This window comes from Winogradskyella algicola, from assembly GCF_005869935.1.
In the GTDB taxonomy this organism is placed as follows: domain Bacteria; phylum Bacteroidota; class Bacteroidia; order Flavobacteriales; family Flavobacteriaceae; genus Winogradskyella; species Winogradskyella algicola.
This window is the reverse complement of sequence record NZ_SZQF01000003.1, coordinates 173,015-230,685: the sequence shown is the minus strand read 5'-3', so window position 1 is coordinate 230,685 and position 57,671 is coordinate 173,015. Positions and strand designations below refer to the sequence as shown.

General features: G+C 33.7%; 52 protein-coding genes and 1 other RNA gene (2 of these 53 running past the window's edge). 31 read left to right on the top strand and 22 right to left on the bottom strand.

All coding sequences use genetic code 11. The annotated features are described in order from the left end of the window. A protein-coding gene (gene clpB, locus FC091_RS07145; protein ID WP_138433590.1) for an ATP-dependent chaperone ClpB crosses the window boundary here: on the bottom strand, positions 1-560 show its beginning. It extends 2,047 nt beyond the left edge of the window; the window shows 560 of its 2,607 coding nt (coding positions 1-560); the start codon lies at positions 558-560; the stop codon falls past the left edge of the window. 611 nt (positions 561-1,171) lie between these two features. Here clpB and ytxJ point away from each other — a divergent pair. The 3 genes from ytxJ to FC091_RS07130 all read left to right on the top strand — a co-directional run bounded on the left by ytxJ (position 1,172) and on the right by FC091_RS07130 (position 3,565). Continuing rightward, complete coding sequence (gene ytxJ, locus FC091_RS07140) at positions 1,172-1,549, top strand: bacillithiol system redox-active protein YtxJ (RefSeq protein ID WP_138433589.1); 378 nt, start codon at positions 1,172-1,174, stop codon at positions 1,547-1,549. 122 nt (positions 1,550-1,671) lie between these two features. After that, positions 1,672-2,703, top strand: coding sequence for a DUF4062 domain-containing protein (locus FC091_RS07135; protein WP_138433588.1), 1,032 nt, complete (start codon positions 1,672-1,674; stop codon positions 2,701-2,703). Between the two features lie 16 nt (positions 2,704-2,719). Next, positions 2,720-3,565: a hypothetical protein gene (locus tag FC091_RS07130; protein ID WP_138433587.1), complete on the top strand. Its 846-nt coding sequence runs from the start codon at positions 2,720-2,722 to the stop codon at positions 3,563-3,565. Positions 3,566-3,746: 181 nt separating this feature from the next. Here the strand turns inward: FC091_RS07130 and FC091_RS07125 are convergent, their stop codons facing one another. The 3 genes from FC091_RS07125 to fahA form a co-directional block, all read right to left on the bottom strand. Then, complete coding sequence (locus FC091_RS07125; RefSeq protein ID WP_138433586.1) at positions 3,747-7,190, bottom strand: DUF7619 domain-containing protein; 3,444 nt, start codon at positions 7,188-7,190, stop codon at positions 3,747-3,749. Between the two features lie 178 nt (positions 7,191-7,368). Next, on the bottom strand, positions 7,369-8,550 hold the full coding sequence (locus FC091_RS07120; RefSeq protein ID WP_246035814.1) for a hypothetical protein: 1,182 nt from the start codon (positions 8,548-8,550) through the stop codon (positions 7,369-7,371). A 104-nt stretch (positions 8,551-8,654) separates the two neighbouring features. After that, the gene (fahA, locus tag FC091_RS07115; RefSeq protein WP_138433585.1) at positions 8,655-9,947 is read right to left on the bottom strand and encodes a fumarylacetoacetase; all 1,293 of its coding nucleotides are present in this window, start codon (positions 9,945-9,947) and stop codon (positions 8,655-8,657) included. Positions 9,948-10,059: 112 nt separating this feature from the next. Here fahA and glyA point away from each other — a divergent pair, with 112 nt between their 5' ends. Continuing rightward, the gene (gene glyA / locus FC091_RS07110) at positions 10,060-11,334 is read left to right on the top strand and encodes a serine hydroxymethyltransferase (protein ID WP_138433584.1); all 1,275 of its coding nucleotides are present in this window, start codon (positions 10,060-10,062) and stop codon (positions 11,332-11,334) included. A 618-nt stretch (positions 11,335-11,952) separates the two neighbouring features. Here glyA and FC091_RS07105 read toward each other — a convergent pair. From FC091_RS07105 to FC091_RS07090, 4 genes are all read right to left on the bottom strand, one after another. Beyond that, on the bottom strand, positions 11,953-13,521 hold the full coding sequence (locus FC091_RS07105) for a right-handed parallel beta-helix repeat-containing protein (protein WP_138433583.1): 1,569 nt from the start codon (positions 13,519-13,521) through the stop codon (positions 11,953-11,955). Positions 13,522-13,686: 165 nt separating this feature from the next. After that, a complete protein-coding gene (locus FC091_RS07100) occupies positions 13,687-14,454 on the bottom strand; it encodes a hypothetical protein (RefSeq protein ID WP_138433582.1) in 768 nt (255 codons plus the stop codon). A gap of 82 nt (positions 14,455-14,536) precedes the next feature. After that, the gene (locus FC091_RS07095; protein ID WP_138433581.1) at positions 14,537-14,926 is read right to left on the bottom strand and encodes an acyl-CoA thioesterase; all 390 of its coding nucleotides are present in this window, start codon (positions 14,924-14,926) and stop codon (positions 14,537-14,539) included. 7 nt (positions 14,927-14,933) lie between these two features. Beyond that, complete coding sequence (locus FC091_RS07090; RefSeq protein WP_138433580.1) at positions 14,934-15,962, bottom strand: glutaminyl-peptide cyclotransferase; 1,029 nt, start codon at positions 15,960-15,962, stop codon at positions 14,934-14,936. An 89-nt stretch (positions 15,963-16,051) separates the two neighbouring features. On the opposite strand from FC091_RS07090, the gene ffs reads away from it, so the two are divergent. From ffs to fsa, 4 genes are all read left to right on the top strand, one after another. After that, an RNA gene (gene ffs / locus FC091_RS07085) (signal recognition particle sRNA small type) lies at positions 16,052-16,150 on the top strand. A gap of 83 nt (positions 16,151-16,233) precedes the next feature. Further along, positions 16,234-17,037, top strand: coding sequence for an SDR family oxidoreductase (locus FC091_RS07080; RefSeq protein WP_138433579.1), 804 nt, complete (start codon positions 16,234-16,236; stop codon positions 17,035-17,037). Between the two features lie 46 nt (positions 17,038-17,083). After that, a complete protein-coding gene (locus FC091_RS07075; RefSeq protein ID WP_138433578.1) occupies positions 17,084-17,485 on the top strand; it encodes a hypothetical protein in 402 nt (133 codons plus the stop codon). 116 nt (positions 17,486-17,601) lie between these two features. After that, on the top strand, positions 17,602-18,255 hold the full coding sequence (fsa, locus tag FC091_RS07070; protein ID WP_076616302.1) for a fructose-6-phosphate aldolase: 654 nt from the start codon (positions 17,602-17,604) through the stop codon (positions 18,253-18,255). 32 nt (positions 18,256-18,287) lie between these two features. Here the strand turns inward: fsa and FC091_RS07065 are convergent, their stop codons facing one another. Then, positions 18,288-19,730: a thioredoxin-like domain-containing protein gene (locus FC091_RS07065; protein WP_138433577.1), complete on the bottom strand. Its 1,443-nt coding sequence runs from the start codon at positions 19,728-19,730 to the stop codon at positions 18,288-18,290. 180 nt (positions 19,731-19,910) lie between these two features. On the opposite strand from FC091_RS07065, the gene FC091_RS07060 reads away from it, so the two are divergent. Then, positions 19,911-21,536 (top strand): ABC-F family ATP-binding cassette domain-containing protein, encoded by a 1,626-nt coding sequence (locus FC091_RS07060; RefSeq protein ID WP_138433576.1) that lies wholly within the window; start codon positions 19,911-19,913, stop codon positions 21,534-21,536. A gap of 195 nt (positions 21,537-21,731) precedes the next feature. Here FC091_RS07060 and FC091_RS07055 read toward each other — a convergent pair whose 3' ends face one another. Both FC091_RS07055 and FC091_RS07050 read right to left on the bottom strand, forming a co-directional pair. After that, a complete protein-coding gene (locus tag FC091_RS07055) occupies positions 21,732-21,968 on the bottom strand; it encodes a putative signal transducing protein (protein ID WP_138433575.1) in 237 nt (78 codons plus the stop codon). Between the two features lie 57 nt (positions 21,969-22,025). Next, the gene (locus FC091_RS07050; protein WP_317128731.1) at positions 22,026-22,739 is read right to left on the bottom strand and encodes a hypothetical protein; all 714 of its coding nucleotides are present in this window, start codon (positions 22,737-22,739) and stop codon (positions 22,026-22,028) included. Positions 22,740-23,010: 271 nt separating this feature from the next. Between FC091_RS07050 and katG the strand changes: the two genes are divergently transcribed. Continuing rightward, entirely contained in the window at positions 23,011-25,245 is a 2,235-nt protein-coding gene (gene katG / locus FC091_RS07045; protein ID WP_138433573.1) for a catalase/peroxidase HPI, read from the top strand. Positions 25,246-25,323: 78 nt separating this feature from the next. Continuing rightward, positions 25,324-25,794: an ankyrin repeat domain-containing protein gene (locus tag FC091_RS07040; protein WP_138433572.1), complete on the top strand. Its 471-nt coding sequence runs from the start codon at positions 25,324-25,326 to the stop codon at positions 25,792-25,794. Positions 25,795-25,858: 64 nt separating this feature from the next. Here FC091_RS07040 and FC091_RS07035 read toward each other — a convergent pair whose 3' ends face one another. From FC091_RS07035 to FC091_RS07020, 4 genes are all read right to left on the bottom strand, one after another. Next, positions 25,859-26,116, bottom strand: coding sequence for a DUF6952 family protein (locus tag FC091_RS07035; RefSeq protein WP_076616286.1), 258 nt, complete (start codon positions 26,114-26,116; stop codon positions 25,859-25,861). A 2-nt stretch (positions 26,117-26,118) separates the two neighbouring features. Then, positions 26,119-26,427 carry a thioredoxin family protein gene (locus FC091_RS07030; protein ID WP_076616282.1) on the bottom strand — a complete coding sequence of 103 codons (309 nt, stop codon included), beginning with the start codon at positions 26,425-26,427 and terminating at the stop codon, positions 26,119-26,121. Positions 26,428-26,436: 9 nt separating this feature from the next. Then, positions 26,437-27,081, bottom strand: a complete 645-nt coding sequence (locus FC091_RS07025) for a peroxiredoxin (RefSeq protein ID WP_138433571.1) — start codon at positions 27,079-27,081, stop codon at positions 26,437-26,439. A 211-nt stretch (positions 27,082-27,292) separates the two neighbouring features. After that, positions 27,293-28,954, bottom strand: coding sequence for a Na+/H+ antiporter NhaC family protein (locus FC091_RS07020; protein ID WP_138433570.1), 1,662 nt, complete (start codon positions 28,952-28,954; stop codon positions 27,293-27,295). Between the two features lie 96 nt (positions 28,955-29,050). Between FC091_RS07020 and FC091_RS07015 the strand changes: the two genes are divergently transcribed. Continuing rightward, a complete protein-coding gene (locus FC091_RS07015; RefSeq protein WP_138433569.1) occupies positions 29,051-30,073 on the top strand; it encodes a metal-dependent hydrolase in 1,023 nt (340 codons plus the stop codon). Positions 30,074-30,225: 152 nt separating this feature from the next. Here the strand turns inward: FC091_RS07015 and FC091_RS07010 are convergent, their stop codons facing one another. Continuing rightward, positions 30,226-31,440, bottom strand: coding sequence for an aminotransferase class I/II-fold pyridoxal phosphate-dependent enzyme (locus FC091_RS07010; RefSeq protein ID WP_138433568.1), 1,215 nt, complete (start codon positions 31,438-31,440; stop codon positions 30,226-30,228). A 162-nt stretch (positions 31,441-31,602) separates the two neighbouring features. Between FC091_RS07010 and FC091_RS07005 the strand changes: the two genes are divergently transcribed. The 5 genes from FC091_RS07005 (at position 31,603) to FC091_RS06985 (ending at position 35,630) form a co-directional block, all read left to right on the top strand. Then, on the top strand, positions 31,603-32,058 hold the full coding sequence (locus FC091_RS07005; RefSeq protein ID WP_138433567.1) for an Lrp/AsnC family transcriptional regulator: 456 nt from the start codon (positions 31,603-31,605) through the stop codon (positions 32,056-32,058). Between the two features lies 1 nt (position 32,059). Beyond that, positions 32,060-32,686, top strand: coding sequence for a CPBP family intramembrane glutamic endopeptidase (locus FC091_RS07000; protein ID WP_138433566.1), 627 nt, complete (start codon positions 32,060-32,062; stop codon positions 32,684-32,686). Between the two features lie 68 nt (positions 32,687-32,754). Continuing rightward, positions 32,755-33,309, top strand: a complete 555-nt coding sequence (locus tag FC091_RS06995; RefSeq protein ID WP_076616256.1) for a porin family protein — start codon at positions 32,755-32,757, stop codon at positions 33,307-33,309. A 5-nt stretch (positions 33,310-33,314) separates the two neighbouring features. Further along, positions 33,315-34,715, top strand: a complete 1,401-nt coding sequence (gene lpdA, locus FC091_RS06990) for a dihydrolipoyl dehydrogenase (protein ID WP_138433565.1) — start codon at positions 33,315-33,317, stop codon at positions 34,713-34,715. Positions 34,716-34,793: 78 nt separating this feature from the next. Then, on the top strand, positions 34,794-35,630 hold the full coding sequence (locus tag FC091_RS06985) for a DUF922 domain-containing protein (RefSeq protein WP_076616248.1): 837 nt from the start codon (positions 34,794-34,796) through the stop codon (positions 35,628-35,630). On the opposite strand, the gene FC091_RS06980 is transcribed toward FC091_RS06985, so the two are convergent. The 3 genes from FC091_RS06980 to FC091_RS06970 form a co-directional block, all read right to left on the bottom strand. Next, positions 35,627-36,217, bottom strand: coding sequence for a hypothetical protein (locus FC091_RS06980; protein ID WP_138433564.1), 591 nt, complete (start codon positions 36,215-36,217; stop codon positions 35,627-35,629). The genes FC091_RS06985 and FC091_RS06980 overlap by 4 nt on opposite strands. 66 nt (positions 36,218-36,283) lie before the next feature. Then, entirely contained in the window at positions 36,284-36,994 is a 711-nt protein-coding gene (locus FC091_RS06975; protein ID WP_138433563.1) for a LytR/AlgR family response regulator transcription factor, read from the bottom strand. Next, complete coding sequence (locus tag FC091_RS06970) at positions 36,987-38,051, bottom strand: sensor histidine kinase (RefSeq protein WP_138433562.1); 1,065 nt, start codon at positions 38,049-38,051, stop codon at positions 36,987-36,989. Before FC091_RS06970 ends, FC091_RS06975 begins: the two co-directional genes overlap by 8 nt. A 198-nt stretch (positions 38,052-38,249) precedes the next feature. Here FC091_RS06970 and FC091_RS06965 point away from each other — a divergent pair, with 198 nt between their 5' ends. The 5 genes from FC091_RS06965 to FC091_RS06950 all read left to right on the top strand — a co-directional run bounded on the left by FC091_RS06965 (position 38,250) and on the right by FC091_RS06950 (position 40,834). Then, complete coding sequence (locus FC091_RS06965; RefSeq protein WP_138433561.1) at positions 38,250-38,627, top strand: hypothetical protein; 378 nt, start codon at positions 38,250-38,252, stop codon at positions 38,625-38,627. A 97-nt stretch (positions 38,628-38,724) separates the two neighbouring features. Further along, on the top strand, positions 38,725-39,129 hold the full coding sequence (locus tag FC091_RS06960; RefSeq protein WP_076616242.1) for a DUF2721 domain-containing protein: 405 nt from the start codon (positions 38,725-38,727) through the stop codon (positions 39,127-39,129). 88 nt (positions 39,130-39,217) lie between these two features. Further along, the gene (locus FC091_RS06955; protein ID WP_138433560.1) at positions 39,218-39,811 is read left to right on the top strand and encodes an RNA polymerase sigma factor; all 594 of its coding nucleotides are present in this window, start codon (positions 39,218-39,220) and stop codon (positions 39,809-39,811) included. Next, complete coding sequence (locus FC091_RS15205) at positions 39,795-39,968, top strand: hypothetical protein (protein WP_171032484.1); 174 nt, start codon at positions 39,795-39,797, stop codon at positions 39,966-39,968. Before FC091_RS06955 ends, FC091_RS15205 begins: the two co-directional genes overlap by 17 nt. Positions 39,969-40,000: 32 nt before the next feature. Continuing rightward, positions 40,001-40,834 carry a mechanosensitive ion channel family protein gene (locus tag FC091_RS06950; protein ID WP_138433559.1) on the top strand — a complete coding sequence of 278 codons (834 nt, stop codon included), beginning with the start codon at positions 40,001-40,003 and terminating at the stop codon, positions 40,832-40,834. Positions 40,835-40,933: 99 nt separating this feature from the next. On the opposite strand, the gene FC091_RS06945 is transcribed toward FC091_RS06950, so the two are convergent. Continuing rightward, entirely contained in the window at positions 40,934-42,292 is a 1,359-nt protein-coding gene (locus FC091_RS06945; RefSeq protein WP_138433558.1) for a DEAD/DEAH box helicase, read from the bottom strand. Between the two features lie 40 nt (positions 42,293-42,332). Next, positions 42,333-43,223, bottom strand: a complete 891-nt coding sequence (locus tag FC091_RS06940) for an aldose 1-epimerase family protein (RefSeq protein ID WP_138433557.1) — start codon at positions 43,221-43,223, stop codon at positions 42,333-42,335. A gap of 274 nt (positions 43,224-43,497) precedes the next feature. Here FC091_RS06940 and pabB point away from each other — a divergent pair, with 274 nt between their 5' ends. Further along, the gene (pabB, locus tag FC091_RS06935; protein WP_138433556.1) at positions 43,498-44,799 is read left to right on the top strand and encodes an aminodeoxychorismate synthase component I; all 1,302 of its coding nucleotides are present in this window, start codon (positions 43,498-43,500) and stop codon (positions 44,797-44,799) included. Positions 44,800-44,913: 114 nt separating this feature from the next. Here pabB and FC091_RS06930 read toward each other — a convergent pair whose 3' ends face one another. After that, entirely contained in the window at positions 44,914-45,603 is a 690-nt protein-coding gene (locus FC091_RS06930) for a hypothetical protein (protein WP_138433555.1), read from the bottom strand. A 112-nt stretch (positions 45,604-45,715) separates the two neighbouring features. On the opposite strand from FC091_RS06930, the gene tilS reads away from it, so the two are divergent. From tilS to FC091_RS06890, 8 genes are all read left to right on the top strand, one after another. Then, the gene (gene tilS / locus FC091_RS06925) at positions 45,716-47,047 is read left to right on the top strand and encodes a tRNA lysidine(34) synthetase TilS (RefSeq protein ID WP_138433554.1); all 1,332 of its coding nucleotides are present in this window, start codon (positions 45,716-45,718) and stop codon (positions 47,045-47,047) included. A gap of 38 nt (positions 47,048-47,085) precedes the next feature. Then, positions 47,086-48,765, top strand: a complete 1,680-nt coding sequence (gene ade, locus FC091_RS06920) for an adenine deaminase (protein WP_138433553.1) — start codon at positions 47,086-47,088, stop codon at positions 48,763-48,765. 90 nt (positions 48,766-48,855) lie between these two features. After that, on the top strand, positions 48,856-50,739 hold the full coding sequence (locus FC091_RS06915) for a CocE/NonD family hydrolase (RefSeq protein ID WP_138433552.1): 1,884 nt from the start codon (positions 48,856-48,858) through the stop codon (positions 50,737-50,739). 140 nt (positions 50,740-50,879) lie between these two features. Continuing rightward, positions 50,880-51,842, top strand: coding sequence for a YheT family hydrolase (locus FC091_RS06910; protein ID WP_138433551.1), 963 nt, complete (start codon positions 50,880-50,882; stop codon positions 51,840-51,842). A gap of 79 nt (positions 51,843-51,921) precedes the next feature. Continuing rightward, positions 51,922-54,600, top strand: a complete 2,679-nt coding sequence (locus tag FC091_RS06905; protein ID WP_138433550.1) for a patatin-like phospholipase family protein — start codon at positions 51,922-51,924, stop codon at positions 54,598-54,600. 118 nt (positions 54,601-54,718) lie between these two features. Then, positions 54,719-55,315 carry an N-acetylmuramoyl-L-alanine amidase gene (locus tag FC091_RS06900; protein ID WP_138433549.1) on the top strand — a complete coding sequence of 199 codons (597 nt, stop codon included), beginning with the start codon at positions 54,719-54,721 and terminating at the stop codon, positions 55,313-55,315. 78 nt (positions 55,316-55,393) lie between these two features. After that, positions 55,394-56,932, top strand: a complete 1,539-nt coding sequence (locus FC091_RS06895; RefSeq protein WP_138433548.1) for a YifB family Mg chelatase-like AAA ATPase — start codon at positions 55,394-55,396, stop codon at positions 56,930-56,932. 173 nt (positions 56,933-57,105) lie between these two features. Continuing rightward, a protein-coding gene (locus FC091_RS06890; RefSeq protein ID WP_138433547.1) for an LVIVD repeat-containing protein crosses the window boundary here: on the top strand, positions 57,106-57,671 show its start. Its footprint extends 715 nt past the window's final position; 566 of the gene's 1,281 nt are visible here — the first part of the coding sequence; its start codon is at positions 57,106-57,108; its stop codon lies off the right edge, out of view.

Below are 57,671 nucleotides of genomic sequence, written 5' to 3'. Positions count from 1 at the left end.
CTACGAATCTCTTCATCCCGACCAATAACTGGGTCTAACTTGCCATCTTGTGCTAGTTGGTTAAGGTTTTTAGCGTATTTGTTTAAGGAATTATAAGTTTCTTCTTGACTTTGAGACGTCACTCTATCGCCTTTACGCAATTCTTCTATGGCTGCATTAAGTCCCTTTTCAGTGACACCTTGATCTTTTAAAATCTGTGCAATTTTGCTTTTAGACTTAAAAATAGCCAAGATTAAATGCTCAATAGATACGTAGTCGTCATTCATTTTTTTGGCGATGATAGACGCTTCGTTTAGTGCTTTACTGGCTTCTCTAGAAATCATTAGCTCTGCACCAGAGACTTTAGCAAAGCTTTGTAGTTCTTTGTCTAGTATTTGTTGTAATAAAGACACATTAACATTCAACTTTTTGAGGATGAATGGTAATACATTCTCATCAACCTCAAAGAGCGCCTTAAAGATGTGCTCATTTTCGATTTGTTGATGACCAAAGCCTTGTGCAAGCTGTTGTGCTTGCTGTATGGCTTCTTGCGATTTTATTGTATAATTATTAAAGTTCATATTATTTTTGTTTTATTATTCGGAATGGTCTCTTGAACTATTTCGTTTTGACTTCGACAGGCTCAGTCTGACAACTCAGAATAACATTGTTGCTTTAATTTATGTTGTGTTTGATTATCTTTATTCAATTATCTTACCAATTGAATTTGATAAGATAAAAACGACAAAATGACTGGTTTTATTAGGATTGGAATGACTTTTTGTCTGTGTTTTGTTGTGGTTAGCCCATGGTTATCGTAGTGGTCTTACCCGAAGGAGAGCCGGAGGAGCTACGGGTGAACCTGAAGTTTGAGGTTGTGAGGTTCTCGATACAAAATGCTGGTGCATTTCACTCGAACTGACGAGAATAGTTGTTATAAGATTCTCGATACAAAATGCTAGGGCATTTCACTCGAACTGACGAGAATAGTTATTATAAGGTTCTCGATACAAAATGCTTGGGCATTTCACTCGAACTGACGATGCTGGTGGTTATAAGATTTTCGATACTTTTTGAGACTGCTTCGTGCCTCGCAGTGACGGTTTGGTGTTGTAGTAGTTTTGTAATTTTGTTCTCGATACAAAATGCTGGCGCATTTCACTCGAACTGACGTTAAAATTAAATTTTAAACATGTTTAAAAAATTATTTGGCTCATCAGAGCCTAAAGAAGAAAAAATATTACCGTGGATTGCTCTAAATAGTGTTGAGCAGCTTCATGAGATAGAAGAACGGTCTAAAGGCAAAACACAGCTTATCTTTAAGCACTCTACACGTTGTGGTATTAGCCGAATGGTGATGAACCAGTTTGTTGCTGCTTACGATTTAGACCTCAATGCCGATTTGTATTATCTCGATTTGTTGAGTTACCGGGAGGTTTCTAATGAGGTTGGTTATAAATTTCAAGTGCTACACGAGTCGCCTCAATTGCTGGTCATAAAAAATGGAGTTGTGGTAGCACATGCGAGCCATGGTGGGATTAACGACATGGATTTAGCAAAGTTTATTTAAAAAATACGTAATGTTACGTATTGACTTGTTGGTTGAAAAAAACGAACTTCGCTTATCGGTGGATATAAATCATTGAAATAGATTCATATCCTGATCGTTGTACACAATAAAAAAGAACACTATTGGATAAAAGATATCAAGTATTTGTTAGCTCAACATACAAAGATTTAATTACTGAAAGAATTGAAGTAATTCAAGCGCTTTTGGAATTGGATTGTATTCCTTCTGGAATGGAATATTTTCCAGCTGCTGATGAAACTCAATGGGATTTCATAAAAAAATTAATTGATGAATCAGACTATTATATTGTAATAATAGCTGGAAAATATGGTTCTGTTGATGATAATGGAGTTAGTTATACTCAAAAAGAATATGAGTATGCTGTTTCTAAAAACATACCGACAATTGCTTTTCTACACAATGATGTTGACTCACTACAATCTTCAAAAACCGAGAAAGAGAAAGATGCTCGTGAAAAGCTAGAGGCATTTAAAGATTTAGTAAAAAGAAAACTATGTAAGTTTTGGTCATCACCTCAAGAATTAGGAGCAGTAGTTAGTAGAAGTATTAGTCAAGCAAAAAAGAATTATCCAAGAACTGGTTGGGTTAGAGCTGATTCTATGTCTGGAACCTCTGAAAAAGAAGTTGTTCAGCTTTACAAAAAAATAGAAACACTTGAACAAAAATTAGAGGAGTCTTCAAGATTCGTAGAACTTAATAAAATAAACATTGAGAATTTAGCTGACGGAGAAGATAAAATTAAAGTAATTGCAGATATTAAATCTGGTTCTTGGAATGACCCAAAAACGGAGAGAAAAACCTACAATTTAAGTTGGAATGTTATTAATTATCATTTACTTCCAAAGCTTATAAGTCCAATCCGAATGACTTCATTTAAATCTGCTTTGAATTCAATAACAAAAGAGGTCTATCTAAATGATAATGCAAATATTCAATTACCAGCGAATATTTCAATTACAATTGCTAACGATTTTTATGAAACAGTTAAAATTCAACTAACCTTATTGGACTTAATTAAGTTTTATGATGAAGAATTTGCAACAGATGAAAAATCTAAAATTGTAAAAATGGTTGCGCTGACAAAGAAAGGTAAAGAAAAATTATTACAATTAAGAGCTGTAAGAAAACAATAAATTACTGTGTATAACAATGGCTATAAGTAATTGCTTGTTCTCGCCTACTTCTGAAAATTTGCTTTCGCACAGTTCGCACTACGAGCTCATGTCTCGCGGATTTTCAGTTTGGTGTGTACTTGAAAGTTTAACGCTAAACCTCACCGCTACTCACAGCCGAGACCTTTGTGTATTATATAAACCTACTGCTATGAAGAAAAAATTGAGTTTTATTTTAATCTTTTTCACGCTCGTATTTATGAGCTGTGAAAAAGAACCTCTTCCAGCTGATACAGAAACTTTAATTTTTGGACAAATCTATGATTCCACTAATGATTTACCCATAATCAGCAAGAAACTTAAAATTGCTGAGTATCGAGAAGTCGGAACGTTCTCTGGTATAAGTTATATTTTTAATGGATTTATTGATTCTACATATACGAATATCAATGGAGAATATAACTTACCTTTTAGAACTACAGGAAACGGTAGAAGTTACTTAATCCAAATCGAATTGGACAATGAAGTACATATACATAATTCTGACGAAATTATTCAAGAAGAAACCATTGGCGGAGAATTGGAATTAAATTTTGAGGCTTTACAACTTTATCCTGTCGACTTAAGGGTAATTACAACGGATATTATAAATCAAGAAATTACAGTTTACCAACAATTCCCAGGTGGAATAACTGACAGAATACCATCTGCAACACAAAATTCTGTCAGAAGAATTTGGGTTGATAAAAATATTGCAAATGGAATTAACTTTAGCATCCGAGAGCCAAACCCAAATTTGAATTATGATATTGAAATCCCTTTGAACAACACTACTGAATTATATGAATATCAAGTAGAAATAAATTCAACAGATTTTGAATAAATACTATGCACAACACTGTGTATAATTCATTGCTAGTAATAGCCTAGTTACGAAAATTCCGCCGGAATTTTCTATCCGTAATTATTTACTAACTTTAGTGCTTAAACACGCAACGAAATCATACACTTTACCGATAAGCGTCATATAAAAAAACCTCTCAAAATTTGAGAGGTTTTTTTAATTATTCCTTTATGAGTTTTATTGTTTTTTCGGCATTTTCGTTTTTAATTTTCACGAAATAAACTCCACTTGTAAAAGTGCTTATATCAACTTCTAAAGAAGTTTTGTTAGTTGTTTTGGATAAGACTTGCTTTCCTAAAACAGAGGTAATCTCAATTGCTGTAATGATTGAATTATTAGAGATGTGAAGTTTGTCTTTTGCTGGATTAGGATAAACCGAAAGACTATTAAACGCTTCATCATCTAAGCCTAGGTTTTCTACAAAAGTTGTTGTCCATGTATTCGTAATAATTGCAGGGTTAAAATCAAAGTAAATCTCTGCTGTATTTGGGATAACATCACCAATCTGATAACCAGGAAATGGTTTTACCTTAAAGGTTATATAGCCATGTCCGACCTGGGAATCTCCATCTTCCTCAGATGGTGGTAATTGTATGGCATAGAAATTCCATTCTAAATTCTTTCCGACACGCTCTAAGGTGTATTCGTGGCTAGCATCTACCATTTTTAGTGTTGTTTCGTCTAGTTGGTCATCTAATACATCTTCAACTCTAATGTTAATAGCATTGGCGGTTCCTGTGTTTTCAAAACGTATGGTATAGGTAAGATAGTCGTCAGTGGTAAACGTAGAATGTACTATTTCTTCTCCGTGTTTTTCTGTAATATCGTTAGGGTCGTAAGAGCCAACAATGGTTTGTGTAATGCTAGAGCTGTTATTTAAAGCAGAAATCTCTCCGGGTAGTATTTCTATTGTGGCAGAATTAGTCACCAATTGTCCAAGACTTACCGTAGGTAACGTTGGGACAGACATTTTTACTCTAAGCCTTCTTGTCTGGTAAGGTAATAAATCATTAAAATTATATGTAAATCCGGTTGCTGTAATTACTGGAGTAGCCGGATTATATTGCCACCAATTTTGTTGTAATTCAGACACATTTAATAGGTTTAGGGCATTATCCATAAAAAATTCAATAGTACCATTGGTAATGGTTTGGTTAGAATTATTCTTAAAAATTAAATAGTTGTAATAATTAAAACCAGGTACAGCAGCATTAAATGCAGAAACAACTTCTATTGATAAGTCATCGTAAGGTGTTACTATTATTGGGAAATTATAGGTTGTTATGCCAGAACCTTCAGGAACAGTAACGTTATTATAACTTGCAGTAGTTGTGTTGTAGGCTGCGTAATCAGCATCTACGATATAATTTAAATCATAACTTGTTGTTGGGTTAGATTCATATAGGTAATGTGGTGAGACCAATAGATTGTGTATAATACCATCATCATTGATTTCGTAATTAAACTGCCCTAATGGGAAATTTAATTCATCGTTTTCTTGTGTTCCGTTTCCGTTGGTATCAACGAAGGCATTTAGCTTTATACCATCAGAATTTTCTAAATAAAAATCCTGAAAAACCCATTCGGTGACTTCATATCCATAGTAGGTTCCAAAAAATGTTATACCCTCTTGATCACCACCATAATAGCCATAGTTGATATCTTCTTGTGTTAAAACATGAGTGGCAGTAAATGTAGTAGAATCGGTTTGTCCTGCACCTAAACTTGCTAAAGGTCCTCCAACAATGTCTAATGTACTATAATACTCCATAGCATCTATATCTGTAATTGGTGCATTCCCATTGTTGGTAACTGTATATTCAAATAAAATTGTATCTCCAGCACTTGTGTAGCCATCTCCGTTAAAATCTACTTGCGTAATAGTTGCTGCAACATCTAATGGACTTTCTACAAGAATCGTTATCGTTGCCGTATCACAACTCGCAGGATTTGCAGCTTCGCAAATTTCATAGGATAGCGAATAATAACCTAATTCAACATTATTAGGAATAGTTAAGACGCCAGATGGGTCTATTGTTGCTCCTACAGTGTTATTGCCAATTAAAGAAATTGAGACGTCTGAGGCAACTACTGGTAATCCTTCAAATGTATCATTATCTAGTAATTGATACGTTGTACCAACTTCTGCAATAGAAATAACTTCGTCTGGTTGTGCATTAATGGCATAATTATCTAAAATAAATGCTTCTGCTGCGTGGTTTGCATTATAGGTATTACCAGATGTAACCACAGCGTTGATGAATAAGGTTTCGTCATCTTCGTCTAGTTGGTCTAAAATTGTTGGATAGCTTAATTCTTCGTAAAAATTTAATGTTTGTCCTGCAGGAATTGTAGTTGTTAGTGTAGATGTTGTATAGTCTGAGTTGTCTGCCGTTCCGTTTGTAGTAGTTATGGTAATTTCTGTATCAACAGGACTTGGATGCCTTAGTCTTGGCCTAAATTTAAGTTCAAAACCTTCTTCGGCTGCAATACTATCTGAATTAAGCCATCCGTATGGACCTTGTATTGGTTCTAGGTAAAAATCAGGTAAACCATCATTATCAATGATGTTAACAATACTTGTGTCGTTATTATTTGTTGTGTTTCCTGATGTTACAGTTGCAGTAACATTAAAAAACTCTACAGGTTCGTCGTTTTCATCATCAATAATATTTATAGGGAAACCAACCGAAGTATAGCCAGGTGCTATCGTTCTGGTTTGTGTTGTTGTCGTGTAGTCTGAATTATCTGCAGTACCATTTGTGGTTGTTAGTTGTACAACTACATCTGCGTTAAAAACACGATCTATGCGCGCGTAAACCTGAGCGTTATTATAGTTTTCGTAAACATCGCGGTCATTTATACTAAATGTTGGTATTACATCATTATCTATAATGGTTACAGTTATGTTGACAGTATTGTTAGTTGCGTTACCAGATGTAACTGTTGCAGTTATGTTATAGGTTTCATCAGCTTCTACAACTGTATCATCTTGTGTAACAATAGGGAAAGTTGTTTGTCTTTGTCCTGCAGGAATGGTTATGGTACTTGTCGTAGGAACAAAATCTGAAGCATCTGCAGTGCCTGCTGTTGTAGAAAATTCTATTGTGACATCTGTATTAAAATAATTACTTAGACTAACATAAACTGTTTTGCTATAACTTTCTACTATATTAACGGAATTGCTAATATAAACTGTTGGTGTTTCATCATTATCCCAAATTGTTATTGTGTTTGCAACTTCATTATTAGAGGTATTGCCAGAGGTTATAGTTCCTTCAATTCTAAAATTTTCATTTCCTTCAATGGTATTGTCATTGGCTGTGTTTATTGTTAATGTATTACTACTGAGTTGACCAGCTGGTATAGTTACAGTTGTATTGATTGGAGTATAATCGGTGGCATCTGCCGAGACATCTATTGTGGATACATCTACAATAACATCCGTAGCTGATGCACTATATAAATTAACTGAAAATGTATACGAATTTCCTTCTATTGTTGAATAGCCATTTCCTCCATTCGTAAAATAAACTATTGGATCTTGGGAAAAGGATAGGAATGATTGAAAGGCTAATAAGATTAAGAATATAATTTTTTTCATGATTGATAGCTAGTTGAAGTTTAATTATAGATGTATAATTTGTAAAAAGGTTGCGTCTGTTTTTTAGTTTTTTAACAGGATAGTTATTTTATGTTTAAATGATTACACGTGATTAAACATAACATAAGTATAACAGGTTAAATCAGAAAACTCCTACTAGGTGTAGGAGTTTTTTTAATTAACCATTCAATCTATAAGAACTGATTATATCTTTTAGTTTCAGTTTTAAGTCTTCGCCAGAGTCATAGACCATTTGTTCATCACTTGGAAAACGTACTTGTCTTTGTCTTAAGAGATTTATATCGTCTCTGTTTAGGGCTCTTCGGTCACCTCTAAAGCGGCCAAAGACATTTTCGAAGGTAAATCCGCTGTCTATGGTAAAGGCATCAATAACCTGGTTTTGTTTTAAGTCTTTATAAACCACATCTGCTATGACTTGAGAGGATTTGGTTTGTAATACTTCAAAGAATCTTGCTCTGACATTTACAATCTTATCCACTTTAATATCGTTGCCTATGCTGTCTTTGGCTACATTACCGTTGTCATCCAAAAGGTATTCCCAACCATCAACAATTTGACGTTCTCTTAATAGCTGTCTCTCATTAATTCGTTCTGGTGAGATGTTAATGCGCTTTAATTGCAGTTCCATCGCAAAATCATAGTCTATTGTGTTGTCTGCGACAGCGTGGTATGTTGTCCAGAATTGATTAAGACCATAGGTGTTAAAATCTAAAAGCTCAGCCTCCAAACGCTCAGGTATAATTTGATGTGTTTGGTTTAAAATAGATACGTGCACATAGTCCATGCCTTTTCTGTGTGCCTCTAACATATATGTTGTAACGTCTTCAAAATTTGGATTAATGTTATTTACATAATCAAACAAGTTATACGCTTCACGTGCATTGAACTTGTCTTCAGTATCTAGCAAATCCAGACTTTTATCCATTAAATAGTCTGAGGTTTTGTATCTGTACTCAACCAATGCGTTACTGTAATCGTTAAAGGTAAAGTCGATGGTTTTTCCACCAATTTTAAGCGGCATAATGCGTTTAATGGCATTTTGCCTAGCTTCTAAATCAGCATAGCTTTCATAGATGGTTTTATATAATTCAGGATTGCCATCTTTTTTTAGATGAGCAATTTGTGCCAAATCTTCTGCCAAGACTTTATCATAAGCATCCTTTAGCATGATCACATAATCTTGCTTACGCTTTTTGTCTTTGTTGTTCTCTAATTTTCTTAGTGCTTCAGAAATTGCATGGTCGTAATTGCCATGACTGATGGCTTCTTCAATTTGTTTTTTGGCACTACAAGATACGAGTGCCGAAACAAGTACTGTGATAAGTAATAATCGCTTCATAATCTTGTATTTTATGGGTTATACGTAGTATAAACCAATCATTGTGCCAAAAAAATAAAGCGCTAATTATTAGCGCTTTATGTTGAGTTGTATGTAGTTAATTATTACTTTTTCTTCTTTGGATTAAAAACAGGCAATAATTGTGTTTTTACCTGTCCGAAGCCAATGCGTACATCATCATTTTCGCAATAGCCACGCATTACTACAGTATCGTAATCGTTAATGAACTTACGTTCAGTACCATCTTTTAGCTTCACAGGCTTAGTACCTTTCCATGTCAACTCTAACATTGAGCCATAGGAATCTGGTGTTGGGCCAGAAATTGTACCACTACCCATCATATCTCCAGAGTTTACAGGGCAACCATTAACCGTATGATGCGCTAATTGTTGCGCCATATTCCAGTACATGTATTTAAAGTTGGTTTTACAAACTGTTGTTTCTTTACCTCCCTTTGGGATAATTCCAGCTTCTAAATGAATATCAAAGCTGTGCTTTCCTTTTGTTTGTAAATATTCTAAAGGCTTAGGATTTTGTTTAGGGCTTGCTACTCTAAATGGCTCTAAGGCATCTAGGGTTACAATCCATGGAGACATGGAAGATGCAAAATTCTTTCCTAAGAAAGGTCCTAATGGTACGTATTCCCATTTTTGAATATCTCTAGCCGACCAGTCGTTAAACACAACCAATCCGAAGATGTATTCTTCAGCTTCCTCAACAGGAATTGGTTCTCCAAGATCATTTGCATCAGTAGTGATAAACGCCATTTCCAATTCAAAATCTACCAACTTGCTTGGGCCAAATACAGGTTTGTCTGCGCCTTCTGGTAAGGTTTGTCCTTGTGGTCTGTGAATTGGAATATGTGTTGTTACAATTGAAGAACTACGACCATGATAGCCAACCGGAATATGTAGCCAGTTTGGTAAAAGTGCATTATCTGGATCTCTAAACATAGCACCTACATTGGTGGCATGCTCTTTACTAGAATAAAAATCTGTATAATCACCAACATGTACAGGCATTTGCATTTCAATTTCATCCAATCTGAAACAAATAATCTCCTTGTGCTTTGTGTTGTTCTTTAATTCGTCGTTGTTAGAATCAAAAATTTCAGCAACACGATTACGCACAGCACGCCATGTTTTGCGACCGTCAGCGATAAAATCGTTTAAAGAATCTTGTAGGAAAATATCATCGGTAAGAGGAATACCGTCAAAATAACCCAACTGATGTAACGCACCTAAATCGATAGCTGTGTCTCCAATTCGTGTTCCTATAGTAATAATATCTTCTCTTGTTAGAAATACACCAAATGGGATATTCTGTATAGGAAAATCAGAGTATTTGTTAACGTATAACCACGATGTTCTGTTTGGGTCGTTGGCTGAAATTGGCATAATATCTTTTGTTGATTAAATGTTCATTATTTTCTATTCAAACCTACATAATTTTTAATATTAAAACTAATGTATTCCTTATTTTTGTATTCATTTAACAAAGACAATAGTTATGCAACGTGATGAACAGATTTTTGAGCTGATACAAGCCGAAAAAGAACGCCAAACAGAGGGTATAGAACTTATAGCATCGGAAAATTTTGTAAGCGACCAAGTTATGGAAGCTGCTGGTTCTGTATTAACAAATAAATATGCAGAGGGCTACCCTGGAAAACGTTACTATGGTGGTTGCGAAGTTGTTGATGAAGTAGAGCTAATTGCCATAGATAGAGCAAAGACCTTGTTTGGTGCAGCGTACGCTAATGTGCAACCACACTCTGGTAGCCAAGCCAATACAGCTGTATATCATGCTTGTTTACAACCAGGCGACACTATTTTAGGATTTGATTTGTCTCATGGAGGTCATTTAACACATGGTTCTCCGGTTAATTTTTCAGGTAAATTATATAGACCTACTTTTTATGGTGTAAAGAAAGATACAGGCTATATTGACTATGACATGCTATCTGATGTTGCAGAGAAAGAGCGTCCAAAATTAATTATAGCAGGTGCTTCGGCATATTCTCGTGATATGGATTTTGCCAAGTTTAGGGAAGTGGCCGATAACGTTGGTGCTGTTTTATTAGCAGATATTTCGCATCCTTCGGGTTTAATTGCCAAAGGTATTCTAAACGACCCAATGCCACACTGCCACGTGGTAACCACCACGACTCACAAAACGTTACGTGGCCCTAGAGGTGGTATGATTATGATGGGCGAAAATATTGATAATCCATTTGGTATTACTTTAAAGAATGGTAAGCTTCGTAAAATGTCTGGTTTGTTGGACTCTGGTGTATTCCCTGGAAACCAAGGTGGACCTTTAGAGCATATTATTGCAGCTAAAGCGATTGCTTTTGGTGAAGCACTAACCGATGAGTTTTTACATTACATGCTACAAGTTAAAAAGAATGCTGATGCTATGGCACAAGCTTTTGTAGCTAAAGACTATAACTTAATTTCTGGTGGCACTGATAACCATATGATGCTTATAGATCTTAGAAATAAAAACATTACTGGTAAAGATGCTGAAAATGCTCTGGTAAAAGCAGACATTACGGTTAACAAAAATATGGTGCCTTTTGATACAGAATCTCCTTTTGTGACTTCTGGTATTAGAGTAGGCACACCAGCCATTACTACAAGAGGTTTAAAAGAAACTGATATGGCTTATGTAGTGGATTTAATTGATGAGGTTATCAATAATTACGAAAATGAAACTGTATTAGAAGGTGTTGCTGAAAAGGTAAATGAACTTATGGGTGGCAGACCTTTGTTTGACGCTTAGTTAGAAAAGTTTTGTCATGCTGAACTAGTTTCAGCATCCCACTTACTTCATTAGATTCTGAAATACTGAAATAAATTCAGTACAGGCAAGTTCAGAATGACAAAAAAAAGCCTTTCATTAATTGAGGGGCTTTTTATGTTGAAAAATACCATTATATTTTAGCGTTTACATTTTCTAAATTACTAAAATGAGCTATTATTTTATTGAACTGGTTTTTATCTAAAACTTTAAAAGTTCTTTTGTCGTATAGGTTGTCATTATCTATATATTTTACAGTGAGATAATAAAATGGATCTAAAAAAGACTTTGATCTAAATTTTAATGATTTGATTGAAGAATTTTTAATTCATCAACTTTTTGTTCAGAAAAATTAATTTGGTATTTGAAGGTAATATCTTCCTTATCTATAGAATAATCCTAAACATAATATTCTTTTTTAAAGTATTCAAACAATGACAGTAAAGTAAAAAAAGAAAAAACTGCTACAAAATACCACAACCAATTGTTGTTTGTGCTAATAAATCCAGAGCACCCTAATAAAGAAAGAATTATAGGGGTTAAAAATTTATCTTTAATTATTTGTTTTCTCATCATAGCATAGTAATACTTAAAGGGGTATTAATCCTCAAAAACCACACTCTCATAAGCACCTGCATCAGGATTTGTAGTATCTCTATTGGTGTTTAATAAGTCTATTCCTGCTGGCATTAGCGGTAAGGCAAGACCATTAGCACCAGAATCTTCTCCAATACGCATTAGGTTTTCAAAAGGATCTTCGAAATCTGGATCTATGTTTCGGATTATACCTTCGTAACGTGTTGCATCGCTAAAGATATAATTTCCTGTACCTTCAAGATTTTCATTGTTGAAGCGAATAAGACAATTGGTGAATTTAAAATCAAAGGCATCACCTTCATTTTCTAGGAGAATTTCAGGGTTGTCGTTTCCATAAATGATACAATTTATAAATTCAGCTTCTGTTGTATTTGTAAAAACAGTGTTATTTTCATCCACAACAAAATCATTGAGGAGTAGGGAAGGAAACTGCCTAAAACTACTACTCCAATAATTAGCAATGGTACAGTGTGTAAAATTGTATTTTCCGCCCAAGGTGCCTGCAAAAGAGGATTGCCCTGAGTTGTTAATTACTAGATTTTCAGCAGTAATAGAAGTTGCACGTCCTAATAATCCAAAAGCACTGGAATTATATATTTGGCTATTAGTAATGGTTAATTTGTCATTAGTGTCGTTTTGTCCAAATTCTGACAATACACCAATGGTTGCGTTTTTTATAGTTGCATAATTAATGGTGTTGTTCTCGCTACCATTAAATAACCATATAGTTCCCCATTGTCCTGGTATATCTTCATAGAGTGGCTCTAATCTGTCACCTTCAAGGATAACCTCATTCTCTAATACCTCTTGGTCTGTACTTAAATCTCCATTTATACTCAGTGTTCCTCCTTCGGTAACAATAATGCCAGAATCGGCATGAAAATGCACACGAGCACCAGGTTCCATCGTTAGGGTTTGTCCTGCGCCAACACCAGCATAACCATAAATTACATAAGGCTTTTCGTTAGTAAAGGTAAGTTCGTCGTTTTCTAAATAGCGTCCTTGTAATGTGGTTTCGTCCGGTGTACCATCACCATCAACATCAAAAGTTAGCGTTTCAATAATACCAGTGTCTTCATCTCTGTTGGCATAGATAAACACAGCATCTTTTACCAAAGTTACGAGATCGACATCTTGCTGATTGCTTCCAGAATCGAACAGTATTTTATCGGTGTATAAAAATTGATTTTCTAAAGTTGAGAGCGCTGAAATGTCAATGGTTGTTTCAATAAAAATGAATAAACTATCATTAGCCAAAAGTTCTACATTTTCAAAGAATTTTCCTTGCTGAGCACCTTCTAAACCTGTGGTACCATCTACATTCATTCTATAAAATGAATTAACTCCATTCTCTAACTGAATGGTCGGTATTACAATGTCATCGTCACTTCTGTTGTATACTTTTAGATTGTACGTGCTAGAGCCAATATTTGTAAATACGGTATCTAGGTAAACTGTGTCACGTTCAAATTCTAAGTTGCCTGTGCTTGGTGAAAATTCGAAGTCTTTACGGCAAGAACTCCAGAATAGTAAAACAATAAAACAAATAAGGAAGGATAACAATCGCTTCATAAGAGATAAATATAATTTGGCTTAAAAATATAACTTTTGAAGTTATGATTTAGTATGCAGTGGTATAAATTATAGTACAACAGTCACACAGAGTCTGTCCAAGTAAGACAAGAATCTTCTGTTTGAAAATAAATAGATTCCGTATCAAGTACGGAATGATAACGATTAGTCTTTTGCTGTAGCTTCTTCACCATATTCTTCTAGAAGAATAAGAAATAATTGACTGTTAACTACCAATTCTTCTAAAAGCTCCATTTTGTTTTCGTCCTTCAATAATTCTGAACTTATGCCTTTAGCAGAACAAAAATCGTAGAAGAGATTGGCTTTGTCTTCTGGGATCTTGAGGTTTTCAGTAACTAGACTTTTATTAAAAAATGAACTTTCGGAAAATAGAGAATCCATTTGTTTGTAAGTAACAGGATGATAAACAGGTTCTTTGTATTTATTTTTCTTTTTGAATAGTTTAGCAACTAAATCTATTATTGCTAGAAGATTTCCACCGTAATAAGCTTCTTCTGGCATGTATAGATGAGGGTTTCTTTTAATGTCTTCTTTAATTAAATTCTGTAAGTCAGTATTATAAGTTTCTTCTTCAAAAACGGGTTGTTCTGGTTCTGATTGAATCTCTACTTCATCGAGTTCACTTACAATTTCTTCAACTTCAAAAACATTAATATCATCAAAATGAGATTGCTTAAGTACAACTTCTAAAGGATGGTAAAAAATAGATTGAAATGAAATAGTGTCATTGACCTTAGCTTGAATGCTAAAATCTCCGTCTTTATTGGTAATGGTAAGTATATTCTGAGTTTTGTTGATGACTTTCATATCCTTTACAACCGATTTAGTGTCGTAAACTTTGCCTGACAAGGTTTGAGCAGATAAGTTGAAATAGAAAGAGAAGAAGAGCAAAAAGATTAGTGAAAATCGCATTATAGATTGATTGGTGGGTTAAAGAAACACTTTATCGGCTAAACCGAAGTTAAGATTAAAAAAACTTTAACCTAAAGAAATGTTAATCAAATAGTTTGGCGACTTCTGTTGGGATTCTCGCAGGCTTTTTGGTGGCCATATTCATAAAACACCATTTCGTTTCGGATGTAACTATAAGCTTGTTATTGGTGTTATTTGTAATTTCTACATGACGAATAGAAGTGAGGCCTTCTGATTTTGAAACGTAGGTTTTTACAGTTAATTCATCTCCTAATAATGCTTCACCTTTATACTGAATATTATGACTTAGCATTACCCAAAAGTAGTTGTCTAAAATGGTTTTGGGCGCATTTTTTAACCAGTGTGCTTCCGCAATATCCTGCACCCATTGCACATAACGCACATTGTTAACGTGGTTGAGTTGATCAAGGTCGTCTTTAGAAACAATGATGGTTTTTTCAAAGGTTTGCAAAGTAGGCTTATTGCTTTTTAATTTTCACTTCAAAAAGTTTGTCCCAGTTTTTACCAGTAACAAAAATGGTTTTGCGCTCAGGATGGTATGCAATACCATTTAAAACATCTAGCTCGTTGTGCTGTGTTACCAATTTTCTAAGAGGCTTAAAGTTGATAACACCTTCTACACCTCCTGTTTTAGGATCAATAATTACCACACCATTTTTTTGATAAATGTTGGCGAATATTTTCCCGTCTATCCATTCCAACTCATTTAAAGCTGGGATTTTTCCTTTTTCGGTATACACTTCAATGTGGTTGCCCTCAGACAAATTATCAGGATTTAGAATCCAGATTTTTTCGGTACCATCAGATTTGTAAAGTTGTTTGCCATCGTTACAAATTCCCCAACCTTCTTTACTTGTACCGTAATTGAAGGTTTTCAGTTTTTCAAATGTGTTTACATCGTACACAAAGCCACGTTTAGCTCTCCATGTAAGTTGGTATAGTTTTTCATCTATAATTGTTAAACCTTCTCCAAAAAAGTTGTCATCAAGGTTAATATTTTTTAAAACTTCACCAGTTTCGAAATTTACTTTTCTAAGCTTTGATTCGTTGTACTGCCCAGTACTTTCGTACAATTCACCATCATGAAATTCTAGCCCTTGGGTGTATGACGTAATATCGTGTGGATAAGTGTTTACAATTTCGTAAGTATAAATAGATGGAATACTATTGTTGTAAATAGTAATGGTTTTACTAATGGTTTCGGTTTTATCATCATATGTAATGGTAGCAACAAGAGATTTTTCGCCTAAGGTTAAATTCTCTAACACTGCGTCTTTATTAATTGTTTTGCCGTCTAATTGGTAACTCACATTTGTGATGTTTAGCTTTTTCGGATTATTAATAGTAAGATTTAGTGTATCACCTAACAAAAGAGATTTTGTGTTTAGATCAATAGAAAACCCTGTTTGACTTGCGGTATTGGTTTCTCCACAATTAATTAAAACCAAGCTTAAGCAAAAGATAATGAGGTACTTGTGAAATTGCATGAATATTTTAGAATTTTCAGGAAAGGTATTAAATAAAATTCAGTTTAAAAATGATTGCTAAAGTATTAAAAGGTTGTATCTTTGCAACCGGGCAAGTCCTACACAACCAGCTCCTGCTTAATCCTCCAGGACGGGAACGTAGCAAAGGTACGCGGTCGTAGCGGTGTGATGTAGGTAGCTTGCCTTTTTTTATGCGCTAAAATGAAGTATTGAATGTTTAAGAACTATTTAAAACTTTGTACTTTTAACTTCCAACTTCTAACTCAATAAAATGTCTAAAGTTGTTTTAATAACCGGAGGATCTTCAGGAATAGGTAAATCAGTAGGTGAATTTTTGCAGCAAAAAGGGTTTAAGGTTTACGGAACCAGTAGAAATCCAAAGAATTATCCAAACAGTAAATTTCCTATTGTGGCTTTAGATGTTACAAAACCCGAAACGATTTCGTCTTGTATTGCAGAAGTTTTAAAACAAGAAAGCAGAATAGATGTCCTTATAAATAATGCTGGTGCTGGTATAACAGGTCCTGTTGAGGAAATTCCGGATGAAGAAATAAAACGAAATTTTGAAACTAACTTCTTTGGACCTATCAATGTTATAAAGGCTACTCTGCCTGCTATGAGAGCTCAAAACTCAGGCTTAATTATTAACATCACCTCGATAGCAGGTTATATGGGCTTACCGTTTAGAGGAATTTACAGTGCAAGTAAAGGTGCTTTAGAGATTATTACCGAAGCCTTTAGAATGGAGCTTAAGGATTTTAACATTGAAATGACTAACGTTGCTCCTGGTGATTTTGCTACTAACATTGCTGCTGGCAGATACCACGCGCCAGTTTTAGAAGATTCACCATATAAAGAAAAGTATGGTCTTTCTTTAAAGATGATGGACGAGCATGTAGATGAAGGCAACGATCCTAAAGAAATGGCAAAGGCAATCTTTAGAGTTATAGAAACCACATCTCCAAAGGTTCATTACAAAGTTGGTGCATTTATGCAGAAGTTTTCTATTGTGCTCAAACGAATTCTTCCAGATAAGATGTACGAGAAGCTGCTTATGAACCATTATAAGCTGTAAATCATTTTGGTACATTATTTGAAGTTGTTTTTTTAAATCAGCTATTATGAAAAAACCTCTACTCATTACCCTTCTGTTTATGGCATTAGCACTTAGCTGTGATGAGCCATTGTGTATTTTTCCTAAAGAACCAGAACTTCCTAATATGCAATTTCCTATTGGTGATACAGAAAGTTACTATTATGTAGATTTAGATGCCGAAATTAATAATGAGCCAAGGGATAATGACTACGATTATTACTTTGATGTTGTAGGTCTTCCTGCAGGAATGGATTATTTTGTAAACTACAGAACTATCAGTTTAGAAGGTACGCCAGAGGAGTCAGGTGTTTATGACGTTACGATCTTTCTTGAGGTCGAAGGACCTTTTAGAAATAATTTTAATGAAGAACCTGATGTATTGTGTAATTACGGCACATCAAAAACCTACACCCTTATAATAGAGTAGGGCATAGCCGTATTCTTAGTAATTTGTTAATATATTTTATTGATTTCTTTAAAGCCTTCATCTGTAATAGTTGTAAATTCGTGCCAACAAAAACACAACAAATCAAATTTATTTAAATGAAATTTTTTATTGACACAGCCAATTTAGACCAGATTAAAGAAGCTCAAGATATGGGTATTTTAGATGGTGTAACTACTAATCCATCGTTAATGGCTAAGGAAGGTATTACTGGTGTAGATAACATCATGAAGCATTATGTAGATATTTGTAATATTGTAGATGGAGACGTTTCAGCAGAAGTTATTTCTACAGATTTTGAAGGTATGGTTAGAGAAGGAGAGGCCTTGGCTGAGTTACACGACCAGATTGTTATTAAACTTCCAATGATTAAAGATGGTGTAAAAGCATGTAAATATTTTTCTGACAGAGGAATTAAAACAAACGTAACTTTAGTATTCTCACCAGGGCAAGCATTATTGGCTGCAAAAGCTGGTGCTACCTATGTGTCTCCATTTATTGGTCGTTTAGATGATATTTCTACTGATGGTTTAAATCTTATTGCAGAAATCCGCCATATTTTTGATAACTATGCTTTTGATACAGAGATATTAGCAGCTTCTGTGCGTCATACAATGCATGTTATAGATTGTGCAAAATTAGGTGCAGATGTTATGACAGGACCTTTAAGTTCAATCACTGGATTATTAAAGCATCCATTGACTGATATTGGTTTAGAAAAATTCTTAGCGGATTATAAAAAAGGGAATTAAACAGTATTCTTTAATTAAAAACATGAAGCACCTTACTGTTTAGCAATAAGGTGCTTTTTTTGTAACATATTACCGAGCATTTCCGAAAAATCGGATTTAAAGATATTTACATTAGGATGCAGTATCATTCCGTTTTCGTTTACGATTATGGCTTTATTAAGGTAATTTACTGCCAGTATTTTTCTTGCTTTTGTTGGATTTTTAAATTTGTATTCATTCTCAGTTGGAAAATCATAATTGTTAATAATGCTTTTCCACGATTTATCATCATTAGAATTTAAGTTAATTGAAACGAATTTAACCTGAGGGAACACACTTTTTAAGCTTTTAACCTTGTAATGGCTATTTCTATATTGCATTTTAGAGTTAGAAGACCAAAAGTATATAATAGTTGGCCTATCTATAATTGTGCTTAAATAGTGCTCTGTATTGTTGTAGTTTACTATCTCAAGATCTGGTATTGGATTACCTTGTCTCAAAAGTTTTAGAGAACAAACTAATTCTTTAATGCTCTCTTTGTCTTCTTCATTAGTTCCTTTAGCTAAATAGTGATTTAGCATTTCGTTAGCCTCAGCCTCGGTATGATTGTAACTTACATAATCTCTGGTCTTATATTTTAGAAGACTATTTTTAATAGTTTCATCAGAGATTATACTGTCAATTAAATCTAACTTGGATTTATTATAATCTATTGCATGTCTATCAAAAGCACTATGCAAGTTATGGTTTTCATAATAATTTTTAGCTGCTAGATTATCTATATGTGAAAATAAAAAACGATTGTAAGCATACAAGTGGCTTAAATGTGCTGCATTAAAATCTACAAATTTTCTGTGTGTGTAGAAATCTTCTGGTAAGTCTTTAATGTGTATAAGTTTATTGTTTCCGAAGTAAGCAAAAGGATAAATTTCTTTATCAGCGTAAGCGTTATAATTTATGTTACTTTCTACAATAGATCTGAATAATTCAGATTCTTCTTTATCTTTTAAAAACTCATGAAACTTAGTGAGTTCTTTATTGCGTCTTTTTTCAACAAAAGCATTAAATTCTTCTGGCTCCATTTTGGCATATCTCACTAGTCTTTTAGCTTCACGTTCATTTGCTAAGTATGTGTCGATAAGATAGTTGTTTTTTCTGGCACCTTCACCTGTAAATACTAAAGACTCATCAAAATCATAAGTGTTTAGCCTAAACATTACGCTGTCATTTGGCTCTAAAAGTACTAATTGGTATTCGCCACCATGTGTGAATGAGTATAATCCAGGATTTATATCTTCAATTTTATAAATAAATCTGTTATTGCTATCTAATGTTAGTGAGTCTACAACCTTCCCTTTAGTATTGAATAATATAACACTGTTGTTTTTAGGGTTTACAATTTCACCACCAACATAAGCATAGTCACCATCATTGGTGTCCACTTTACATCCAAAATTTATCAGTAACAGTAAAAGGACTATATATCTTGCTAACATGGGGATCCTACTATAGTTTGAAAACAAAAATATATGATGAAAACATGGAGTCTTGTTAATACCTAGTTAAATCTTGTTATACTGTTCATTTATTTCGCTCAATCGCTTAATTTTTCTACTTTTGCACTCTCAAAATTCACCTTTAAGAATTAAGAGGTAAAACGACTAAAATTATAAGCTATGTTATCAGTTTCTAATCTTTCGGTTCAATTTGGAAAACGTGTCCTTTTTGATGAAGTAAACACCACCTTTAACAATGGAAATTGTTATGGTATTATTGGTGCTAATGGTGCAGGAAAATCTACCTTTTTAAAGATTTTAGCAGGAAAAATGGATCCAACTTCTGGTCATGTACATTTAGAGCCAGGTAAGCGTATGTCTGTGTTAGAGCAAAATCATAACAAGCATGATGAAGATACAGTATTAGAAACCGTTCTTAAGGGTAACAAACCTTTATATAAGTTAAAATCTCAAATAGATGCTTTATATGCAGACTATACAGACGAAAACGCTGAGAAAATTGGTGAGCTCCAAGTAGAGTTTGAAGAAATGAACGGCTGGAATGCTGATAGTGATGCAGCAGCAATGTTGTCTAACCTTGGTATTAAGGAAGATTTGCATTATTCATTAATGGGAGACTTAGATGGTAAGCAAAAAGTACGTGTGTTATTAGCACAAGCATTGTTCGGCAATCCTGATGTGCTCATTATGGATGAGCCAACCAACGACTTGGATTACGAAACCATTTCTTGGTTAGAGAATTTCTTAGCTAACTATGATAACTGCGTCATTGTAGTGTCTCACGACCGTCACTTTTTAGATGCCGTTTGTACACATATCTCAGATATAGACTTCGGAAAGATAAACCACTATTCTGGTAATTATACGTTTTGGTACGAGTCGTCTCAGTTAGCTGCAAAGCAACGAGCACAACAAAACAAAAAGGCTGAAGAAAAAAAGAAAGAGTTAGAAGAGTTTATTCGTCGTTTCTCTGCAAATGTTGCGAAATCTAAGCAAGCTACAAGTAGAAAGAAGATGATTGATAAGCTAAATATCGCAGATATTAAACCAAGTAGCAGACGCTATCCTGCAATTATTTTTGAGCGTGAGCGCGAAGCTGGTGACCAGATTTTAAATGTTGAAGGTTTAGCAGCAAGTATAGATGGCGAAGTGTTATTTAAAGATATAGACATTAACCTTGCAAAAGGAGATAAGGTTGTTATTTATTCTAAAGACTCAAGAGCTTCTACTGCGTTTTATGAAATCATTAATGGCAAGCAAAACCCAGATGCTGGTAAATATGCTTGGGGAGTAACAACTACGCAATCATACTTACCACTAGATAACAGTGAGTATTTTGATAACAAATTGACTTTAGTTGATTGGTTACGTCAGTGGGCAACTACAGAAGAAGAGCGCGAAGAAGTTTACATTAGAGGTTTCTTAGGGAAAATGATTTTTAGTGGTGAAGAAGCTTTAAAAACTGCAGATGTATTATCTGGTGGTGAAAAAGTGCGTTGTATGCTTAGCCGAATGATGATGATGAGAGCTAACGTTGTTATGGTCGATGAGCCGACAAACCACTTAGATCTTGAGAGTATCACGGCATTTAACAATGCGCTTAAAAACTTTAAAGGCACAGTATTATTAACTACGCACGATCACGAATTTGCCCAAACGGTTGGTAACAGAATTATAGAGCTTACACCAAATGGAGTTATAGATCGTTATATGACATTTGATGAATATATGAGCGACAAGAAAATTAAGGAGCAGCGCGAGAAGATGTATGCTGTTGAGGCTTAAAAAGAGGCAATAATTATTATGAAAATTATAAAAGCCCAGAACAATATGCTTAGGTAATAATAGATTAAAGTTTCCTTTTTCGATTTCTTATTACCTGGTAAATTGTAAAATATTTGTGGACCTGCAAGTAGAGCTATAAAAATTCCAAAAAGAATCGTAAATAGTTTTTCTTTATAAGATAATCCTCCCATAAACTCAAGCCTCCATCTCAGCCTTCACTACTTCTACGATAGCAAGTGCTTTGTCTAATTCGTCATTATTAACATAAACTTCTTGAAATCCTTGGTTCATAGAGCCATAGCCAGCTAAACGTTGCGATTCGCCCTCATCCTTTATGATAGGGATAATGCCATTATTCTCTAACTCGCTTTTAATTCTGGTGATTAAAATAAAATTGCCGTCGTATATTTTGGTGTATTCAGATGTATTCATAACTCAATGTTTTAATATTACCTTAAATTACGAAAAAATTGAAAACCTTACAATAGATTAGTTGTTATAATATTTACTATCCCAAATGGCTGAACTGAAGTTTTTTCCAGATAAATAACCGTAGTATAAAGTTATTGCCACCATACATTTAAACATAAATAAAAATATTACGCCAGCATGTTCAGCAGTTTTCTCACCGTGAAAAGTACCATCTGGTATTAAACCCGTTAAAAACATGCTCAGAATAAAAACACAAAACACAAAGTTTTCAAAATTCTTAAAAGGCCACATTAATATTTTTCTGTATGGACTTAAATCGTTTCCCCATTTGTGGATGAGGTAATAGTAGCCATTTCCAATAGGAGCAAATAACAACGGATCGTCATAATTCTCTAACTTAAATAGTTTAGATGGCGCCATAATCTTAAAACCACTTAGGGTAATATTATGATTTTTCTCTAGCTGTTTAATTTTAGAAATAGCTTCATATGGTAGTTTACCTTTAAAAAATCGACTATCTAAAAATCGTAATCTGTAAGTGACACAGATTTTTTTTATTTGGTCTATGTGATAGATTTTATCCGATTCTAATAAATCAAAATCAAAATTATTATATGAAGTAGTGTTAGGGCTAGATAATGTTTCAAGAATTGTATCGTCCTTTTTATTATCTTCCTTCAATACATCTCTTATAGCATTTAAGATATCCTCTTCTTTAAGACTTTTATTTTTAAGTCGGTTAAGCTTCTCTTCAAGATTTACATTTTTCATTAACATAAGCGCTTTTATTTCTAAAATTAATAATCATTCTTTTTCATTCCAAGTCTTTAACACTTGTGTTTAATTTTTTACTTTCAAAATTCATTAAAATGGCCTACATATTAAACAAAAGATAAGTTTTTTCTATTGTTTAAAATAATTCTAAATAAAAATATCATAGAGAATGGCTATTGAAAAATAAACAGATAATATATTTTTAACTAAACGGCACTATATAATTTCATAAATTTAGGAAGTAGAATTTAATCTTAAAACCAAAAAAATGGACAATAACAACACAGACACATTTGAGCTTAATGAAAGCGATGCAAGCAAGTGCCCTTTTTTAAGCGGTAAACAAAATACTGTCGGAGGAGGCGGTGTAAGAAACAGAGATTGGTGGCCAAACGAATTAAAATTAAATATTTTAAGACAACATGCTGCTAAATCTAATCCACTTGGTGAAGATTTTGATTATGCTAAGGCGTTCAACAGCATTAATTATAATGAATTAAAACAAGATTTAACAAAACTAATGACCGATTCACAAGACTGGTGGCCTGCAGATTATGGGCATTATGGCGGTTTTATGATTAGAATGGCTTGGCATAGTGCAGGTACATACAGAGTTGGTGATGGACGAGGAGGTGCAGGTACAGGTAATCAACGATTTGCACCAATTAATAGCTGGCCAGACAACGGAAATTTGGATAAAGCGAGATTGTTGCTGTGGCCTATCAAAAAGAAATATGGTAACAAAATCTCTTGGGCAGATTTAATGATTTTAGCTGGTAATGTAGCTTTAGAATCAATGGGATTCCCAACATTTGGTTTTGCAGGTGGTAGAGAAGATATCTGGGAGCCAGAACAGGATATATATTGGGGAAGCGAAACAGAATGGGGAGCTAACGATGACCGTTATGGTAATAGTGATAATTATGCCGAGCGCGATTTAGAAGATCCTCTTGCAGCAGTGATGATGGGTTGGATTTACGTTAACCCTGAAGGTCCAGACGGTAAACCAGATCCTATAGGTTCGGCTCACGATGTAAGAGAAACTTTTGGGCGTATGGCTATGAATGACGAAGAAACTGTGGCATTAGTTGCGGGAGGTCATACTTTTGGAAAAGCACATGGAGCGGCGGATCCTGGGCAATATGTTGGAGCAGAGCCTCATGGTGCGCCAATTGCAGAAATGAGTCAAGGTTGGAAAAACACTTACAAGAGTGGTGTCTTAGAGGATGCGATAACAAGCGGAATTGAAGGTGCTTGGACACCAAACCCAACACAATGGGATGCAGATTATTTTGATGTGCTTTTAAATTACGATTGGGAGTTAACAAAAAGCCCTGCAGGTGCGCATCAATGGACGCCAACCGCAGAATCTAAAGCACGCATGGCACCAAAAGCTGGTGACCCGAATGGAAAGCAGGCCTTAATGATGACCACTGCTGATATTGCTTTAAAGATGGATCCAGAGTACTTAAAAATATCTCAAAAGTTTCATAAAGATCACAAAGCATTTGAGGATGCTTTTGCACGTGCATGGTACAAACTTACACATAGAGATATGGGACCTATTGATCGTTACCTCGGTCCAGAAGTGCCTAAAGAACAATTGTTATGGCAAGACCCTATACCTAAAGTAGATTATACATTAAGTGATTCAGATATTGAATCATTAAAGAAAATGATTTTAGCATCTGGGTTGAGTATACCAGAACTGGTAAGAACGGCTTGGGCTTCAGCTTCAACGTATAGAGATACAGATAAGCGTGGCGGTGCAAATGGTGCACGTGTAAGACTAGAGCCTCAAAGAAGTTGGAAAGCAAATAATCCTATAGAATTAGATAAAGTTCTAAATGTTCTTGAAGGTATCCGGAACGAATTTAGTGGTACGGTTTCTATGGCAGATTTAATTGTATTAGCTGGTAATGCTGCAATTGAAGAAGCTGCTAGTAAAGCAGGTCATAATGTGTCAGTACCATTTGCACAAGGTAGAGGTGATGCCACACAAGAGCAAACCGATATTGAGCAATTCAATTATTTAAAACCTCTTGGTGATGGATTTAGAAACTATATGAATGCTAACCTAAATGTTAAGGCTGAAGACTTATTAGTAGATAAAGCTAACTTAATGGCATTATCTATTCCAGAAATGACTGTTCTTGTTGGTGGTATGCGTGTGCTTGGCGCAAACTATGATTCTTCTAAACATGGAGTGTTTACTGATAATGTAGGTCATCTAACTAATGACTTCTTTAAGAACTTAGTTGACATGACTTACACATGGAGTGCAACTTCAGAAGATGAAACACACTTTGAAGGTAGAGACCGTAGAACAGGCGAAGTGAAATTTACAGGAACTCGTGCAGACCTAATATTTGGTTCTAATACAGAATTAAGAGCGGTTTGTGAAGTTTATGCAGCTGACGATGCAGAAGAAAAGTTTGTAAATGATTTTGTGGCAGCTTGGACTAAAGTTATGAACGCTGATAGATTTGATTTAAAGAAATAATCGATTAATAGCAAAATCCAACTAAAAGAAGGAATGTGTTATAATCTAGCACATTCCTTTTTTAATGAAAACATAAAAATGAACGAGCAAGAACTATTTTTTAGAACCATACAAACTGGCAATATTGAGAATTTAGGACTTCAGTTAAATAGAAATCCAGATTTAGCAAATATTAAAGATGCAAGAGGATTTACTCCGTTAATATTTGCAACGTATTTTGGTCAAGAAGAGATTGCAAAAATACTGATTGAAAAGGGATCGAATATTGACGCACAAGATGCCTCTGGTAATACAGCCCTGATTGGCGTAAGTTTTAAGGGAAATAAAGATTTGGTAGATTTACTATTAGCTCATAATGCTAATGTAAATATTCAGAATAAGAACGGAACAACTGCATTATCCTTTGCTACGCAGTACAACCAAAAAATTATTGTAGAAACATTACTAAAGCATGATGCTGATAAAGCTATTAAAGATAGTGATGGTAAAAATGCTTTAGATTATGCTGAGGAAAAAAGCTTAAATGATATAATAGAAATATTAAAATAGAGGTATAAAAAAACCACTTCAAAATTGAAGTGGTTTTTATATTTTTCTTTTTCAATTAACAGTTCTATTTATCGATAGATCCAAGAACACGAGACATAAAAGTATTTAAAGCTTCCTTTTTTGGTGTGCCATCTTTTACCATTTTATGTACTTCAATTGCACCATACATATTAGAAATTAATTCACCTATAACATCTAACTCTTCATCCTTTAAAGACGGAACTTCGGTTAGGTTTTCTAAGGTTTCTATTGTTTCTACTACGTAGTCTTCATCGTTATCTTCGATAAACTGGGTTAATTGTTTTATTACTGGTAATTTCATAATTAAATAACTTCATTAACAAGTTCTTTTAAAACATCGAACTTGTTAGTTTGTACTTGATTTTTGAACTCACCATTTTTAAAAGTAGCAAATGTAGGTAAGTTATCTACTGTTGCTAATTTTCTACTTTCAGGAAATTTTTCAGCATCAGCGACAATAAATTTTACGTTTTCGTTCTCTGTTGCTAATTTCTTGAACTTTGGCTTCATTATTCGGCAGTTTCCACACCATGTTGCTGAGTATTGTACAACAACAGTATCATTTTCGGAAACTAAACTTTGTAAATTGTCTTGATCTAATTCTTGAATCATATCTAATAATTAGTTTAAGTGTGCTTTTAAATACTCTTTTGTGCCTTGAGCATTAGCTTGCATCGCTTCTTTGCCTTCTTCCCAATTTGCAGGACAAACTTCTCCTTTTTCTTGTACGTGAGTTAAAGCATCGATGATTCTTAAGTACTCATTTACATTTCTACCAAGAGGCATGTTATTTATGCTTTCGTGTTGTACGATACCTTCTTCATCAATAATGTAAGTTGCTCTGTAAGTAACGTTGTCTCCATCTACAGTTACCACACCAGTTTCTTCATTATAAATTTCGTTAGAGATGTCTAAAATACCAAGCGTAGAGGCTAAGTTTCTGTTAGAATCGGCCAAAAGCGGATATGTTACTCCTTCGATTCCACCATTATCTCTAGCAGTGCTTAACCATGCAAAATGAACTTCTGCAGTGTCACAAGATGCTCCAATAACAATTGTGTTGCGTTTTTCAAATTCACCTAATGCAGCTTGAAATGCATGTAATTCTGTTGGACAAACAAAAGTGAAATCTTTTGGATACCAGAATAATACTACTTTTTTATTGTTGTTTTTTGCTTCTTCAAGAACGTTGAGTTTAAAAGTATCACCCATTTCGTTCATTGCGTTTACGTTTAAATCTGGGAATTGTTTTCCTACAAATGCCATTGTATTTTTATTTAGTTTATTATTGATTTAACACAAAAATACCCAATAGGCAAGTAAGTTTTTATAGTAATTGTTTATTATAAATCAATAAGGTTATAGTGTAAGTATATGGCTTCAAAAAAGTGCCTCTAAATTTGTAATAATGATAAAATAGAAGGGTGTAAAATGCAAACTTATTAAAATAGTTCGATTTTACTTGAATAATAAATTTTTACTTTTTCAATAAATATTTAATCTTAATTCTAAATGCAGCAAATAGTAAAGTAGTAAAAGGGCTCAGCCAATTAAAAATAGCATATACAAAATACTCGCCAACTCCTACGCCTAAAACACCACTTTGATATGCGCCACATGTATTCCAAGGGATTAAAACAGAAGTTACTGTACCAGAATCCTCAAGTGTTCTGCTGAGGTTTTCTAGTGCAAGTCCTTTGTCTTCATAGGCCTTTTTGAACATTTTTCCGGGAATAACAAGTGCGAGGTATTGATCTGAGGCTATTACATTTAAACCTAGACAACTGACCACTGTACTTGCAAATAATCCAAAAATTGTATTGGCAACAGATAATAATTTTTTTGTTATTCTAGACAATGCGCCTATACCATCCATTATGCCGCCAAAAACCATGGCGCAAATAATAAGATATATGGTCCAAAGCATACCTTTCATACCGCCAGCACTAAAAAGTTTTTGGAGTCTTTTGATCGTTATGAGTTTATCTAAACTTTCAGCTTTATGTTTTATGGTAGGAGTATCTTTATAATCGGTAGAAAAAAATATTTCTAACTTTTCTTTGGTAAATACACCTTTTAAGTCATCGTCTGTGAATAGGTTGCTTAATGTTTTGTCATTTTTGATTTTATCAATATCAGACGCAGATAATGCAGCTTTATAGTCTTTATTTGAAATGGTAATATTGGTATCAGTAAAAACAGAATTAACTAAAGTTTCTGAAGCGGACGTACTGATTTCTGATATAAGGTTTTGTTGAAAAATAGATGCAAAAATAATGGCTAAAACTACGCCTGATCCTAGAGCTACTAGTGGTTTAGTTTTTAGTAATATTAAACCAACTACAGCGATAGGAACCAAGAATAACCAAGGTGTAATATTAAAATATTGTTTTATTGTGCCAAGTAGAAATTCTGTATCTGAGCTTCCAGAAGTTTCAATGGAAAAACTAATTACAGAAAAAACGGCTAAAGTAATAAGTATGGTTGGTACTGTGGTGTAAGTCATATATTTAATGTGCGTAAACAAATCAGTTCCTGCCATTGCAGGAGCTAAGTTTGTAGTGTCGCTTAATGGCGACATTTTATCGCCAAAGTAAGCGCCAGAGATTACTGCTCCTGCAATTATTCCTGGATTAATACCTAGTGCTGTGCCTATACCAATTAGTGCAATACCAACCGTTGCAGAAGTTGTCCAAGAACTTCCTGTTGCAATAGAGATAACTGCAGCAATTACTACAGATGCTGGTAAGAAGATCTCTGGGCTTAATACTTTTAAACCGTAGTACACCATGGCAGGAATGACTCCGCTTATTAGCCAAGTTCCTGCTAGTGCTCCCACCAAGAGTAAAATCATTATAGGCACAAAAACACTTTTTAGGTTTTCCCAAACTTCTTGCACCATTGTCGCCGTATTAACCTTATTTAGCAAACCAACAATAAAAGCTACAAATCCACCTATTAAGAGAATGAATTGATTGGAATAGCCACCAAACATCTCTCCATCAGCAAAAAAGATGTTATATGCTAATAAGCACATTAAAACTACAACAGGGATAATGGCTTCAGATAAACTAAGCTCCTTATTATTAATAATATTTTGATCTTTAGCCTTAATATTTGCAGGGTCTTTATCTTGCATGTATTTATTCTTTATTTGCGTAATGTTACGATTTTCATCAATGCTATGCAAATAGCAATTCTTGCGTACATTTGTGCGTCTGTATTTTAAAAAATTATGGATTCATTAACTCAAATCGTTTTAGGCGCCGCTTGTGGTGAAGCTGTTCTAGGCAAAAAAATAGGCAATAAAGCTTTACTTTTTGGTGCAATAGGTGGTACAATTCCAGATCTTGATGTTTTTGTTGGCGCCATTTTCTTCAAAAATGAGATTGATATTATGCTCTTTCATAGAGGGTTTATGCACTCCATTTTCTTTTCAATTATTGGAGCTTTTACATTAGGGTGGCTTGTCTTTAATCTCTTTAACACAGGCAAACGAATTAACAATACAAATCTTTATGATTGGGTAAAATTATTCTTTTGGTCATTATTTACGCATCCAATCTTAGATAGCTTTACACCTTATGGAACGCAATTATTTGCGCCATTTTCTAATTACAGAGTTGCTTTTAATAATATAGCAGTGGCAGATCCTTTATATACTGTTCCTTTTTTGCTTAGCGTAATTATTTTAATGTTTTACAATCGTAAAAATGAAAAGCGACGATTTTGGTTAAAAGCTGGAATAGGAATAAGTTCTGTTTACATGCTATTTACGATTTTTAATAAGCTTTATATTGATAATGTTTTTAAGTCCTCATTGGAAGAAAATGATATAAGCTATGAAAGATTTAGTACACAACCTGCAATTTTAAACAACATTCTTTGGTATGGCATTGCTGAAACAGAGCGTAATTATCACGTTGGTTTTTATTCGTTATTAGATACATCTAAAAGTTTTTCAGATTGGAAAACCATTCCAAAAACTAGAGCGCTCACATCTTTAGAATATAATGATATTAAAGGTTTAGCTTGGTTTAGCAATAACTATTATAATGTTGAATTTCTAGAGAATGAAGAATATATGTATAGAGATTTAAGATACCCTTTAGTGCAAACCAAAGAAGGTTATAAAGCAATTTTTAATTTAAAATTATTTAAAGAGAATAACCGCTTAAATATGTTGCCTTTTAAGCCAGAAATAGAAGATTTTAGTTTTACAATGTCGGCACTTTGGATGCGTCTAAAAGGGAAATAAAAAAGAGGTTGTCTAAAAAGTTAATGTTTGTCAACCTGAACTCGTTTCAGATTCTAAAACAAATTGAAAATCAAATTATTGAGATTCTGAAATAAATTCAGAATGACAGATTCTCCTACTTTTTAGACGACCTCTTTTTTTTAATATTTATTTTAAGCTAATTCAGCTTTAAGAATATTCAGTTCAATCATACATGCCTTCATCATTTCGTAGGTACGATCTATGTCTGCATCTAAACCTATAGAAAAACGAATAAGTCCATCGCTCAAGCCCATTTCTTCCTGTTCATCTTCTGGTATTTCAGAGGATGTAGAACTACCTGGTGCACTAAATAAAGTTTTGTAGAAGCCTAAGCTTACAGCCAAATAACCTAAGTTACGCTCTTGCATTAATTCCATTAATGCATTGGCTTTGTCTAATGAGCCAACATCAATAGTTAACATGCCGCCAAAACCGTACTTATCGTTCATCATAGATTTAAACAATTCGTGCGAAGGGTGCGATGCTAAACCAGGATAAACAGTTTTTAGACCATCTTTTTCAAATTTGCTAGCTAGGTAGCTTGCATTATGGCTGTGCTGTTGCATTCTTATGTGTAATGTTCTAAGGTTTTTTAACACAGATGCAGAGCGCAAACTATCCATTGTGGAGCCTAATAACATTGCTGCACCATCATTTACATTTCTTAGCTGGTCTATAAACTCTTGTGTACCACATACAACACCACCAACAGTGTCTGAGGAACCGTTAATAAACTTTGTTAAACTATGGATGACCACATCTGCACCTAATTTTGTAGGTGAGATAGATAAAGGTGAAAATGTATTGTCTACAACTAGTTTCAGATTGTGTTTTTTTGCCAATTCAGCCAATCCTTTAATATCAGCAACTTCAAGCAATGGATTACTTACAGATTCGCAATAAAGTACTTTAGTTTTTGGTGTAATTGCAGCTTCAACAACATTTAATTTAGTAATGTCTACAAATGAAGTATTAATACCTAGTCTTGGAGCAAAGTTTTTTAAGAAAGCATAAGTTCCACCGTAAATGGTTCTACTGCTTACAATATGTTCTCCAGCTTCGCACAATTGCATTAATACAGGTGTAATTGCCCCCATACCAGAAGCGGTAACTGTTGCAGTTTCTGTGCCTTCCATAGCAGCAAGGGCTTCACCTAAATACAAATTCGAGGGTGAAGAATGACGTGAATATAAGTAACAACCATCTGCATTACCTTCAAAGGTGTCAAACATGGTTTTTGCAGATAAAAAAGTGTAGGTAGAAGAATCTGAAATTGACGGATTTACTCCACCAAATTCTCCAAAATATTGTAAATCTTGTATGTTGTTTGCAGGTTTAAATTCCATATCTATATTTTTATATTGCTTTAAACAAATGTGATTATTTTTAGAACAAAAATCAATAGTTACTCTATTTAATAGAAAATTATTTGTTATTGAGTAGTATTATTAGGCAAATAATCTATATTTATAATCTATGTATTAGTTTTTTAGATAAATATTAATTAGATGTTAGATAAAATAGATAAACAATTACTTAAAATTCTTCAGAACGATAGTAAGCAGACTAATAAAGCGCTCTCCAATATCTTAGGGCTTTCGGTTACAGCAGTGTATGAGCGCATTAGAAAGTTAGAGAAAAGGGGAGTCATTAAAAACTATGTGGCGTTAATAGATAAAATGAAAGTTAACAAAGCTTTTGTTGCTTTCTGCCATGTTAAGCTTGTTCAGCATTCTCAAGACTATGTTATGAAATTTGAACGAGAAGTTTGTAAATTAGACGAGGTTTTAGAGTGTTATCATCTAAGTGGAGATTATGATTATTTGTTAAAAGTATTAGTTGACGACATGGAAACTTTTAGGAATTTTATGGTAAAAAAGCTAACAAATATAGATCATATTGGAAGTACACATAGTATGTTTATGATTAACGAAGTAAAGCACACCACAGCAATAACATTGTAGCATGCAAAGCGTAAGGTATAGACTTGTTGAGTTTTTTATTGTCTTTATTTTAATACCAATCAGTTTGGTACTAACGTTTCAGCTATGGCTCAAATTAGTTTTAGGTTTACTTGGCTTTAGCTACGTCGTTTTCGTTCTCTTAAAGGTTGAAAACAATAAGTTTAAAATAAGGCAACATATTAATTGGACACAGTTTTGGCAACGCACTTTCATAAAGCTTTTTATCATAGTTGCCGCTACCTCTGCATATATATATTTGGTTGACTCTAAAAATCTATTTGTTGTGATAAAATCCAAACCGCTTTTATGGGTTGCCATTTTGTTTGTATACTCCATTTTTTCAGTATACCCTCAAGAATTACTGTACAGAACGTTTTTCTTTCAGCGTTACGAATCTTTATTTAGAAATAACTCCTTGTTTATTTTAGTAAACGCTGCCTTGTTTTCTTTGGCACACCTCTTCTTTAAAAATACTTTAGTAATGCTGCTAACCTTTTTAGGTGGCATTTTATTTGCGCTAACGTTTAAGAAAACAAAATCTACACTTTTAGTTTCTATAGAGCACGCTATTTATGGTTCTTGGTTATTTACAGTAGGAATGGGAGAAATGTTAGGATTTCCCTCCTAAGGCTTTAATAGGTATTTAGTAGTATTTCAATAAACTATATTGTATTTTTGTGACTCACTAAAGAATAGATGAGACTACTTTTTGTTGTATTGTTTTTTGTTTGTGGCAATCTTAGTGCACAGCAGCATCCAGTTGGTATAAAAATAGGTGGTAACCTTGCGAGTCTAGCAGGTGATGGTACATCAGATTTATCATCTTTAGTTAATTTTCATGCAGGATTTTTTATGGAGATTGATATAGCTAAAGATGTTAACATACAGCCAGAATTGATGTTTACAGTTTATGGTTTTGAGTTGAGCGAGGGAGACAATAAAAGAGTAAGACTAAATTATGTTGCTTTGCCGGTAATGGTAAAGTATTTTTTATCACAAACATTTAGTCTAGATGCTGGCCCACAAGTGGGATTACTTGTTACCGCAAAAAATGGAACAGGTTCTTTAGCAGATGTAAAAACAGATTTTTTTGATAGAGATTTTGGTATTAACCTAGGAACCAGTTATGCAATTTCTAATAAAGTTAGTGCATCCTTACGTTACTATATTGGTTTAACAGACGTAACCAGAGTAGAAACCAAAAATCAAAACAGAGCATTTCAATTATCATTACAATTTAAAATAAAATAAAATATATGAATTCTTACGATGTAGCAGTAATAGGATCTGGACCTGGAGGATATGTAGCAGCAATACGTTGTGCGCAACTAGGCATGAAAACTGCAATTATAGAAAAATATTCAACGCTTGGTGGCACATGTCTTAACGTGGGCTGTATTCCAAGTAAGGCATTATTAAGTTCTTCACATCATTATGAAGAAGCTACAAAACACTTTGAAGAACACGGTATAGAAATACCAGGCGAAATTAAAGTGAATCTCGAAAAGATGATTGCACGCAAACAAGCCGTTGTAGACCAAACTACAGGTGGTATAGACTTTTTAATGAAGAAAAATAAAATTGATGTTTACGAAGGGTTAGGCTCTTTTAAAGATGCTACGCACATTAAAATTGAAGGAAAAGATGCTGGTGAAATAGAAGCAAAACATATTATTATAGCAACAGGTTCTAAGCCATCAAATCTTCCTTTTATCAATATTGATAAAGAACGAATTATAACCTCTACTGAAGCTTTAAAATTAAAAGAAGTACCAAAACACTTAATGATTATTGGCGGAGGAGTTATTGGCTTAGAACTTGGGCAAGTATACCGTCGTTTGGGAGCAGAGGTTACTGTTATAGAATACATGGACAGAATCTTGCCAACCATGGATGCAGGCTTATCAAAAGAGCTTAATAAAGTCTTTAAGAAAGCGAAATGTAATATGATGGTATCTCACAAAGTTCAATCGGTAGAGCGCAAAGGAGATGAGGTTATCGTCAAAGCCGAAAACAAAAAAGGTGAGGTTGTTGAATTTAAAGGTGACTATTGTTTAGTATCAGTTGGCCGTCGTCCATACACAGATGGATTAAATGTAGAAGCTGCTGGAGTAAAATTGAATGATAGAGGACAAGTAGAGGTTAACGAGCACTTACAAACCAATATTTCTAATATCTACGCTATTGGAGATGTAATTAAAGGCGCAATGTTAGCTCATAAAGCCGAAGAAGAAGGTGTATTTGTTGCTGAAACTTTAGCAGGTCAAAAACCACATATTGATTATAACCTTATTCCGGGAGTGGTTTATACCTGGCCAGAAGTTGCAGCAGTTGGCAAAACAGAAGAGGAGCTTAAAGAAGTGGGCACTGAATATAAAGTAGGTCAGTTTCCGTTTAGAGCTTTAGGTAGAGCTAGAGCAAGTGGAGATATTGATGGTTTTGTAAAAATCTTAGCAGATAAAACTACAGACGAAGTTTTAGGTGTGCATATGATTGGTGCACGTTGTGCAGATTTAATTGCTGAAGCCGTAACAGCGATGGAGTTTAGAGCTTCTGCAGAAGATATATCGAGATACTCACATGCGCATCCAACATTTGCTGAGGCTGTTAAAGAAGCCGCTTTAGCTGCTACTGATGATAGAGCGTTGCATGTTTAAAAATACAACTATTAAAAATCAGTAATCTAAACCAATAAAAGCGAACTTTTTTAGTTCGCTTTTTTTATTTTAGCTTTTATGATTAAAAGATTAATATACATCTTGGTTCTTATAGTTGTTGCAGCTTGTGCACCAAAGTTAAAAAGTACAATAACCAAAACATTTCCTCCATTGCCAAAAGATGCTTTAGTTGTTGTTTTAGATATTGCAGATGTGCAATCTATAGAAGGGGATGTCGTCGGAGTATTGGAGGCAAATCATGGTGGTTTAAACGGAAATTGTACCTATTACCAGAATATTCTTAATCTGAAGGAACTAGCAAGAAAGGCAGGTGCCAATCTTATAAAAATAACAGAGCATAAATTACCTGGTACCACCAATACCTGCCATAGACTCCAAGCTAAAATTTTTAGTGTTAAAAACGCAAAAAAATATGAAGCGAAAATAAATTGGAGTGCTGACAGAAAACTAACTTGGGATGATTTTAAAGGTGTGCCAGATACGCTAAATTATCCAAATACGCTCGCTATGACTAACTCTGGTTTTGGATACGAATCTGGTGTAAACATGTTAAAAGAAGGAAAAGTATTTATACAAAGTGTTTTTAATACTAACAAAAGTTGGGTGGTTGTAGAGGGTAGAAACGACTATGTGCTTCGTCATGAACAAATTCATTTCGATATTACTGAAATTTATTCTAGAAAATTACGAAAAGAACTTGCCGATGCTAATATAACCAGTAAAAATGCAGAAAAAGCCAAACCCATTTTTAACCGTATTTTTAGCGAAATGGAATTGAGGCAACAAAGATATGACCAAGAGACGCAGCGAGGTGATAAGAGAGAAACCCAAGAGCATTGGGAGGCTGTTGTTAAATTAGAGCTCGCTAAATACGAATTTTATAAAAGTAACTAAAGTTCTTGCAATAAGTCAATAACACGTAAGCGCTTGGCATAATCCTCTTCATTTACATCGCGAACAAAACAATAGGCGCTAATGTCTTCGTTATCTACTTTTACTTTAAGCTCTTTAACCGTACACGGCCCAAATTCTTTAGATTTTGAGATGTAATAGAATTTGTGTTTATGTATAACCTTATTAACTTTCTTTTGATATTTTGTCTTTAAGTACTCCTGGATATCTTCAATAGAATTTAACTCTTCAGAATAATTTGTAGTATTTATATACATGGCAAACTCTTCCTTGTCCTGATGATTTAAAACCAATATATCATCATCCTTAAAATAAGCCTTTACGTTAATAATACCATCTTCGGTTTCTATGGTAAAGATGTTTTGTATGCATATGGTCCAAGATGTTTTTACGGTAGCGTCTTTTCTTCTTATCTCTAAGATATTATCATCCCTAAAAGTATAAATCGCTTTCTTTTTAGAAATACCATTTACCAAAACCCATTGCTGATTTATAAAATGAGAATCGTGATGACGATCGTAATCAAACGGTTTTAAATTAGGAATAGTATTATGAAGATATGCACTCATTAAGGGGTTAATAACATAGTCTAGAAACTATGATAACGATAGATTTGGACTTTTATTTACCTAAAGTTAATAATTTTCGAGATGATTTAAAACATCTTTCTTGTAACTTCGACTAATAGGTAATGCTTTTCGATTAACTGTTAACTCCTCATTTGTAAAAGATTCAATTTTATTTAAGTTAATAATGTAAGACCGATGAATTCTTAAAAAATCCTTTTGAGGTAGTTTGGCTTCAATTGCACTTATGGTTTCTCTAGTAACGATGCATTGATCTTTAAGGTGAATTTTAATGTAATCACTTAAACTTTCGATATATAGAATATCGCTAAAAGTAATTTTTAGCATACGTCTGTCTGATCTCACAAAGATAAAATCATTGCGGTCTGTAGGTTTTAATTGAATGTTTGACTGAACTGTATTGACTTCAAAATAACGATTTACAGCTTTTAGCAATCGCTCAAAAGGTATAGGCTTTAATAAATAATCTACAGCTTGAAGATCAAAGCCTTCTACAGCATAGTCTCTGTAAGCGGTTGTGAAAATTATTTTTATGTCTTTATTAATGGATTTAGCGAAGGCTATACCTGATATTTCTGGCATGTTAATGTCTAGAAAAATCAAGTCAACGTCATTTTTATTTATAAAATTGAAAGCTTCAATAGCATTTTTGCATTGTGCAATAACTTCGATATTTTGTATTTGCGCTAAGTGAGTAGCTATTATGTCTCTAGCCATACTTTCGTCATCAACTATAATACAAGAAATAGGTTTAGTCATTAGTAGGCTTAGAGTTTATATTCAGTTTTAAATCTACATAAAACCTAGAATTATCTTGATTGATGTTTAAATTATATCTGTTAGGATACAACAGTTCTAATCGTTTTTTTATGTTTTGTAACCCAATACCTTCATTGTAATTGTTTGTATTAGATTTACTGTTGCTGATTTTAAAATCAATAGTTTCGGCAGTTGCAACTAAGTTTATATTTATCGTTAAAACACCATCTTTTAAAGTACCATGTTTAAAACTATTCTCTACAAAAGGAATAAATAGCATTGGCGCAATGTGAATAGTTTTTGATTGAATATCTTTTGAAAACGAGACGTTTAAGGTGTCACTGAAGCGTGTTTTTTCTAGCGTAATATAATCTTCAATATGATGTATTTCTTTTTCTAAACTTACAAAAGGCTTATCGACTTGGTAGAGTAGGTAGTCTAGCAGATTAGACAATTTTAAAATCATTTCTGGGGTATCATCAGATTTTTTTAACGCAGAGCCATACATGGTATTTAGTGTGTTGAATAAAAAATGAGGATGAATCTGCATTTTTAAATATTTGAGTTCCTGTTCTTTTAGTTTCAGTTGGGTTTCTAAAATTTTTGTTTCTAGGTTTTTTGTAGTTTGACTTTGCTTTAAGTTGAATTTTAAAAGTTTGAAGGCACTCACTACAATAACTATTAAATAAATACTTGTAATAATAAACAAAGCACTTTTACCTATGGCATTCATCTTTTCAAATTTAAAATTTGTGAGATATGCTAAAGCAAAAAAGATTGAAAGGCATATGCCAAATACCGAAATAATTACAGTGTACAAGCTGTAAATGCAGAAATGTAAATAACGCTTGGTAATTAAATAGTCTGGAATAAGCTTATAAATAGACACATAAGTTGTTGCAATTGTTACAGGCATTAAAAACATTGAGAAATAGATGACTTTGCTATCTATAGAATTATCAACATCAAATACTGAGGCAAAAAGCAGAAGCACTAAAATCCAAAATATAATGTGCAGGAGTACTTGTTTTATTCTAAAGATAAGGACGTTGTTCAATGCTCAAATAATAATGATATTACAATAATAACCTAAATTTAAGTACAAACTATCTTTTGTAGACGAATGACGGATTTAGGACTGGTTTTAACATTAAGGTTATAACCATAGCTAAAATGGTGATTCGTCGCATTTTAAATTTTTAAGACAATACTTCCTGTAGGTTTGTTTTAAGTTTAACCATTAAATTAAAAAAATATGTTTTCATTAATCCTTTTAGGAAATCGCCTGCAAGAAGGTGGGCCAGCAATGTATATTATATTCTTAGCCTTTCTGGCTTCATTAATATTTATTGTTATAGCCTTCGTAAAACGAAGAAAAGACAGTTTAGTAGCCCAAAAGATGATTAGTCTTGCTGCTGAGTGCAGTCTCATTGCCTTGGTAGTTGGATGTTTAGCTTCAGTTGTAGGAATTATTCAGTTGTTTGATATGGTAGAAGTTCTTGGAGATGTAAGTCCAGCATTATTTTCAGGTGGTCTAAAGGTGTCTTTATTAACTATTACATTTGGATTGTTTTCATTTACAGTAGCACGTATTGGTATTTTAATATATAAATGGAGTTTTACAGAAAAATAAAGACCATTTTTTAAAATATTTGTTTTTGGCGAACCTTAAAAAGTTCGCTTTTTTTATGTCTAGAAATTAAATTCATTAATTTTGTAAAAATTTTCCTATGGAAGAGCTCACATTAACAACACCAGCGCTTTTGTTTTCGGCAATATCTTTAATAATGTTGGCTTACACCAACAGATTTTTGGCATATGCGGCAATAATAAGAAACCTTACTGATAAATATCTAGAACGAAAAGAAGCAGTTTTAATGAGGCAAATTAACAACTTAAAATTAAGGTTAAACCTTACCCGATGGATGCAGATTCTAGGTATTTCGAGTCTGTTGCTATGTGTATTAACCATGTTTTTAATTTATGTAGACCTACACAATGCAGCTGTTTGGGTTTTTGGTATTGCATTATTACTTCTCATTTTATCCTTGGCATTTTTAATACGAGAAATTCAGATTTCAACATTAGCCCTAGAACATCATCTCATGGATATAGAAAATCAGATTAATGACTGAAATTTCTTAACTTTAATTGTGACCTGTTAAAAAATCATGTGTCTTACATAAATAACTAACCAAGTTAAAAAAGAATTTACAACCAAAATTGACTGAAGACGCAATTCATAGCCTAACCGATGAAGCGCTTGTAGAAGCAATCGTAAAAACCAACGACACAATGTTGTTTGAGGTACTTTATGATAGATACGCTACTATGGTGTACAATAAATGCTATGGTTTTGCCAATGGAGTCGATGAAGCTAAAGATTTAACGCAAGATGTTTTTTTAAGAGTGTTTATTAAATTAGCTAGCTTTAAGGGTAAATCTAAATTTTCAACTTGGCTTTACGCGTTTACATATAACCATTGTGTAAATTACGTAACCAGAAACACAGCTAAAAAGATTGAAAAACAATCCGTAAGTTCAGAAAATTTTGATATTCAAAACATAGGTGAGGATATTGATTCTACTCGTGAGTTTGAAAGTATGCGCGTAGACCAATTAAAGAAAGTAATGGAGCTGATTTCACCTGAAGAAAAAATGATATTGTTACTAAAGTATGAAGATAATTTAACTATAAGAGAGTTGTCAGAAGCTTTAGAGATTGGCGAGAGTGCTGTTAAGATGCGCCTCAAAAGAGCAAAAGAAAAACTAGTACGTAAGTACGAAAATTATACGAAAGATGGAGAATCCATTTAAGCAAATTAACCAGCCTTTAAAAGAGGTTCCAGCAGAGCTGAAAAGCAAAGTCATGCACGACATTGCTATGGCGAAGCTATTTATGGAACTGGCTGAGTTATTCTCGTATAATATTGGCCACATTATAGATAGTGTAACGGCTAGCAGAAAAGAATAAATATTTAATACCCTAACAAAAAACGAATAAGAGTGGATAAGGTAAGCGAATTTTCGGATGTTGCATTAAAGTCACTAACCAATATTTGGTTTGAGATCACTAAAATATTTCCAAATATAATAGGCGCTTTTATTGTCTTGGTCATCGGTTGGATAGCAACCAAGCTAGTAGTGAAGATAATTAAAAAATTACTTAAAGTAGTTAAAGCAAACAAACTAGACGATAAACTTAATGATATTGAAATCATTGAGGGCAAAAAGCTAAATTTCGATACAGTAAAAGTAGTTTCTAACATTGTTAAGTACTTAATGTATATCATAATATTTGTCACTGCTTCAGATATTATGGGCTTGGATATTATAACTGAGCAGATTAGTAACCTACTTTCTTATATTCCACAGTTGCTATCTGCAATAGTCATCTTTGTAGTTGGCTTGTTATTTGCAAATTTTGTAAAGAATGGATTAAAGTCTCTTTTTGAGTCTATGGATCTATCTGGCGGTAAAATGATTAGCCAAGTGGTATTTTTCTTAATGCTCACTTTTATTGGTGTAACAGCTTTGAATCAGGCAGGTATAGACACTGAAATCATTACAAACAACATCAATATGATTATTGCGGCATTCTTATTGGCATTTGCAATTGCTTTTGGTTTAGGCGCAAGATTGGTAGTTGGTAAGCTAATGCAAACATTCTATGCCAGAAAAATGTTTGAAGCAGGTCAAAAAATTACATTTAACGGAGAAGCATATGAAATCGATGAGGTTAAGAGCATCTCTGTAATCTTAAAGAATTCTAAAGGAAAATTAATAGTGCCGATTAATGATTTAATGGAAAATCAAGTACAAATGCAGGATCAACTATAAGGTTAGGGTTATAGATTTTATTTACATAAATAAAATGTGATCCTGCAGTACTTGACGTATATGGATGACCTCTTCAATTTTTGGAGAGGTTTTCTTTTTTTATTTCCGTTTCTTTTTGTTGCGTTTATTATAGTTTTTATCACCTCTTGTTTTAGGTTTCTTATATTTTTTTGCAATTTCTCTTCTATAAGAACCTCCTAAGTTTACCTTTTTGTTTTTCTCTTTTTTCTCATGAAAAGCAGGTCCAGGTATATCCTCTCCAGTACGTTTTGTTGGGTTGTTACGTTCTCTTATTTGAGGACGCTCTTCTTCAATAAGCTCGGTTGAAATAGCCACAGTTTCAGGGATTTCAATGGTTTCTATTTTTAACTGCATCAATGCTTCTATCCGTGCTCTGGCTTCTTGTTCTTTTTCGGTAGAAAATAACAAAGCATGCCCTAGCTTCTCAGCACGACCAGTTCTACCAATACGATGCATGTAGTTTTCGGGATAATCTGGCGTATCAAAATTAATAACGTGGGTTACGTCATCGATATCTAACCCTCTTGCCATAACATCAGTAGCTACCAACAATCTGTGCTCACCTTCACTAAATTGCTCAATACTACGAAGTCTGTAATTCTGAGTTTTATTAGAGTGAATGACACAACTTTGACCAGGAAACAATTCCTCTAGCTTATCAAAAAGACGGTCTGCCATTTTTTTATAAGCCACAAAGATTAATACTCTTGAGAATTCATCTTTATCACGCAATAGGTGCTCTAACAAATTAACTTTAGTATAAAAATTTGGAACATTGTAGCGCTCTTGCTTAATGTTTTCCAAAGGAGTACCGGAAACAGCAATTTGAATTTTAGTCGGATTTATAAAAAAATCAGTAATTAATTCATCTACATCTGCAGTCATGGTAGCAGAAAACATGATGTTTTGTCTTCGCTCTGGCAGGATGTCAAAAATATTCATTAGTTGATGTCTAAAACCTAAATCTAGCATCACGTCAACCTCGTCGATTACCAACTTCTGAATAGATTTGAGTTGTAATACTCTACTAACTGCAAGATCGTATAAACGTCCTGGTGTGGCCACAAGTATATCCAAGCCTTGAGCTACAGCTTGTTTTTGCGTATTGATATTAGTACCTCCATAAACACCTAAAACACGGTTATTTATGTATTTAGACATTTTTTCTATTTCGCTTACAACCTGTACAACGAGTTCGCGTGTTGGTACCAAAACCAATACTCTTGGATTGTCTTGTCTTGAGTATTTAAGATGACGCAGAATAGGTAACATATAAGCAAAGGTTTTGCCAGTACCTGTCTGAGCGATACCTACCATATCTTTTCCAGAAGCAACAACATTAAAAGCTTCGGCTTGTATTGGAGTAGGACTCTCAAAGCCTAAGTCTTCAATAGCATTGTATAAAGGGGTATTTAGATTTAAATCTTGAAAAGTCACAGCTATAGATTTTGTGCAAAGCTACTATTAATAATCTATATCAGTTTAACAAATCGCGATTAAGCGTTATGCTATACGTTGCCTCAAAAGATTTTTTTGGATGTAAAGTCACAATACCTTCCTTATCTTCGATGTGTTGATTAGTGTTTTCTGCATCTGCAATACCAATCCAAGGCTCAATACAAACGTATGGTGCATTTGGTTTTGCCCAAATACCTAGAAAAGGAAACCCTTCAAACTTTACATTAAAAATTTCACCTTTTTCTTTGTGTTTTAATGCTACTTGTCTCGATTTTAAATCTTTGAAGATTAAGGCGTCTTCGTTGAATAAATCTCCATGAAGATTAATACGTTTTGGAGTATCAAAAACTGCTTTAGTTTTTTCTGTAACCAATCCGTTTTCCATGTTTAAAAGATAGGATTGGCTAGATTCTTCGCATTCAAATTCCAAAAAATAATCGGTATATAATTCATCTTTAAATAAAGGGCAAGTAAAAGCAGGATGCCCTCCTAATGAAAAATACATCGTCTTATCGTCTCTGTTTTTTACCTTATGATGTATTAAAAGTTCATTACCCTTAAGCTCATACGTAATTAAAAATTCAAATTCAAAAGGGTAAATTGATCTTAGTTGATCGTTTGATTTTAGTTTGAAAATAATTTCAGAATCTGAACTAGAGATTATCTTAAAATCTTCACTATGCCTTATAAAACCATGCTTAGGCATGTTGTACTTGTTTCCATCAAAGTAATAGCTGTCATTTTTCATTGCTCCAATAATTGGAAACAAATTGGGTGCATGACTTCCCCAAACATCTGGATTAGCTTCCCAAATAAACTCAATATTGTTTTTTACAGAATCAATGCTGCACAATTCAGCACCTTTTGATTTTATTTCAACTTTCAGTAGGTCGTTTTCTAAAAATGGCATGGTTTTTTAATTTTTTATTGAAAGATACAATTCTTCTACGCTAGAAAAGGTATTCTCATTATTTTTACAAAATCTGTAGTGCATTTTTAGGTGAAAAATACAATACATTGTCAGTTCGAGTGATTTTGAGGTACGAAAAATTGTATCGAGAACTATTTGTAGGTAAAATTCTGCTTCTCGATAGTTCTGCTGAGCTAGGTCGAAGTACGAATTTTCTCATTTTAAATCGAAAATTCACTCGAAGTGACGAATTTTACAAAATTATTTTACTCCGTTGAGAACATTATATAATCAAACAATAAAAAATCCTAAAGTTTTTAAACAGCGTTTGTTGTATTGGGCGCAACAATTTGATGATGTTGTTTGGTTAGATTCTAATGATTACAAGGCACAATATAGTAGCTATGATGCTGTATTAGCAGTTGATGCCTTTACAAGTTTACAAACCGATTTTACTGAAGCTTTTGAGCGCTTAAAAGAATATCAGCAAACCGTTAAAGACTGGATTTTTGGCTATTTAACTTATGATTTAAAAAATGCAACAGAAGATTTAAAGTCTAATAATTACGATGGCTTAGGATTTCCGGATTTGTATTTTTTTCAACCCAAAAAACTAATTTTAATTAAAGATGAAATAGTAGAGTTTCAATATCTAAAAATGCTAGATGAAGAGATAGAAGATGATTTTAATAGTATAACGAATTGTCATTGCGAGGAACAAAGTGACGGAGCAATCTCCCATAACCCAATTAAAATAAAACTCAGAATTCACAAAGACGAATACTTTGAAAAAGTAAATACAATGTTAGCACATATTCACAGAGGCGATATTTATGAAGCTAATTTTTGTCAAGAGTTTTATGCCGAAGATTCTACCATAAATCCAATAGAGACGTATAAAAAACTAAACAAAATCTCCAAACCACCTTTTGCAACGTACTTAAAGTCTTTTGATAAATATTTGTTATCTGCATCACCCGAACGTTACATAAAAAAGACTGGTAATAAAGTAATTTCGCAGCCTATAAAAGGTACTGCACAACGCTCATTAAATAAAGAAGAAGACAAGCTGTTAGCAGATGCATTAGCAAATGACACAAAAGAGCGTAGTGAAAATATTATGATTGTAGATTTAGTCCGAAACGATTTGTCTCAAACCGCTGAAAAAGGTAGTGTAAAAGTGGAAGAATTGTGCAAGGTCTATTCGTTTTTGCAAGTGCATCAAATGATATCAACTGTAACATCTAAAGTTTCAGAAGATGTTCATCCTGTGGATATTATAAAAACGACGTTTCCTATGGGAAGTATGACAGGAGCTCCCAAAATTTCAGCAATGAAAATTATTGAAAACCTAGAGGAAACAAAACGAGGATTATATTCTGGTGCAGTAGGTTATTTTACACCTAAAGGAGACTTTGATTTTAATGTTATCATAAGAAGTATACTTTATAATGAGACTCAAAAATATATCTCCTATTCAGTCGGTAGTGCTATTACCGCAAAGAGCAACCCTCTTAGAGAATACGAAGAATGTTTGGTTAAGGCCAAAGCAATGCGAGAGGTGTTGGAGAACTAGATAGTTAGACTTTTAGATGGTTAGACTGTTAGACTCTTAAATCGTTAGATTCTTTTTAATCTTAATCTTTCTAACAAATCTTAGCGCCTAACAATCTAATAGGTTTAAAAAATTCTATTCCAAATGACTTCTAAAACTCTTTTTTACTTTATCAAAAATAAGTTCTACACGAGATGTAGCGATGTTTTTAATTTTAGCAATATCATCAAAATCAAGATTACCAAAAATGTATAAATCTACAATGTTAGAGATATTAATAGGCAACCAACTGTAAAAACGACCAAATACTTTAGGTGATTGGGTTTTTGATAGATTTTCAAGCTCAAAAGCTCTTAAGATAGAAGTTTCCTTATCTTCATACAAGTACAACTCATTGTCCATATCTTGTCTGTAGGAAATGTCGTTGAGTTCAGTATTTAAGATTAAATCTAAATCAGCATCAATGGTATAGTCTTCACCAAGTTTGGCAATTTCTCGCTTTCTAATCTCATCTGTGCTAATAGTGTTTTTATGAAATACTTCTTTTTTAAAAAGTTCGTTCATGTAATTATCCACAAGTTTAAAAAGCTCAAGTTTTATAGCCATACGTTCAGCTTCTATATTAAAACCATTGCTGTATAATTGTATAATACATTCATCAATGATACCATTAGACGAATACATATTTTTAGGTAAAATACCTGTAGATTCTGCAATGTAAATTCTGTGCTTTACATAAGGATGCAAATGTGGCACTGCAGAAAGTACTTTTTTATCAAAAGCAGTTTGTGCAGATTTTGATGACAGTTCTTTAAAAGTGCTCATAACCATAATTTTATATTAGTTCTTTAAAGTTACCAATAAAGAAAGTATTACCATATGATTTTTATCATTTTAACGTAATTGTTAGAGTAGTACATTATTGTATCTTTACACTATGCTAGAGTCTTTCAAAAGCCATATTGAGGAGCATTTCCCTTTCCTTAAAAACGCTCGTAATGTCATTGCTATATCTGGAGGTATTGATAGTGTGGTGCTTGCACATTTGTGCCACAAACTCAATTTTAATTTTGCCTTAGCACATTGCAATTTTAATTTAAGAGGAAAGGAAAGCGACGCAGACGAAGCTTTTGTTTTGGAACTAGGTGAGCAGTTAGATGTTGAAGTTTTTATTCAGAATTTTGATACGGAAGTCTATGCTGAAGAAAACAAATGTTCTATTCAGATGGCAGCGCGTGAGTTGCGATATGATTGGTTTTCTGAATTAGCGCAACAGCTAAACTTCGATTACATCTTAACAGCGCATCACGCAGATGATAATCTCGAAACGTTTCTAATCAATTTCACCAGAGGAACTGGACTTAATGGATTAACCGGAATTCCTGAACTAAATGATAATATTGCAAGGCCTTTATTACCATTCTCTAGAGCAATTATTGAAGCCTATGCAAAAGCAGAACACATTACATGGCGAGAAGATCTAAGCAATGCATCTCGAAAATATTTAAGAAACAAACTCCGTCACGATGTAGTACCAGTGCTTAAGAAAATTAATCCGCAATTATTAGATAGTTTTCAGAGTACATTAGCGTATTTAAATGATACAGCAGACATTGTAGAAGAAAGCCTAAATGCTGTGGCTAAAAGAGCAATAACAGATATTGACGAAAATCATATAACGTTTAAAGTTTCAGAATTTAAAAAAGTAAATAATCCAAAAGCATATTTGTTTGAAATGTTCAAGGATTATGGGTTTTCAGCATGGAATGATGTTGTTAATTTGCTTGATGCTGAAACGGGAAAGTACGTAACTTCAAGCACGCACAAACTTACCAAACATCGCGAATTTCTAATTCTCACAAATTGTCATTCTGAACTTGATTCAGAATCTCTTAGTGAGTTGTTTTTGACAAAGTCAGATATCAAAATAGGTAAAGTTCAAACACCAATCGGTATTTTGTTTTTTGATGAAGCGGATGCTTTAAAAGATAATACACAAACCAAAATTTATGTGGATTTAGAAAAACTAAAATACCCCTTAGAACTTAGGCAATGGCAAACCGGAGATGTTTTTCATCCTATTGGTATGAAAGGCAAAAAGAAAGTGAGCAAATATCTTAAAGATGAAAAGTTAATACCAATAGAAAAAGAAAATACTTTGGTTTTAACTTCAGAAAATAAAATCGTTTGGGTTGTTGGGGGAAGAGCAGATGACCGTTTTAAGGTTACAAACCAAACCAATCGTATTTTAAAAATAGAATTAAAATAATATTGTCATTCCTGCGTAGGCAGGAATCCATTTATAATATGACATTAAAAGGAAACATCGTAGATATCCAAAAACGCAGTATCTACAAAGGAGAAATCACCATAGAAAATGGTAAGATTAAATACATTAAAAAAAAAGACTGTATAGAAAACCACTACATCTTACCAGGTTTTGTAGATGCACATATTCACATAGAAAGCTCAATGTTAGTGCCATCAGAATTTGCCAAAGTCGCTGTAAAACACGGTACGGTAGCCACAGTTTCCGATCCACACGAAATAGCCAATGTGCTTGGTGTAAAAGGTGTGGAATTTATGATAGAAAACGGAAAGCAAACGCCTTTTAAATTCAATTTCGGTGCACCAAGTTGTGTGCCAGCAACACCTTTTGAATCGGCTGGAGCTGTTATAGAATCTGATGACATAAAAAGATTAATGGCAAATCCAGATATTAAGTATTTAGCAGAGCTAATGAATTATCCTGGTGTCATTTACGACGATGCAGAAGTGCTTAAGAAAATTGAGTGGGCAAAACATTACAATAAACCAATCGATGGCCATGCACCAGGTTTACGAGGTGAGGATTTAACCAAATACATTTCTGCAGGTATTTCAACCGATCATGAGTGTTTTACTTACGAGGAAGGCTTAGAAAAACTTCAAAAAGGCATGAAAGTTATCATTAGAGAAGGAAGTGCTGCCAAAAATTTTGAAGCCTTGATAGGCTTGTTAAATGAACATTACCAAGATATGATGTTCTGTAGTGATGATAAGCATCCAGATGATTTGTTGATAGGACATATTAATCAACTTTGTGCAAGAGCAGTAGATAAAGACAATGACATTTTTAAAGTCCTTCAGGCTGCTTGTGTTAATCCTGTTAAGCATTATAATTTAGATGTTGGTTTGTTGCAAGTTGGTGATACAGCAGATTGTATTGTGGTTGAAGACTTAACCAATTTTAAAACCCTTCAAACCTACATCAATGGCGAATTAGTTTACGATCATGGAGAATCTAAAATTAAACATATCAATTTCGAAAACCTAAACAATTTTAATACGAGCAAAAAAACAGTTGAAGATTTTAAGGTTGAAGCTAATAAAGAGTCATCAGGCGATGTCACACTGAGCGCAGTCGAAGTGTCTAAGTCATTTAAACATCCAAAAATCAGAGTTATTGAATGTCTAGATGGTGAGTTGGTCACCAATCAAATCATTGAAGATGCTACTATTAAAGATGGCAATCTAGTCTCTAACACAGAAAGCGACATCTTAAAAATGACTGTTGTTAATCGTTACCAAAACGAAAAACCAGCAATGGCATTTATAAAGAATTTCGGACTTAAAGAAGGAGCAATTGCAAGTTCTGTTGGTCACGATTCCCACAATATCATTGCCGTTGGAGTATCTGATGGTGCCATTTGCAAAGCGGTTAATCTTATTATTGAAAATGAAGGTGGTATTTGTGCTGTAAGTAATACAGAGCAAAAAGTAGTCGCATTGCCTGTTGCTGGTATTATGAGCGATAAAGACGCTGAGACTATTGGAAAACAGTATTCAAAATTAGATAAAATGGCAAAACAATTAGGCGCCACACTTCATGCGCCATATATGAGTTTGTCGTTTATGGCTTTGTTGGTGATTCCAGCTTTAAAACTCAGTGATAAAGGTTTGTTTGATGGAGGGAAGTTTGGGTTTACGGATTTGAATGTTAATTAAATCATAAACATTTTCGTCTAAGATTTATAACTATCTAAAAGTCTAACAATCTCACTATCTTTAAACCTTTCAAAAAAAACCAGCCTAAATATGATTAAGAATTTCACCATTGTTTTATTACTCTTTTTAGTTTTAGTTAATTGCAAAGACGAAAAACACCAAGCACTCGAAAATCCTGAAACTGAAAAAGCAGAAGATACTTTCGTAAAGGATAATTATACTAAAAAAGAGGTAATGATTTCCATGCGAGATGGTATTAAGTTGCACACAACAATTTATTCGCCAAAAGATACATCTAAGACCTACCCAATCTTAATGATGCGTACTCCTTACAGTTGCCGACCTTATGGAGAAGGTGAGTTTAGGAGTAAAATAGGACCAAATAAATACCTTATGGAAGAAGGTAATATCATGGTGTATCAAGATGTTCGTGGTCGTTGGAATAGTGAAGGAGTTTATGATAATATGCGTGCTTACATACCAAATAAAACAGGTAATGAAACCGATGAGGCTAGTGACACCTACGATACTATTGAATGGTTAGTCAATAATGTTGAAAATAATAATGGCAAGGTTGGAACTTACGGTATTTCGTATCCTGGATTTTATACCACGTATTCGCTTTTAGATGCGCATCCAGCTTTAAAAGCAGCATCACCACAAGCCTGTATTGGCGATTTCTTTTTTGATGATTTTATTCATAATGGTGCCTACTTATTGAGTTATTGGCGTGCAACGTCGGTATTTGGTTACATGAAAGATAAACCAACAACAGAGTCTTGGTACAAATTTCCAGATTTAGGAACCGAAGATCAACATCAGTTTTTCTTAGATCATATGCCATTAAGCAAGTTGAATAAATTTTACGACAGCACTAATGTGTTTATGGAACAATTAAAAACACATGTTACTTATGATGATTTTTGGAAAAGTAGAGGTATTATTCAGCATTTAAAAGATATAAAGCCAGCAACAATGATTGTGGGCGGACAATTTGATGCTGAGGATTTGTATGGTCCTTATAATACCTATGAAAGCATTGAAAACAATAGCGATAATTATAACACACTACTTTTCGGACCTTGGAGTCATGGAGATTGGGCAAGAACTAAAGAGCGTCAAGTTGTGGGTAATATTCATTTTGGAGATGGTATTTCAGATTATTTTCAAAAAGAAATTGAAACAAAATTCTTTAATCATTTCTTAAAAGGCGAAGGCGATGGCAACACAGGATTACCAGAGGCACATATGTTTAATACAGGTACAAAAGCATGGCAGTCTTTTGAAAGCTGGCCACCACAAAACACAGCTAAGGAAAGTTACTTTTTACAACCATACGAGCGCTTAACACAGCGAGCTACAAGAAACATCGCAACTTCAGATTTTATAAGCGATCCAAAGAAACCAGTGCCTTATACAGAAGATATCAAGGTTGGATTCACACCACGAAAATTCATGACTGACGATCAACGTTTTGCATCAAGACGTCCAGATGTATTAACTTTTGAAACCGAAGTTTTAGAAAATGATATGACGCTTGCAGGTGATATTTTAGCAAAGTTGAATGTATCCACCACAGGAACTGCAGCCGATTGGATTGTAAAAGTAATCGACGTGTTTCCAGCAGATACAGAGAACACTGACGATGTGCAAGATCATTTAAAATTGAGCAATTACCACATGATGGTACGTAGTGAAGTGTTACGAGGTCGTTTTAGAAACAGCATGGAAACACCTGAACCTTTTGTGCCAAACAAAAAGACAGCAGTAAATATTAAGTTGCAAGATGTGTTTCATACGTTTAAGAAAGGACATAAAATTCAGGTGCAAGTGCAAAGTACATTCTTCCCTTACATAGATGCTAATCCTCAGACGTATGTAGATAATATTTTTAAAGCCAAAGAATCAGACTTTAAAGTGCAGATGCATAAGGTGTTTAATGATTCGTCTATTGAGTTTACTGTACTTAAGTAAAATAATAAATGTCAGTTCGAGTGAAATTGCTTCTGGCAATTTTGTATCGAGAACTTAATTTTTTTGACTTCTCGATACAATTCCTCATACTTCGGAATCACTCGAAGTGACGATTAGAAATAATCGCTGATTACTAAAAAATGCCAATAATAGAATCCATATACAAACCACCATTTTGGGCAAAGAAAAGCTTTGTGTCTACAGTATTTTCAGGATTAGCCAGAACCGTGAATGGAGTAGCGCAAACCAGAGAACGTATTGAGCTAAAGGATGGTGATTTCATAGATGTAGATTGGAGTTATGCTGAAAACCCTTCAAATAAAGTAATTATTCTATTACATGGTTTAGAAGGCAATGCGCAACGACCATATATTACAGGATCAGCAAAATTATTCAATGAAAATGAAATAGATGCATGTGCAGTAAACTTTAGAGGCTGTAGTGGTGAACCTAATCGTTTATACAGAAGTTACCATTCTGGCGCTACTGAAGATTTAGAAGTAGTCATTAACCATATTTTAGAGAAAGACAAATACAGCGAAATCTATATCAAAGGTATTAGTCTTGGTGCTAACATGGCTCTAAAGTATTCTGGTGAGCGTGAACAATTACCAAAAGAATTAAAAGCCATTGTTGCTGTGTCGTCACCATGTTATCTAAAAGGCTCTTGCGATGCATTGATGAGTTTGAAAAATAAACACTATGCTATCAGATTTTTGGCACATCTTAAAGATAAATTGAAGCCTAAGTTGGAACAGTTTCCACAAGATATTTCCATAAGAGATTTTAACGCAATTAAAACCTTGGTAGATTTCGATGAGGTTTACACGTCAAAGGCTCACGGTTTCAAAAGTGCGGTAGATTATTATGAACAATCTAGTAGTTTACAATACTTGCCAAGCATTACCATTCCAACTTTAATTATCAATGCACTTAACGATTCATTTTTATCTGCTGAATGTTATCCCGTTAAGGAAGCAAAACAAAATCCTAATCTTTATCTTGAAATGCCAAAGTACGGTGGCCATGTTGGATTTATTGATAAAAAGAATGTGTATTATAATGAAAGACATGCTTTGGATTTTGTAACAGAACATGCTTAACTTTTTTTTGTAACTTACACATATCAAAACCCTAAGACTTAAAAATAGTTCTTGTTGACTGCAAACTAATTTTTAAGCCATGTCCGAAAATCAATCTACAGAGGTAAATCAGCCTCAGAAAGAAGAGCATACCAGTTATCCACCAATTGAGTTTATCAATAATGTAGTCATTGGTTTTGGTAGGTTTCTAAAGTCTTCATATCTCAGCATAACTTTTATTGTTATTATCCTATTGTTGGTGCAATCCTTAGACCAGGCTAATACATTATTGGTAGATATGATTGAAAAGGACAAGCTATCCTTGGTCTTATGCTTTGCGGTTATATCCTTTTTTGCGGCAGTTTTGTCTCATTATCCGATCTATATTTATTATTCAAAAGACATTAATAATAGTAAGGATGTCCACTCATGGTATGCCTATAAATTATGGCTCAATTATTACATCTTTACTTATAAACGCTTGGATGATGATTATGAACAGGACTATAAGGCTAAGTTTTTTAGGCAAGTATTAGGGCTGGTTATATTCTCAATTTGGCATTACTACATTTATCAAACATTCTATCCAAAACTTGTTGTAACACCAGAGATTATTGGTACTACAAAATATTTGACTTTCGCTTTGGCTATCGTGCCAGTAGTGAGTCTCATTGTTCTGTTATATATGCTTAATAGGTATCAAACAGGAAAAAGAAACGCAAAAGACATTAATAAAACCTTGTACGATAGTATTGATGATAAACGAAAGAAGTTTACACGAAGAGGTGCTTTTTCACTTTTAGTCCTAATGGTTGTTGTAATTTTGACTGCAATTTTAACCTCAGCATTACTAAAATTTAATTTATTAGGTTATTGGCTATTGCAAATAATGACATTTTTAATCACAATGCTATATGTTTTATTTAGAGTGTTTAGGGTGTATGTTATCTCCTATAAATTTAAGTTTTATCACATTAGCAACAGTGTAGGTTATTTGAGGTTTTATTTGGTCGTTTTCTTAGTACTCATTGCACATTTAGTCTATTCTAATCTTGCGGTTTATTTTAATTTTTGGTTAGCTAATGCCATGTTCATTCTATTATCCTGCTTTTTTATTATCTATTACATTCTAGCCTGTTCACTGAAGTATTATTTTGTTTTAGATGTACTAAAAGATCAGAAGGAATACTTACTAAAAGTAAGAACAAAGAAGCCTAAAATTACTTCGGTTGGCTATTTAAATAATTCAATGCTTATAAAGAAAGAGAATCGAGAGAAACTTCTAGATTTAGATGATCAAAAGGCGTTTGCAGAGCGAAGACGTCGTATTTCATCTGTTTTAACCATTTTGTTTTTAATCATTGTTGCTATATCATTAAATGCAGAAAAAAGTACTCATGAGCTTGAAGTATTTAACACCAATGGAGAAGCTTGTGAAACTATCGATAAGACGAAGAATTCTGTTGAAATGGATGCTTTTAAATCCAAAATTTTAGAGAATGTACCAGAAAATGAATCCATGTTGTTTGTAGCTGCGCATGGTGGTGGTCTAAAAGCAAATATTTGGACGATGAAAGTGCTCAATGAAATTCAAAAAAAGTCAGAAGGTCAATTCTTCAATCAATCCGTTTCTCTGTCAGGAGCTTCAGGTGGTATGATGGGATTGTCGTTATACTCCGTTTTAAGCGGTAGATATCCAAATGATTTTACTGCTATTGCAGTAGAAATAGATTCTGTAGCCTGTGAAAATTTTGCTTCAAGAGATGTTGCATTTACATTCGGTTACGATTTTGTAAGAAAGTTTGCTCCGTTTCATTTGTTAGGTAAATATAGAGATCGCTCATACTATGCCATGGCACACTATAGAAATGTTCTAGAAGATAAAACCTCAATGACTCTAAGTAACACATCATTTAATACCTATTGGAAAGAGAATATATACGATACTAACAATAAATACTTTCCTTCGTTAATTGTTAACACGGCAAAAACTAATGGTAAGCGAGGTGTGTTTTATTCTATAGCATATGAAGGCAATATATTTTCAAATTCAGATAAATTATCTCAACTCAATGATGGTCATATTGCATTTTATGAAGCAGTATCGTCGACCAATAGATTTCCTGCGTTAAGTCCTGCAGCCAAGATAAAAGGCTATGGTCATTACATAGATGCAGGAGCTATAGATAATAGTGGACTTTTAAGTTCTCTGGATTTGTACACCTACTTTCAGAAAGACAACAGATTTAATAATAGAAAAAAGGTTTTTGTCGAAATTCTCAACGGAAAGAGTAGCTATATATGGTATCTCATCAAAGAGTTTGAAAAAACTATGAAAGCCAACGGAAAAACCTATGCAGAGCACATTTTTATTGATGAAATAGAACAAGACAATATAGTTGCAGATATTAAAACAGGTTTAAATCTTGATAAGATACCAAACTATTTAAGCGATATGTTAGAAGGTTGGCAAGACGACGGAATTATTACATACGTTCCTGTTTATCTGCCATTTCGAGTTATGATTAATGATGTAGAAGACTTTATTGGTGGTGATATTGAATGTGAAACATTAAGAGGTGAATTAGAAAAGTTTTTAGACATTCAAAATAAAAGATTGGATGAAGATTTAAACGATACAGGTTCCGTTTGGAGTACTTACGAGCCTACTTTGGCAAGACATCTTAGTAAGAGTACTATCAAATATTATGATAATACTATAAAAGGTAAGATTATGTCTGAACAAATAAACAAAGTTTTAAAGTTGTTGAAACAATAATTTAAATCTGTTTTTAGTAAAAACCAGTGTTTCGTCACTTCGAGTGTTCCGACGAAAGTGTCGGAATGTATCGAGAAGTATAATATTATAAAAATATAGAACAGTTAATTTAATACATATGATAGTACTTTTAGATAATGGTCATGGTGGTCTCATAAATGGAGAGTATACTACACCAGGTAAGCACAAGGATTGGGGCGCAGATGGAATTATTTACGAAGGTGAATTTAACAGAGCCATTGTTGGTGGTATCATTGAGCAATTAACAGTGTTAAAAATAAATTATGTAAATATTGCTCCAGAATATCGCGATGTACGATTAGAAACACGCGTTAATCGTGCTAATAAATATCCAGCAAGAAAAAGTTTTTATCTAAGTATTCATAGTAATGCTGGTGGAGGACATGGTAGTGAAATCTTCACTTCACCTGGAAATACCAAAAGCGATAAGATAGCAACTATTTTTGGTGAAGCGTTTAAGGAAGAATTTCCTGATCGAAAATTACGAACAGATTTCTCTGATGGTGATTTAGACAAGGAAAGACGCTTTTATGTGTTGACCAAAACCAAAATGCCAGCCATCTTAACCGAAAGCTTCTTTATGGATAACTTAGACGAGTTTAAAACAATCCTAAATACAAGAGAAGGCCGCCAAAAAATTGTGGATTATCATGTAAAAGCAATTGTTAGAACTAGAGATGAAATCTTTGGATAATACTGTGTTATTGTTTTTCATTTAAAAACTTTTAAGATGTTTTTATAATTTTCCTACATTTAAGCAAATCAATTCTTTATGCTCAAAAAAGTTTTTGGAAGTGCAGTTTTTGGTGTCGAAGCTACAACGATAACGGTTGAAGTAAATGTAGATAAAGGTGTAGGTTACCATTTAGTCGGACTTCCAGATAATGCTATAAAGGAGAGCAATTACCGTATTGCAGCAGCTTTGCAAAATAACGGTTATAGAATTCCAGGAAAGAAGATTACTATTAACATGGCACCAGCCGATTTACGCAAAGAGGGTTCCGCTTACGATTTAACGTTGGCTGTTGGAATTCTTACAGCATCTAATCAAATTAAAGCAGAAAACTTAGACGAATATCTCATCATGGGAGAATTGTCTTTAGATGGTAGTTTACAGCCTATTAAAGGCGCCTTACCCATTGCTGTAAAAGCGAGAGAAGAAGGCTTCAAGGGTTTTATTCTGCCAAGTCAAAATGCCAAAGAAGCAGCCATTGTTAATGATCTTAAGGTTTATGGTGTGGATAATATAGAACAAGTCATCAATCATTTTGATAAAGGTGAAACTCTAGAGCAAACTATCATCAATACACGAGAAGAGTTTTATAAAAACCTTGATTTTCCTGAATTCGATTTTGCAGATGTTAAAGGACAAGAAAGTATAAAACGCTGTATGGAGATTGCGGCAGCTGGTGGTCATAATATTATTCTTATTGGTCCTCCAGGTTCTGGTAAAACGATGTTGGCAAAGCGTTTGCCAAGTATTTTGCCACCAATAACATTGCATGAAGCATTGGAAACTACCAAGATTCATTCTGTTGTTGGTCGTGTCAAAGATCATACAGGATTGATGGCGCAGCGACCGTTTAGAAGTCCACATCATACCATATCGAACGTCGCTTTAGTAGGAGGTGGTAGTTATCCGCAACCAGGTGAAATCTCACTATCTCATAATGGAGTTTTATTTTTAGATGAGTTGCCAGAATTTAAGCGTGAAGTTTTAGAGGTGATGCGTCAACCCTTGGAGGATAGAGAAGTGACAATTTCTAGAGCAAAGTTTACAGTCACTTATCCAAGTTCGTTTATGTTAGTGGCAAGTATGAATCCAAGTCCAGGAGGCTATTTTAACGATCCTGATGCGCCAGTAACCTCTAGTCCTGCGGAAATGCAACGCTATATGAGCAAAATTTCGGGACCGTTGTTAGATCGTATCGACATTCATATTGAAGTAACTCCTGTGCCTTTTGAAAAGCTATCCGATGACCGAAAAGGCGAATCTTCCGTAGATATTAGAAAACGTGTTACAGCAGCCAGAGAATTACAAACCAAACGCTTTGAAGCTTTAGAAAACGTGCATTATAATGCTCAGATGAATACCAAGCAAATACGTGAGTATTGCAAGTTAGATGACGCTTCTTTAGAGCTTTTAAAGTCTGCTATGGAGCGCTTAAATCTTTCTGCCAGAGCATACGATAGAATTTTAAAAGTTTCTAGAACTATTGCAGATTTAGAAGGTTCAACTGATGTTACTGGTGCGCATATTAGCGAAGCTATTCAGTATCGAAGTTTGGATCGCGAAGGTTGGTTGGGATAACCAATTCCTGCGAATGCAGGAATCTCTTAATTAAAATCATTTACCTAAGTATAGCCGTTAGAATTAAGTGTGTTTATAAAAAATGAGTTCTAATTGTTTTATGGATAGTAAATTTATTTCCAAAATCACTGCAACCTTTTGTGTTTTTTTCATCTTATAAGAAAACCAATATTATGAAGCATAAAATTTTACCATTAGTACTTTTTGTTGCCCTGTGTTTGCAATTAACCAGTTGTAACAATGATGATGAAGGATTATTAGATCCTGTTACTGTAACAATTCCTGTTATTAAATCTAAATCAGAATTTAGAAATTCAATAGCAGTTACAGATGCGCAACCCACAAATTCTGATGGAAAAATATATGTTTATGCAGATTTGCTGTTCTACATAGCACAAAACTCAGGTATACATATCTTTAATAATCAAAATCCTGCTTCACCTATAAATTTGGCATTTATTCAATTAGAAGGTGTTAATGATATTTCTGTAAAGAACGATATTCTTTATGCAGATAATTATATGGATCTGGTGGTTTTTGATATTAGTAATATGTCTAATATTCAATTGGTTAACACAGAAGAAGATATGTTACCTTTTTATGCAGACTATCCTAGTGATGTATCTTACTTTCAAGGCGTAGAGTACCCAGCTTCAGAAGATGAGTTTATAGCAGGATATACTACAATAGAAATGGAAAGATCAGTTGTAGAAAACGATCCAAATATTTACAGCTGGAA

Coding starts and splice junctions, on each gene's coding strand:
- ytxJ (WP_138433589.1), top strand. CDS start 1,172: ATGTTTAAAAAATTATTTGGCTCATCAGAGCCTAAAGAAGAAAAAATA.
- FC091_RS07130 (WP_138433587.1), top strand. CDS start 2,720: ATGGCTATAAGTAATTGCTTGTTCTCGCCTACTTCTGAAAATTTGCTT.
- FC091_RS07125 (WP_138433586.1), bottom strand. CDS start 7,190: ATGAAAAAAATTATATTCTTAATCTTATTAGCCTTTCAATCATTCCTA.
- FC091_RS07120 (WP_246035814.1), bottom strand. CDS start 8,550: ATGAAGCGATTATTACTTATCACAGTACTTGTTTCGGCACTCGTATCT.
- fahA (WP_138433585.1), bottom strand. CDS start 9,947: ATGCCAATTTCAGCCAACGACCCAAACAGAACATCGTGGTTATACGTT.
- glyA (WP_138433584.1), top strand. CDS start 10,060: ATGCAACGTGATGAACAGATTTTTGAGCTGATACAAGCCGAAAAAGAA.
- FC091_RS07105 (WP_138433583.1), bottom strand. CDS start 13,521: ATGAAGCGATTGTTATCCTTCCTTATTTGTTTTATTGTTTTACTATTC.
- FC091_RS07100 (WP_138433582.1), bottom strand. CDS start 14,454: ATGCGATTTTCACTAATCTTTTTGCTCTTCTTCTCTTTCTATTTCAAC.
- FC091_RS07090 (WP_138433580.1), bottom strand. CDS start 15,962: ATGCAATTTCACAAGTACCTCATTATCTTTTGCTTAAGCTTGGTTTTA.
- FC091_RS07080 (WP_138433579.1), top strand. CDS start 16,234: ATGTCTAAAGTTGTTTTAATAACCGGAGGATCTTCAGGAATAGGTAAA.
- FC091_RS07075 (WP_138433578.1), top strand. CDS start 17,084: ATGAAAAAACCTCTACTCATTACCCTTCTGTTTATGGCATTAGCACTT.
- fsa (WP_076616302.1), top strand. CDS start 17,602: ATGAAATTTTTTATTGACACAGCCAATTTAGACCAGATTAAAGAAGCT.
- FC091_RS07065 (WP_138433577.1), bottom strand. CDS start 19,730: ATGTTAGCAAGATATATAGTCCTTTTACTGTTACTGATAAATTTTGGA.
- FC091_RS07060 (WP_138433576.1), top strand. CDS start 19,911: ATGTTATCAGTTTCTAATCTTTCGGTTCAATTTGGAAAACGTGTCCTT.
- FC091_RS07055 (WP_138433575.1), bottom strand. CDS start 21,968: ATGAATACATCTGAATACACCAAAATATACGACGGCAATTTTATTTTA.
- FC091_RS07050 (WP_317128731.1), bottom strand. CDS start 22,739: ATGAAAAATGTAAATCTTGAAGAGAAGCTTAACCGACTTAAAAATAAA.
- katG (WP_138433573.1), top strand. CDS start 23,011: ATGGACAATAACAACACAGACACATTTGAGCTTAATGAAAGCGATGCA.
- FC091_RS07040 (WP_138433572.1), top strand. CDS start 25,324: ATGAACGAGCAAGAACTATTTTTTAGAACCATACAAACTGGCAATATT.
- FC091_RS07035 (WP_076616286.1), bottom strand. CDS start 26,116: ATGAAATTACCAGTAATAAAACAATTAACCCAGTTTATCGAAGATAAC.
- FC091_RS07030 (WP_076616282.1), bottom strand. CDS start 26,427: ATGATTCAAGAATTAGATCAAGACAATTTACAAAGTTTAGTTTCCGAA.
- FC091_RS07025 (WP_138433571.1), bottom strand. CDS start 27,081: ATGGCATTTGTAGGAAAACAATTCCCAGATTTAAACGTAAACGCAATG.
- FC091_RS07020 (WP_138433570.1), bottom strand. CDS start 28,954: ATGCAAGATAAAGACCCTGCAAATATTAAGGCTAAAGATCAAAATATT.
- FC091_RS07015 (WP_138433569.1), top strand. CDS start 29,051: ATGGATTCATTAACTCAAATCGTTTTAGGCGCCGCTTGTGGTGAAGCT.
- FC091_RS07010 (WP_138433568.1), bottom strand. CDS start 31,440: ATGGAATTTAAACCTGCAAACAACATACAAGATTTACAATATTTTGGA.
- FC091_RS07005 (WP_138433567.1), top strand. CDS start 31,603: ATGTTAGATAAAATAGATAAACAATTACTTAAAATTCTTCAGAACGAT.
- FC091_RS07000 (WP_138433566.1), top strand. CDS start 32,060: ATGCAAAGCGTAAGGTATAGACTTGTTGAGTTTTTTATTGTCTTTATT.
- FC091_RS06995 (WP_076616256.1), top strand. CDS start 32,755: ATGAGACTACTTTTTGTTGTATTGTTTTTTGTTTGTGGCAATCTTAGT.
- lpdA (WP_138433565.1), top strand. CDS start 33,315: ATGAATTCTTACGATGTAGCAGTAATAGGATCTGGACCTGGAGGATAT.
- FC091_RS06985 (WP_076616248.1), top strand. CDS start 34,794: ATGATTAAAAGATTAATATACATCTTGGTTCTTATAGTTGTTGCAGCT.
- FC091_RS06980 (WP_138433564.1), bottom strand. CDS start 36,217: ATGAGTGCATATCTTCATAATACTATTCCTAATTTAAAACCGTTTGAT.
- FC091_RS06975 (WP_138433563.1), bottom strand. CDS start 36,994: ATGACTAAACCTATTTCTTGTATTATAGTTGATGACGAAAGTATGGCT.
- FC091_RS06965 (WP_138433561.1), top strand. CDS start 38,250: ATGTTTTCATTAATCCTTTTAGGAAATCGCCTGCAAGAAGGTGGGCCA.
- FC091_RS06960 (WP_076616242.1), top strand. CDS start 38,725: ATGGAAGAGCTCACATTAACAACACCAGCGCTTTTGTTTTCGGCAATA.
- FC091_RS15205 (WP_171032484.1), top strand. CDS start 39,795: ATGGAGAATCCATTTAAGCAAATTAACCAGCCTTTAAAAGAGGTTCCA.
- FC091_RS06940 (WP_138433557.1), bottom strand. CDS start 43,223: ATGCCATTTTTAGAAAACGACCTACTGAAAGTTGAAATAAAATCAAAA.
- FC091_RS06930 (WP_138433555.1), bottom strand. CDS start 45,603: ATGAGCACTTTTAAAGAACTGTCATCAAAATCTGCACAAACTGCTTTT.
- tilS (WP_138433554.1), top strand. CDS start 45,716: ATGCTAGAGTCTTTCAAAAGCCATATTGAGGAGCATTTCCCTTTCCTT.
- ade (WP_138433553.1), top strand. CDS start 47,086: ATGACATTAAAAGGAAACATCGTAGATATCCAAAAACGCAGTATCTAC.
- FC091_RS06915 (WP_138433552.1), top strand. CDS start 48,856: ATGATTAAGAATTTCACCATTGTTTTATTACTCTTTTTAGTTTTAGTT.
- FC091_RS06910 (WP_138433551.1), top strand. CDS start 50,880: ATGCCAATAATAGAATCCATATACAAACCACCATTTTGGGCAAAGAAA.
- FC091_RS06905 (WP_138433550.1), top strand. CDS start 51,922: ATGTCCGAAAATCAATCTACAGAGGTAAATCAGCCTCAGAAAGAAGAG.
- FC091_RS06900 (WP_138433549.1), top strand. CDS start 54,719: ATGATAGTACTTTTAGATAATGGTCATGGTGGTCTCATAAATGGAGAG.
- FC091_RS06895 (WP_138433548.1), top strand. CDS start 55,394: ATGCTCAAAAAAGTTTTTGGAAGTGCAGTTTTTGGTGTCGAAGCTACA.